Genomic DNA, 52629 nt, shown 5'->3' with positions numbered 1-52629 from the left:
TCAGTTCGATCTCCGACAGGGCGGCGGTTTCCAGTACCACAGCGAATTTGGCTTCGGCTGGCCAGTCATCGGGCAACTTCTTGTCTCCTGGCACCACAGCTCCTTCTGCCTTGGCCTGTTTGCGCCAAGCATACAGGGTCACTTCGCTGATGCCTTCCTGGCGGGCCAACTCGGCCACGGACAGGTTCAGCGGCGGCAACAGCTTCTTCAACAGGGCGGCTTTACGTTCAGGTGAATAACGCGGCATTGCACAGCTCTTTCCGCCCCCGGCCTCGTTTTTTGATGAATCCGATCAGGCGACAACTATCCTGACACCGGGGGGCTCAACCACACCGTCGTTGTTACCACGGTAGGTTGCCGCTCCAGACTGAGAGGGGCGCTCCGGAATCACATCCACCGCCCCGGCTAGGTGGTCAAAAAAACCTAGTCGATTGAAATAGGTCAGCGTCGCTTTACAGGCACTGAAATCAATCGACACTGTTTTGCCAACCATTACGAGCTGATTGCACAACGCCAAGATTCGCGCAGCCGCGTCGATCATAATCTTGCAGCCTTTGGGCACAACGAACTCAGCGCCTGAGCAGACCGAATCCAAGGGCGATCCAACAGCAGCCAGCACATCCTCGAATGAGGCGCTGTCCACCCACACCCATGCCTCCTTTTTCAGGACAACCGTCAGCTTATCCATCACCACTGACCAGCGATGATCGGGATCATGGACGAATGAATCGGGATTCTTATAAAGAAGCGAATTGATCTCCCCCTTACCCACTCCAAAATGCTTGGCAATATCCTTTGCCTTTGAGCCTGGGTTTTCCCGCAGAAAACGTTCAACGTCAGCAATCAACCACCTATTCTCCTTGGCTTTTTGGCATCCAGAGGCTCTATCAGACCTCTCCGAAAACCACGACTCATTCTTTGCCTTCCCGAGCTGATGCTCATTTGCACGGCATCATCGCCCAGCTTTGCAAAACATCCACCACATAGTCTTGGGATAGTCGTTCCTGCTCCAGACGCCCAATTCCGTACTCTCCAGAGCGGAGGCTTTCGAAAAGTTCGGTCTCAGCATAACTTAGACCTAGCTCAGGCAAGTTTGCTGGTCGCACCTCGCTTACCCCACGGTCTCTGTAAGCAAGCAGCGTGGATTTATCCATCATCAATGCTTCGGCGTGCGGCTGCATGACTCTAACGTCAGCTAAGAATTTTAGCCCCCAGGTATCCAAATCTCCCCAGTAACCAATGCGCTTTTCCTTTAGCCAGCGCGCCTTAAGCCAGACCGTGTTGCGCCCTCCGCCAAATACCGCAACCGTGCCCGGCATATCCGGCAACCCGAATCCAGACTGTAAATTCTCCACAACAAGCACCCGCTCACCGGGTAGGGGATGCTCTAGAAGTTGCTCCAGCGGGATGCGCAAGACGTCGAATCCCGCCAACTGCATCCGTACCTGCGGGCACAGTGGCCTTACATAAAACCAATTCGCAGGTACCGGAATGCACGCCAACCATTGCTCTAGCCCTCCGCAGCTGGAGACTTGCTGCTCGTGCAATCCGTCCAGAAGCGCAGTAATCAAGGACTGGTTGACCTCTAGAAACTTGGTATCCACACCCTGAAGCGGTAATGCTCTGAAGTACCGTCCTTCACCCATACCACGCCGGAGCTGGGGAAGCACATGCGCAAGCAGTTGGGTTTCGACAACAGACAGCTTTTCCAGCTCTAAAATTTGCTTGATCAGTGTCGGGTACAAGCTCTTGTTGAGGGCGAGAAGAGGCTCCATCCGCGCCGCCCATCCCGCACTTCGTTCAATGGCCAGCGATCCCAATACCTCAATAAGCGCTTGAATCGACCCTATTTCTAGTCTTTCGGGCACGTCACACGTCCCCAGCTGCCGAAACTGCCGTGACGTCCAAATGACCTGGTGTGGGTTTGGCCATTGCCGCCAGGCTGCTACGTAGTCATGAAAATGACCGATGTCACTCAGCGCCTGACTACCAGTGGGCAATCCCAGCAACTGCTTAATAGGAAATCGCCGCTCACCTGATAAGCGATCTCTGAGCCTGCCTGGGTGATCCCACTCCACTCTTCGCAGCTCCTCAATGACCTCCTGCGGCAGCCGTCCCCACTCCCTCATTAGACCGGCTCCATCTCAATGCCCAAGGATTTGGCCGCGCCTTGAAGCACATGATGCTCATGCTGATTGAGCTGCTTATCGATCTCTTCCCAGGTGACCTCGCACAAACGGCTCTCATGCTTATCCTGATCCCGCTCGGCAATCAGCAAGGAACGCGCAGACTCCCGCGCAAGGTTGAGGTTCTTGTATGGCGTAATCAGATTGACGTGAATTTTCAGCTCTCGGAAGACTTTGAGAACGCGGCGACTAACTGCCTCGGCGGTGTTAGAAAAGGCCTCATCCAAGAACACAGTGCAGTAAAGAGGCCTGTCATACCCATCGGGTGTCAGTACATACGCCAGACTTGCCGCCACAATGGTTCCAGCAAAGGACTCCTTCTCGCCACCTGACTTGCCGCTGGAGGACTCCAGAACGTCACGCACTTTCTTACTGTCTTTCTCAACCTCCTCAGCGAAGAAGGACAGCTGATAACGAGAGTCCAGCAGACGCAGGCTTTCTAAAGTGCCGGATGTAGCTGGGTTAGTCGCCTTCTCCAACTTCTCAACCAGCTCCTTCAACTCACGGAAGCGCCCATCATGGTCATCGCTACCCGCCCGAGCCAGCACACGGATCATCTGGCTGTTAAAGACTTTTACGTGTTCGAAGGTCTCCGAGCGGCTACCTAAACGAAGAAAAGTCCCATGCTTGAACTCTGTACGCTCCAAAACATCATTGATCGTTTCGATCCGATCTCGAATGTCTTCACGCTCTGCGTCAATGGCTTGGCTGATGCGAGCCAGGGACTGGGTCGCATTCCGATTCAAGCGCTCACAGGCCTGACTAGCTTCCTGAGCGCTGCAAAAATGCTCGGTAGGGACAACCTTCAGCTCCCCATCAACCAGACAAAACTCGCCCAGGTGATTCGAGAACGACAATGGCTCCGGATTTTCGTAGGAGATGTCCTCGGCGGAATCTACCTTGAAGTACACCACCTCTACATGTGGATCTCTCAAGCCAGCCTCCCAAAATAAATGTGGCCGGGATAACTCCTTCGCATGATCAATATTTCACACACCTTTGTACTCGTACTTCAGAGACTCCGGATGCATTACTTTCTCGATACCGGCCTCACGCAAGCCCCGCTGTAGAGCACGATAAATCAATGTGAAACTTGGAATTTCTAGAAGCCGCTTCCCCTTGATACGTCGACGCCCAAGCTGCTTAACAAGACTTTCATGCGTTACGTTAAAAGGAAAGGAGTGCTGCCGATTATAGCCATGCGCAATTAATAACTTCGCTCGTAACTGAATACACCTGTAAATAGTTGAAACAAGCCAGCCATCCAAATCTCTAAGTTGACTCTCATCATTGAGCAGAGGGTAAAAGCTCATTACACCCTTGAAGTGAAGATATTTCTTCCTACCAGAAATATAATCAGTAATATCTCGATTTGACAACCCGCCATACATATAGCGCCGAACTTGCATAATAGAAACTAGCAGCGCCTTGTCTCGATCATTGGCTGGAATAATAAGCCCCTTCAAAGGACTTGATCTCAAGGGTTGGATCATCGATCTATAAAGCAAATAAGATATCTGTTTTTTTATTCTTTTTTCAGCAGTCTCTTTAATAGAAACCTTACCTACCCCTATTGAGTATCCTAGAAAATTGAAATAATTCTTTGAAGCAATCTCTGCTGGTAATCCATCTCGCGCCAAAAGACTTATGCCGTCAGATTTTTTTGCATTAATTGATACGCCAGCTTCTTTAGAGAAATCATTAATTATTGAAAATGATTTACATATTGCAGCGTAATCCGGACTCCAAATCACAGTGTCATCCGCATATCTAGCAAATTTCAAACCAGACTTTTCCAGAGACTTATCAATTTTCCAGCAAACCAGATTTGCTAAAAATAATGATATTGAAGTTCCCTGTGGAATACCTTTCTCGCGTGAGGCTAAGAACGCCTTGATTACAGCCTCTTCCTCATCACTAATAAGGAATCCATTTTCATGTAGTTGGCTGTACAAGTATGCATGATCAATCGATCCAAAAAAATCAGAGAAATCGAATTCTGCAATAAAGGTTCTTGCTTCTTGGGAAATATCAATTGCTATATCTTGTATAGCAAAATGGACATTTCTGTCATTCCGGTAAGCATATGAAAATGAACTAAACCGATGTCTATTCTTAGCAAGCAACCTACCATAAAAATACCGCGATACCGCCGCATCTGGTATTTGATATATTGTTAGCTCTCGACTTCCACCACTAGACTTTGGTATCGATTTTCGAAATGGTTCTGCCGGGACATATGTTCTATTGGATATTTTTTTAGCAATTGATCGCGCTATTGCTTTGGCATTAGATTTTACGTAAAACGGATTAAACCTTCGATCTACACCCCAATACTCTGGTGACTCCACCTTTTTTGGAGGAGCATCCGAAATTCGCTTAGTATTACGAACCCACTCAATATGGAGTTTATTGTGATAGTTATGATGCCTAAGAATAAGCTTTTCGCATTCCTTAACTATAGCGATGTAGATTTTTTGCTCCATGCTTAGACCCCATACCCTAAAAACAAAAAGCCCGAGTTTTACCTCGGGCCTCCCACGGAACAAACCTAGTAAAAGTAAGTTTTCATTTGGTTGGTACAGTTTTGATGCTGTACCCCCTATTGCGCAGCGTTAGCCGCTAAAAGAGGAGCCCCGTTCTTTCTCTAAGAAAGTCCCTGAAGAATGTGCCACACGCCACCGGCATGTCAACTACCTACGCACAGCAATAGTCTGGGAGACTCCGTTCGGAAATCCATAACGCAGATAGTCATACAGCATCTCCAAAAACCGCCCGCTCCAACACCTGGTGCTGCCTCTGCCAATCCGGCATGTGACTAGCCACCATCGACCAGAACGTCTTCGTGTGGTTCTTCTCCACCGTGTGGCATAGCTCATGGACGATAACGTAGTCCTGCACGCTGGTAGGAAGCTCCATCACCCGAGGATGAAACTCCAAGGTGTTGCTCGCATCGCAGCTGGCCCAACGGCTTTGGAAGTGACGGATTCGTGCACCCGTAGCCTGAAGTCCCGTTTCTCGTTGCCAGTGACGGACACGTACCAACAACTTCTCATGGGCACGATCCCGGTAGAACCGCTCAAGCAATGGCATTAGCACATCGGGCAGGATGCTTACCCCATCCGGGCTATCCACGATAAAGCGCGAGGCTGTGAAGGTGAGTCGAGGCTTGAGGATATCCGGCGTATGCCGTACCTCGGTGAAGTACGTACGCCCGGCATAGCGTAGGCGACTGCCCGTCACGATGGGTTCGCTGGCAAGGGGCTGATTCACCTGTGCCAGCTTTTCACGAATCCAGCGTGCACGCCGCAGCACCAAAGCTTCTTGCTCAGGCTCATCCACCAGCGGCCCGCGCAGAAGCACGGGGCGACCCCGTTCCACGGTCACGTAGTGGCGCTTGAGTTTGCTATCGAACTGGAAGTACCACTCGATTGCCGTTTGGCCGTAATTCAAGACTGGCATGGGTAACGCCGCGTTAGTTTTTCAGCAAAATATCGAAGATTCGCTTGGCGTGATCGCGCGCCACTGAACGCTCCCAGCCTGCCAGGGGCATCAATACCCCGCGCAGGTGATCTTTAAAATCAGGGTGCGTATCCGGCATTTTCTTCCAGTTTTCAGTCGCCAGCGCACTGTTCAGCATTTCATCTTCGAACAGCTTGGTCGTTGCCACTCTTGCCGTGTCCTCGGCCAGTTGGGCGGCAAGGTAGTGGTACACCGCCGAGTGTGCGGGCTTTTCAAAACCGGTTTTGTCTTTGTCCTGAATTCGCTGGCTGAACAGCTCCAGTTGCTCCAGGAACTTGGCCTGCGTAATGCGCCCCGCCTTTTCTTCTTCCAGCAGCTTTTCCAGCTCCTCGGCGATCTTGTTGAAGAATGCTGGATCCTTGTCCTTGCCGGTGACGATGGTTTGCTTAAGCTGGTTTTTCATCACCAGGGCGCGACTACCGGGGCTCGCCAGTTTCTTCAAACGCTCCATATCGCTGGCATCCAGAATCGACACCTCGTGACCCAGCAGGCTCTTAGCCGGGCTGGCCGCGATGTATTCATCCAGCAGCTGTTGAAGCAGCGCGGACTCCAGCTTGGTGATGCGTTCCTTGTAGGTATTACCTGGCAGTTTGTCGCGCAGCATCAGGCGAATCTCACCTAGCAGGGTGAAATAGGGCTTGAACGGTACGCCGCGAACATCCGGCAGGATGATGTCCACTGAGCGGTTGAACTGTTTCACCAGGTCGAGGAATTCTTCGACCATGTCCAGCCGGGCGGCAGGATCAAGGAAGCGCTCGGCGTCGTCTTTGTAGGCCTCACGCTGCGCCACCGGGTCATGCTTTTTCGGCAGCAACTTGAGGATGCGGTCGAGTGTGGCTTGCAGCTTGGGCAGTTCGGTTTCAACACCTTCCCAGACCTGCGAAGGCTTCACCTCGCCGCCGTAAATTTTCAGGGCGTGATCAAGGTGATCGACCACCCCGTGGTAATCCACGATGTAGCCGGCATTCTTGCCAGGCAGGGTGCGGTTCACCCGTGCGATGGCCTGCAACAGGGTGTGTTCTTTTAACGGCTTGTCGAGGTACATGGTGCCGACAATCGGGGCATCCCACCCAGTCAGCAGCATGTCAGAAACGATGATCAACCCGACATTGTTCGCCTGCGGCTTACCATCAAGCCCTTTACTCTCTTCCCCGTAGGGCAGGGGAAACAGCTTGCTGACGAAATTGCCGATCTGCTCAGACGGCATGGCCACCGGGGACTTTCCGGCTTTCAACTCGGCCTTAATCCGCTCCTCGATGCTGCGAATCTTGTCGGCCTTTATCTCGTACTCTGCCGCCTCTTCCATGGCAGAAGCGCCCGTACGGGAAGAGGTGATACTGGCCAGGGATATAACCACCTTGCTGTCAAAAGTGGGCAGCCCTTTGTTCGCCCGTTCGACCATGATCGCATCGAGCAGATCCTTGTAGCGCACCGCCATGTCGCGGCCATCGCACACCAGCATGGCTTTTAAACCTTTGGCCTTAACGTTGCTGAGGAAGTGCTCGACCAGGTGCTCGGCGACCTGCTCCATGCGATCACCGGCCTGGCGCCAACGACGCAGCAGCTCACGCTTCAACTCGTGCTGACGAACTTCATTCTGGTCGGCAAACTTCTTTTTGAACGCGGTATCCAACTCAGCATTGGCCGACAGAGCCACCCAGGCATCCTGGTACTTGATTGGCAGGGTTGCACCATCGGCCACTGCCTCATGCAGACGGTATTCGTCGATGTACTCGCCACCGCCAAACTCGCCCAGCGTGTGTTTGTCCTCTTGCAGCAGCGGCGTACCGGTGAAGGCGATGAATTTGGCGTTGGGCAAACTGGCGCGCATAAAGGCAGCGAGAAAGTCGTACTGACTACGGTGAGCTTCATCGACCAGCACATAGAAGTTGGGCTTGGTGCTCAGCACTCGGAAGTGCACCTTCTCCCGGCTGATCTCTTCCCACTGGGCCTTTACCGGAGCACCGTTCTCATCCACCGCCAGGTGGCGGACATTGCGCTCATGCACGATGAAGAAGTCCTTTTCCTCACGAATCCGCCGGTGGCGGATCGCCTGTAGGGCATCATCTTCTTCGTCAGGCGTCTCGGCAGCCTGATCAGAGGGCTGATCGTTCTCCTGGAACTTCTGCACCGTACTGGTAAACACGCTGCCGTAGTCGTTGGACAACATCTTCAACAACCCATCAACCGAAACAGCCTGAGCTGCCGTGATACCTACTGCATGGAAGGTATCTAAAATCTGTTTGTCGAGGTCTTTACGGTCGGTCAGTACCAGCACAGTAGGATTGTTCAAACCCGTGCTATCGGCACGCAGCATGCGCGCGAGCAGGGCCATGGTCAGTGACTTGCCGCTACCCTGGGTGTGCCAAACGACGCCGCCTGAAGGTTTCGGGGCGCACAGACGATCCACCGTTTTGCGCACGGCACGCCATTGCTGGTAGCGCGGCAGCTTCTTCACTGTCTTGCCGTCGCGGGTTTCGAACAGCACAAAATGGGTGATCAGTTGCAGAAAGCGGCTCGGCTCGAACAAGGCCCACAGGAGACTGTCCTGCTCACTTGGCGCTTCTCCTAACAGGGCGGTAACAGCGGCAGTCTCCAGCGCCTGCAACCGATAGCGGGCGTAATAGGCAGGCTTGGTTAGGATCGCCCCATACAGCCCTTCACGCCGATTAAGCCCAACACAGACTTGGTTGAATACAAACTGGGTAGGGAAGGTGCTTTGATAGCCATCCAACTGGCCCAAGGCTTCGTCCAAACGGTGATGGCTGGCTTTGCATTCGATGATGGCGAGCGGCAAGCCATTCACAAACAACAGCAGGTCTGGGCGGAAAACATCCCCATCCGCATTGCGCCCCACGTACTGATCGACCACATGGAAGTCGTTGTTGCTGGCATCACTAGCATCGAAGAAGCGCACGCTGCGCGGCTTGCCCTCGACATCCTTCACTTGGATGTCGGAACGATGCACCACCTGTTCCCAGAACGCTTTGTTGCCAGGCAACAGATCATCATTGACGCGCTTACGCAGCTCAATCAGCGCCGCGCTGATACCACCGGGGGCGCTCGCCAGCCATGGGTTGAGGATGATCAGTCGAGCCTGTAACACATCGTCCAGTACCGGAGCCAGGTGACGATTTTCAACCTCCACCTGGCTACCGGGTAGATGGGTGTAACCCAACTTGATCAGCCAATTGATGGCGGGCAGCTCGACCCCGACCTTCTCAGGTGACTGGCTCATTGCTTACTCCTGTTCCTTGGAGGTTTCCCTCGGACGACTGCGATACCAAACCACCGTAGCGCCGTTATCGGCTTGGCTTTGCTTACGAATTTCAAACTGCTGCGACTCATGGATGACATGACGCCAGCTTCCGCAGCCATAGCGCTTAGGCGTCTGCTCGGGGTAGGTCTTGGCTATCCAGTGAATGGCTTCGAAAAGAGGTGTCCACCCAGCCTGAGCCAGCTTGGTTTCCGCTTCACGTAAGCAGTTGGTTATACCGCTGCTAGCCCAGTGTACGGTGCCATCCGGCCCAATACCGTTGATAACGAAATCCCTGTACTCCGGGGTCTGCATAAACGACACCATATACTGCCGGGCTTCGTCCATGGATTTAGCCCAATCGCGCAGCGTCAGGTAATGGCCGTCAATGGTTTCGTAACTTTCATCGAGATATGACTCAGCGGCTATACAGCCATCGACGCCCCAAAGGTCGAAGCGTTGAAGGAAGTGGTGCACCAACTCGTTACGCAGGTCGACCAACTCCTTAAGTGCAGCCTTGGTCTCGGCATAACGCTCTTCGGTTAACTCCATCTGGCAGCGGAAGCTAACCCATATCTGATCAATAGGCTCAGCCTGCTCTGGCTCATCAGCTAAGTCCGTCAGCTTTAAATAGCTCTCGGTCAGCATCCCCACCAAGGTGCCCAGAGTCTTCTTATGGGCACAGGCAATCTTCTCGTCGCGAATCGCCTGAAGTCGTTCCGGCGGGCCACTCAACTCGCTATGGGCAACCATGGCCTTGAGCAGCCGCTCGTATTGCTGCAACTGCAACATGCAGCGTCCGAGCTTACGCTGCACAGTGCGCTGGAGGTCAGGCACAGGATCCGAGGGCAGGGTGTTGATTTCGTCCATGAATAAGAACTCAGCCTATGCCGGTAGGGCTATCGAGCTTGACCCGCCATTCGCCGGTTAGCAGTTTTTGCATCAGGCCACGTTTGAGGGTCTGGAAATGCAATTGCTTTGAAAATAGCAGCCCAGTCTTGGCATCAACAGAGTCCAGAATGCCTGCTATTTCTTCCTGCTCTTGCTTATTTTCAGGTGCCACTAACGGAAGCGAAGCAAGGATTCCGGTATTCATATTGGGCATGGTTTGCCCGACCGCGTTCTGCTCCAGCCATGTGCGCACCGTATCCAGCTGCAACAGATGCGCAATATATGCCGAGCTATACCCCTCCGAAGGCTTTGCCTTGAGACATCCTGTGCCACAAAGCGCACCTGCTGATTGCTCATCAATCAATGCGAACCGAGCAACGTCACCACGACGACTAAACAACAAATCGCCAGCGACCAGCTTATGCTTTGCAAGTTCTTCTGCTCGTTCAGGGGCAATACGTGCTGCCGTCGAAAGGTTCGCTCGGCACTTCAACAAATCCTTGGGCATGAGAACAGGAACCCCCTCATCTTGATATTCGGCAGCATGCAGTTGGCTACCAAATGGCCCTGTCTGGAGTGCTCCATTGCAGATGCCTCCAAGTGTCGTGATCAACCACGTCTCTGGAATCTCTCCTAGTTCACTGTCTTTGAAATCGGTATGCGGAACCCAGCGCCCATTAGCATCTTGAGTGCCAACACCCCGACTGAACAGGCTTTGCATCAGACCCTGCTTGAGTGCCTGGGTAACTTCAATTTGGCGGGCGATCACATCCAGCTTGTCATCCACAGCCGTGAGGATTGCGGCGATTTTTTGTTGCTCGGGGAGCGGGGGAGTAGCAATGTCGAGCGATTCCAGTGATCCTCGACTCAAGCTCGGAACGCCGGAAGCTTCGTTAAGCTTTCTCAAGTCAAACGAGGAGATGCAGTAGTAAAGCCATGACCAATCAAAGGTCACTTTCGGTGTTGTATAAAAGGTCGTATCTATTGCCCAAAATGGGCCATCACTGCGCTGTACCTTATCAATCGTTCCTTTGCGTCCCAGGATGATGCTAGGGCCTTCATACAAAGGTGAATCGGTGTACCCGGAAATACCACCCGTGCCATAGATCGGAATGCCACGCTCCGACTTTTTAATATCAGCCGGTGACTTTCCATAAATCACATCAACCAATCCGGAGAGCTTGTCGGCTGACCAAGCGGCAGGAATCCAGCCGCATGGTGTTGACGTATAGCCCGGTTTTTCAGCCAAGCTCATGCATCAGCCTCCAGCAGACCCAACTCAGCCAAATAGTCGTTCAAGCGCTCATCAATCTGCACCTCTGCTTCGGCCAGTGCCGACAGTTGTGCCAATGTTACAGCCACGTCAACGGTCTCTTCAGACTCACCATTGTCGATATAGCGCGCAATATTGAGATTGCCATCGTTGCGGCGAATTTCGTCCAGCTTCACTACCCGACAATAGTTCTCGACCTCAATTTGCTGATCGAATGCCGCCTTATGGGTGCTGACGATGCGGGTGATGTCTTCAGCACGCAGAGTGTTCTGCGCCTTGCCTTCGAGGTAGTCGCGGCTGCCATCGATAATGATGACTTGGCCCTTGAGGGCAGCGGGCTTCTGCTTATTGAGGATCAGCACGCAAGCCGGTATACCGGTGTTGTAGAACAGTGCAGAAGGCAGGCCGACGATGGCCTCAATCAGGTCACCTGGCTGACTGCCATTAGCTGCATCAGTACCGAACAATAGCCCTGCACGAATCTTGCCTTCCTCGCCACTGCGGAACAGCACCCCGTGCGGCAGGATAATCCCCATGCGCCCATCAGCCTTGAGACTGGCCAGCATATGCTGAGCGAAAGCGAGGTCGGCATAACCACGCGGCGGGATGCCATAAACAAGCCGACCATACGGGTCACTGACCTGCTTGTAGTTGGGTGCTTTGGTCTTTTTGCCATTCTCCTGCTCGTTCTCGTTACTCAACTCCAACGGAGTCCACCAGGACTTGGCTGAGAACGGCGGATTGGCAATTACCCGGTCAAAGGTTTTCAGGTAATCACCGTCGAGGTGCTTGGGCTCGACCAAGGTGTCGCCGCGCTCAATGGCAGCGTGCATGTTGTGCAGGTATAGGTTGAGCTTGGCGATAGCCCAGGTGCCCAGGTTCTTTTCCTGTCCGAACAGCAGCACATTAGGCTTACCCATTAGGGTGCCGTTGGGCAGGCCAGATACATGGTGGGCGCTCTCCACCAGCATGCCACCACTGCCGCAGGTAGGGTCATACACACTATGACCGGGTTGCGGGTCAATTAGCTCAACCACCAATTGCACCACGGCCTTGGGCGTATAGAACTCGCCGCCCTTTTTGCCGGCATCATCGGCAAACTGCTTGATCAGATACTCGTAGGCATCGCCCAGCATATCGGCCTTGTAGAGGTCTTCGTTGCCCAGTTTGTACTGGTTGAAGTGGCGCAGCAGACGCTGCAAGGTGGCGTCCGACAGCACCCGCTTATCGCCGTACTGCGTAGCGGTCAAAACATGTTGCAGTTCAGGGTTGTTGGCCTCGATGGTCGCGAAAGCCTTGTCGAGGGCTTCACCAATATTCTCGGTGCGAGATATCAGATCGAACCAACGGGCACTAATCGGAAATTTGCCCCATTTGTCCTCAATTTCATCCTGAGCCTCGCCAAAGCTCAGACCTTCGTCCTTCATCAGCTTGGCAATGCGCTCTTCGAACACATCGTTGTAACGTTTGAGGAAGAGGAGGCCAAAGATGTAGTTCTTGAAGTCGGAGGAGTCGATGGAGCCGCGCAGAATGTTGGCAGATTCCCAGAGCCAGGACTCCAGCGTTTCGAGTGACAGCTTGTCAGCCATGGGTAAATCAATCCCTATACAAAGCACAACGCCCAGTACCTGGCGATTACTGCCATTCCGCCTGGGCGCATCAGAAAAATGTGGACTCGATTCTACAAGTCGACGCCACTTGAAGCCCGAAAAATCAAATGCCCTGAATGACAAAACCCCGGCAGACCTTTCAGTCAACCGGGGTTTACCAGCAGGAGGGGAGTAGGCCATTAACTTTGACCTAACCATCTAACTTTGGCCGAATGGGCAAATAACTTTGTCCACCTACAGGCAGGGTGGCAGGGTGGCAGGGTGGCAGGGTGGCAGGGTGGCAGGGTGGCAGGGTGGCAGGGTGGCAGGGACATCAGCATGCGGTTTGTTTTAAAGAAGCCGCAAGCGTGTCGCATCGCACTGCCCATCAGTAATGACTGCTGATGGGCGATGCCCTTTTGATTGGCATAAATTGAAGCGCCCTAGCCGTCCCGCCGAATCTCCCAGAATTCGTCCACGCCAAAACGAGATTTTTCGCCTCTTCCTTGTAGCTTCACTACATAGCTCGCCTATGCGTGCTTGTGTGGCTATGCCTAAAAGCCTGATCTACAAAGAAAAACCCCGGCGCTAGGCCGGGGTAGTGACAGAAATTGTCATGACAATAACTCGTTAAATCATGCCAATTAACCTGCCCGTCGACAACACCAATCAGAAGTCCAGGTTGGAAACCGCCAGGGCATTGGCCTCGATAAAGTCACGGCGCGGTTCGACCGCGTCGCCCATCAGAGTGTTGAAGATCTGATCGGCACCAATCGCGTCCTCGATCGTCACCTTGAGCATGCGCCGTACTTCGGGATCCATGGTGGTTTCCCACAGCTGGTCCGGGTTCATTTCACCGAGCCCCTTGTAGCGCTGGATGCTGTGGCGCTTGGTGCTTTCGGTCATCAACCAACCCAGGGCTTCCTTGAAGGTGGCTACGGCCTTCTTGCGCTCGCCACGCTGCACGTAGGCGCCTTCTTCCAGCAGGCTGTTCAACTGGTCGCCCAGGCTGGTGACGGTCTTGTAGTCGTTGCTGGCGAAGAAGTCGCGGTTGAAGGTGATGTAGCTGGAGACCCCGTGGGAAACCAGTTCGACCTGCGGTAGCCAGAGGTGACGCTCCTGGTCTTCGTGCAGGCTGGTCTTGTACACCAGGCCGGACTTCTCCATGCCTTTCAGGCGGGCATCGAGCAGACCCAACCAGGCTTGCATGGCATCCTTGTCGGCCAACTGTTCGGTGCTGACACGCGGGATGTAGACGAAGTGCTCGGTCAGCTCGATCGGGTACAGACGCGACAAGCGATTGAGGGTCTTCATCACCAGGCGGTAGTCGTTGACCAGGCGTTCCAGCGACTCGCCGGACAAGCCGGGCGCGCTTTCGTTGACGTGCAGGCTGGCGTCCTCCAGGGCCGAATGGGTCATGTATTCCTCCATGGCCTCGTCGTCCTTGATGTACTGCTCCTGCTTGCCGCGCTTGACCTTGTACAGCGGCGGCTGGGCGATATAGATGTAGCCGCGCTCGACCAGTTCCGGCAGCTGACGGAAGAAGAAGGTCAGCAGCAGGGTGCGGATGTGCGAACCGTCGACGTCGGCGTCGGTCATGATGATGATGTTGTGGTAGCGCAGCTTGTCGATGTTGTACTCATCGCGGCCGATACCACAGCCGAGCGCGGTGATCAGGGTGCCGACTTCCTGGGAGGAAATCATCTTGTCGAAGCGGGCTTTCTCGACGTTGAGGATCTTGCCCTTGAGTGGCAGGATCGCTTGGGTCTTGCGGTTGCGGCCCTGCTTGGCAGAACCGCCCGCGGAGTCACCCTCCACTATGTAGAGTTCGGAAAGGGCAGGGTCCTTTTCCTGGCAGTCGGCCAGTTTGCCGGGCAAGCCGGCGATATCCAGGGCACCTTTACGACGGGTCATCTCGCGCGCTTTACGCGCAGCTTCACGGGCTCGGGCGGCATCGATCATCTTGCCGACCACGGCCTTGGCTTCGCCCGGGTTTTCCAACAGGAAGTCGGAGAAGTGCTTGCCCATTTCCTGCTCGACCGCGGTTTTCACCTCGGAGGAGACCAGCTTGTCCTTGGTCTGCGAGCTGAACTTGGGATCCGGCACCTTCACCGAAATGATCGCCGTCAGGCCTTCGCGGGCATCGTCGCCGGTGGTAGCGATCTTGTGCTTCTTGGCCAGACCTTCCTGCTCGATATAGGCATTCAGGTTGCGCGTCAGCGCCGAGCGGAAGCCCGCCAGATGGGTGCCGCCGTCGCGTTGGGGAATGTTGTTGGTGAAACACAACAGGTTCTCGTTGAAGCTGTCGTTCCACTGCAACGCCACTTCGACGCCGATGCCGTCTTCACGCTGGATGCTGAAGTGGAACACCTGGTTGACCGCGGTCTTGTTGACGTTGAGGTACTCGACGAAGGCGCGCAGACCGCCTTCGTACTTGAACAGCTCTTCCTTGCCGCTGCGCTCGTCCTTGAGCACGATGCCGACGCCCGAGTTGAGGAACGACAGTTCGCGCAGACGCTTGGCCAGGATGTCCCAGCTGAAATGGATATTGGCGAAGGTCTCTGCGGACGGCTTGAAGTGGATCTGGGTGCCGGTAGTGTCGGAGTCGCCGACGATGCGCATGGGTTCTAGCGGCACACCATGCGAATAGGTCTGCTCCCAGATGTGGCCACTGCGGCGCACGGTGAGCAGCAGGTGCTCGGAAAGGGCGTTGACCACCGAAACACCGACGCCGTGCAATCCACCGGAAACCTTGTAGGAGTTGTCGTCGAACTTACCGCCGGCATGCAGCACGGTCATGATGACCTCGGCGGCGGACACACCTTCCTCCTTGTGAATGTCCACCGGGATGCCACGACCGTTGTCGCTCACGCTGATGGACTCATCCGGGTGGATGGTGATGGTGATGTCGCTGCAATGCCCCGCCAGAGCTTCGTCAATCGAGTTATCGACCACCTCGAATACCATGTGGTGCAGACCGCTGCCATCATCGGTATCGCCGATGTACATGCCAGGGCGCTTGCGTACGGCATCCAGGCCTTTCAAGACCTTGATGTTATTGGAGTCGTACGTTTGGTTTTCGCTCATGCTTCACTCCCGGTGGTCGTGGGTCTGGGTGATACGGCCATGTTCCACGTGGAACATGGCAACGGGCGTATCCGTGCGCCAGCCTTCCCTCAACAATTCATGGTCTACACAGGTGACGAACACCTGGCAGTACAAGTCTTCCAACAAGCGGCACAAGGCGCGACGGTGCTGTTCATCCAGTTCTGACGGCAAGTCATCCACCAGATAAATGCATTGCCCGCGCTTGGCCTGATTAACTAAATGGCCCTGGGCAATACGCAGGGCACAAATGACCAACTTCTGCTGACCCCGCGACAATATTTCTGCAGCACTATGGGCTGCCAGACGCAATCTGAGATCCGCCCGCTGTGGGCCTGCCTGGGTATGGCCAATCTGCTGATCGCGGTACAGGGAAGTGGCCAGCACTTCGTTCAGCTCGCGCTCCTTGTCCCAGCCGCGGTAATAACTGAGGGTCAAACCTTCCAGCTCCAACAGTTCGCTCAACGTGCGTTCGAACACGGGTTTCAAGGCCTGGATATAGGCTCTGCGGTAACCATCGATTTCGTCGCTGGCGAGGCACAACTCACGGTCCCAGGCCGCCTGCGAAGCGGCGTCAAGTGTACCATGCCGCAGCCACGAGTTCCGCTGCCGCAGGGCCTTCTGCAGGCGCTGCCAGGCCGGCATAAAGCGAGGTTCCACGTGGAACACTCCCCAGTCGAGAAACTGCCGACGAACCTTGGGCGCGCCTTCCAACAAGCGGAAACTGTCCGGGTTGATCAATTGCAGTGGCAGGGCCTCGGCCAACTGGGCAGCACTGCGCGCATTCTGCCCATCGATGCGAATCTGCAACTCGCCCTGACGGTCACGGGAAATGCCCAGACTGCTTTGCCGACCATCGGCCAGCCGAACTTCGCCGAAAACCGTACAGGCCAGCTGCTCATACTGAATCATCGGCAGTAGCCGTGTGCTGCGAAAAGAGCGGGCCAAGCCGAGCAAGTGGACGGCTTCCAGCAAACTGGTTTTGCCGCTGCCATTGGCGCCGTAAAGGATATTGATACGCGGGGAGGGGGAGAGGGTCACCGGGTGCAGATTGCGCACCGCGGTGACCATGACGCGGGTGAGGGACATTTAGCGGTTACAGACGCATGGGCATAACGACATAGGCGGAATCGTCGTTATCGGCCTCCTGTACCAGAGCACTGCTATTGGAGTCGGACAGGATCAGACGCACCTGTTCAGCCGTCATCACGCCCAGGACATCGAGCAGGTAACTGACGTTGAAACCGATCTCCAACTGGCTGCCGTTGTAGTCCACGGCGATCTCTTCTTCGGCTTCTTCCTGCTCCGGGTTGTTGGCCTGAATTTTCAGCAGGCCGCTAGCCAGCTGCAAACGGATACCACGGTACTTTTCGTTGGAGAGAATGGCCGTGCGGCTGAACGCCTCGCGCAGCCCCTGACGATCGGCCACCACCAGCTTGTCGCCACCGCGCGGCAGCACGCGCTCGTAATCCGGGAACTTGCCGTCGACCAGTTTGGAGGTGAAGGTGAATTCACCGGTGGTCGCACGAATATGATGCTGACCCAGGACTATGCTGACGTCGGCATCCTGCTCGGTCAGCAGACGCGCCAACTCGAGAATGCCCTTACGCGGCACTATCACCTGGTGTCGTTCGGTTTGTTCGATCTCGGCCGCCATCGAACACATGGCCAGACGGTGGCCGTCGGTAGCGACTGCCCGCAGCACGCCGGTCTGTACTTCCAGCAGCATGCCATTGAGGTAGTAGCGCACGTCTTGTTGCGCCATGGCGAAACTGGTGCGCTCGATCAGGCGACGCAGCCTGCTTTGGCTCAGGCTCAGGATCAACGAGCCCGGGCCTTCTTCGACGGTGGGGAAGTCGTTGGCCGGCAGGGTCGACAGGGAGAAGCGACTGCGTCCGGCCTTGACCAGCAACTTCTGATCGTCGATGCGGATGTCGATCAACGCATCATTGGGCAAGCTTTTGCAGATATCCATCAGCTTGCGCGCCGGCACAGTGATCTCACCCGGTTCTGCCGGTTCGTCCAGGCTTACCCGCCCCACCAGCTCGACTTCGAGATCGGTACCGGTCAGCGACAGCTGCTGGCCTTCGACCACCAGCAGCACATTGGACAGCACCGGCAAGGTCTGGCGGCGTTCCACGACGCCGGCGACCAGTTGCAGCGGTTTCAACAAGGCTTCGCGTTGAATAGTGAAATGCATGGTCTAGTCCCTTGCCTAGTGGAGTGGCGTATTCAAGTGGTCAACGTACGCAGCAGATTCTTGTAATCCTCGCGGATGTCCGCGTCGGATTCCTTAAGTTCAGCAATCTTACGGCAAGCATGCAATACCGTGGTGTGATCGCGGCCGCCGAAGGCATCGCCAATTTCCGGCAGGCTGTGATTGGTCAGTTCCTTCGACAACGCCATCGCCACTTGCCGCGGTCGTGCCACCGAACGTGAGCGGCGCTTGGAGAGCAGGTCGGATATCTTGATCTTGTAGTACTCGGCGACCGTGCGCTGGATATTGTCGATGCTGACCAGCTTGTCCTGCAGCGCCAACAGATCCTTCAGCGATTCACGGATCAACTCGATGGTGATGTCGCGGCCCATGAAGTGCGAATGGGCAATCACCCGCTTGAGCGCACCTTCCAGCTCGCGCACGTTGGAACGGATGCGCTGGGCGATGAAGAATGCCGCGTCGTGGGGCAGATCGACTTTGGCCTGATCGGCCTTCTTCATCAGGATCGCCACCCGGGTTTCCAGCTCGGGCGGTTCGACCGCCACCGTCAGACCCCAACCGAAGCGCGACTTCAGGCGCTCTTCCAGGCCTTCGATTTCCTTGGGGTAACGGTCGCTGGTCAGAATCACCTGCTGGCCGCCCTCGAGCAGGGCGTTGAAGGTGTGAAAGAACTCCTCCTGGGAGCGTTCTTTCTTGGCGAAAAACTGGATGTCGTCGATCAGCAAGGCATCCACCGAACGGTAGAAGCGCTTGAACTCGTTGATCGCATTCAACTGCAACGCCTTGACCATGTCGGCAACGAAGCGTTCCGAATGCAGATAGACGACCTTGGCATTGGGATTCTTCTGCAGCAGGTGATTGCCCACCGCATGCATCAGGTGAGTCTTGCCCAGGCCCACGCCGCCATAGAGGAACAGCGGGTTGTAACCATGCTTGGGATTGTCCGCCACCTGCCAGGCCGCAGCACGGGCCAATTGGTTGGACTTGCCCTCGACGAAATTGTCGAAGGTGAAGGTACGGTTCAGGTAGCTGGTGTGCTTGAGCCCACCTTCCACCTGAACCGTGCGCTCAGTGCGCGCAGGAGCGGCCTGACTGGCAGCCCCTGCCATGGGATCAAAACTCGAACGCGACGGCTCTGGCTGGGCCGGTGCGGCATTTGGCGCTGGCGCAGGCGTGCTGGTCACGGCTGGCGCTGGTGCGGCAGCCACTCGAGGCGCGCCGCTGCGTTTGCTGCCTATTAATAAGGACAATGCCGGCACCATGCCGTTGGTGCGTTCGGCGAGCAATTCCAGCAGACGCGTCAGGTACTTTTCATTGACCCAGTCGAGCACGAAACGATTCGGCGCATAGACGCGAAGCTCATCGCCTGCGGCTTCGACCTGCAGCGGGCGGATCCAAGTATTGAATTGCTGGGCAGGCAGTTCATCGCGCAGAAGTTCTACGCACTGCTGCCAAAGTTCAACGGACACGGATAACCCCTAAATAGGAAAGCAGCGAGGCAAAAAACAGCCGCCATTGTAGCTGTCAAAGACCGAGTTATCCACACGTAAAGGCCTCCATGGCAACATTCCGGCTACTCTCGATGAGTCCTGGCCACCAGCCGCACCGAAGCACTCAACCCTGTGGATAACGACACCTGAGCCCAGCGGATAAGCCTGGGTACAAGTGGTGCACGAACCCTGCTGTGGATAACATCGCATTCCATCCCCAGCTTATCCGCGCTGTTCACACAGTCGCAGCACCGCTTCCTGACAGACTTACCCTGCCGTGAAAGCCTCAGGAATACTGGGCTGGAAGCACTTATACACAGAAAAGACCTGTGCTAAGAGTTACTAACATTACAGAAAAGCTTTAAATATTTTCTTCTCTATATTCTTTATTAACGAATAATGCTGGTTGGAAATTGACCTGACCCTCGTGATTCTCTAGAATCGCCGGTCTCTTAAAACGGGGGCCATTCCGGCCCGTAGTCGACCATCCAGGTAACACGCCATGAAACGCACTTTCCAACCCAGCACTATCAAACGCGCTCGCACCCACGGTTTCCGTGCTCGTATGGCCACCAAGAACGGCCGTGCTGTCCTGTCGCGTCGCCGCGCCAAGGGCCGTAAGCGTCTCGCCGTCTAAATTTCGGTATTGTGGTGAGTCGAGACTTCAGTCGGGAAAAGCGTCTGCTAACCCCCCGGCAATTCAAGGCAGTCTTCGACTCCCCTAGCGGCAAAGTTCCGGGCAAAAATGTCCTGCTGCTGGCGCGCAACAACGAGCTCGATCACCCCCGTCTGGGTTTGGTGATCGGCAAGAAGAGCGTCAAGCTCTCGGTTGAGCGCAATCGCCTGAAACGCCAGATCCGCGAATCGTTCCGCCTCAACCAGGACAACCTGGTCGGTTGGGACATCGTAGTGGTGGCGCGTAAAGGCCTGGGCGACCTGCAGAATGCCGAACTGGCTCACCAGTTCGGCAAGCTCTGGAAACGCCTGGCACGCAACAAGCCAAGCCCGGAAACTTCTACCCCTATCGGGATAAACGACAGTCCCCATGCGTAAACTGGCCTTGGTTCCAATCCAGTTCTACCGCTATGCCATCAGTCCTCTGATGGCCAGCCACTGTCGTTTTTATCCAAGCTGCTCCTGCTACGCCCATGAAGCCGTCGAACAACATGGCCTCATGCGTGGTGGCTGGCTGGCCTTGCGCCGGCTCGGCCGCTGTCACCCGTGGAATCCCGGTGGCTACGACCCGGTTCCCCCCGCGAAACCCTCTCGTTCCTCTTCGATGGCCGAATAATCATGGATATTCAACGCTCGATCCTGATCGTCGCCCTGGCAATCGTGTCCTATATGATGGTTCTCCAGTGGAACCAGGACTACGGTCAAGCTGCCCTGCCGACTCAGACTGCAGCAGTCAGCAGTACAGTTCCAGGCTTGCCGGACACCTCGGCCAACGCCGTTAACAGCGACGATATCCCGACCGCAGCTCCTGCCGCCGATTCAGGCTCTATCAGCGTTGCCCCAGTGGCCGTCAGTGACCAGCTTATTCGAGTGAAAACCGACGTCCTGGATCTGGCCATCGATCCCCGTGGCGGTGATGTGGTGGAACTGCGCTTGCCGCAGTACCCGCGTCGGCAAGACCGTCCGGATGTGCCCTTCCAGCTGTTCGATAACGGCAGCGAGCGCACCTATCTGGCGCAAAGCGGTCTGATCGGCAGCAATGCACCGGACAAATCCAGTGGCCGTGCGCTGTGGAGCAGCGACAAGCAGAGTTATGAGTTGGCTGAAGGCCAGGACCAATTGCAGGTCGACCTCAAGCTCAGCGAAGACGGCATCAATTACATCAAGCGCTTCACCTTCAAGCGCGGCCTGAATCCCGAGTGTTCGGCCAAGCAACAGCAGCTGAAAAAGCCCGGTTGCGTGGACCCGGCGTCTTACCAGATGACCGTCAGCTACCTGATCGACAACCAGAGTGGCAAGGCGTGGAGCGGCAACATGTTCGCTCAGCTCAAACGCGATGGCAGTGATGATCCTTCCTCGACCACTGCCACTGGCACCGCGACCTACCTGGGCGGCGCGCTCTGGACCGCCGAAGAGCCGTACAAAAAGGTGTCGATGAAAGATATCGACAAGCAAGCGTTCAAAGAAACCGTTGAAGGAGGCTGGGTTGCCTGGCTGCAGCACTATTTCGTCACTGCCTGGATTCCTGAAAAAGACAGCACCAACCAGGTCCAGACCCGCAAAGATAGCCAAGGCAATTACATTGTCGGCTTTACCGGCCAGGCCGTTCAGGTTGCTCCCGGCGGTCAAGGCGAAATCAGTGCCATTCTGTATGCCGGCCCGAAACTTCAGGGTCACCTGAAGACCCTGTCTCCCGGCCTGGAGTTGACCGTCGACTATGGCATTCTGTGGTTCCTCGCCCAGCCGATCTTCTGGTTGCTGGAACATATCCACAGCATCCTGGGTAACTGGGGTTGGTCGATCATCGTCCTGACCGTCATCATCAAACTGATCTTCTTCCCGCTCTCCGCCGCCAGCTACAAGTCGATGGCGCGCATGCGTGCCGTAGCGCCGAAACTGGCTGCGCTGAAAGAGCAGTTCGGTGACGATCGGCAGAAGATGTCCCAGGGCATGATGGAGCTGTACAAGAAAGAGAAGATCAACCCCCTGGGTGGCTGCCTGCCGATCCTGGTCCAGATGCCGGTGTTCCTCGCGCTCTACTGGACCCTGCTGGAAAGCGTGGAGATGCGCCAGGCTCCCTGGATGTTCTGGATTACCGACCTGGCGATCAAGGATCCGTTCTTCATCCTGCCGATCATCATGGGCGCCACCATGTTCATCCAGCAGCAGCTCAACCCGACGCCGCCGGATCCGATGCAGGCCAAGGTGCTGAAGCTGATGCCGATCATCTTCACCTTCTTTTTCCTCTGGTTCCCGGCCGGCCTGGTGCTGTACTGGGTAGTCAACAACGTCTTGTCGATCGCCCAGCAGTGGTACATTACCCGCAAGATCGAAGCGGCGACCAAGGCGGCTGCGGCCTGATCAGCCGGAGCATCTAAGCTCTAGCAAGCCGTTACCCAAGACGCCCCCATCGTGGGGCGTCTTGCTATCCAGCGTTTGGAGTCAGCATGTCAGCAGTCCGTGAAACCATTGCCGCCGTCGCTACCGCCCAGGGTCGTGGTGGTGTCGGCATCGTACGGGTTTCCGGCCCCCTGGCCGGGCAACTGGCTCTGGCAATTTGCCAGCGCCAACTGCAACCCCGTTACGCCCATTACGGCCCCTTCTTCGCCGATGCCGACCAGGTACTGGATGAGGGCTTGGCCCTGTACTTCCCCGGCCCCAACTCCTTTACCGGTGAAGACGTGCTGGAACTGCAAGGCCACGGCGGTCCGGTGGTGCTCGATTTGCTCCTGCGCCGCTGCCTGCAACTCGGCGCACGCCAGGCCCGCCCCGGCGAGTTCAGCGAACGCGCGTTTCTCAACGACAAACTCGACCTGGCCCAGGCCGAAGCCATTGCCGACCTGATCGAGGCCAGCTCGGCCCAGGCGGCGCGCAATGCCCTGCGCTCGCTGCAAGGCGAATTCTCGCGGCGCGTACACGGCCTGACCGAACGTTTGATCAGCCTGCGCATCTACGTCGAGGCGGCCATCGACTTCCCCGAAGAAGAAATCGACTTCCTCGCCGATGGCCACGTGCTCGGCCTGCTCGAGGGCGTGCGCAGCGACCTGACCGGCGTGTTGCGCGAAGCCGGACAAGGCGCACTGCTGCGCGATGGCATGACGGTGGTGATCGCCGGTCGGCCGAATGCCGGCAAATCCAGTTTGCTCAATGCCCTGGCCGGTCGCGAAGCCGCTATCGTCACCGAAATCGCCGGGACCACCCGCGACGTGCTGCGTGAACATATCCACATCGACGGCATGCCGCTGCATGTGGTGGATACCGCCGGCTTGCGCGCGACCGAGGATCAGGTGGAAAAAATCGGCGTCGAACGCGCGTTGCAAGCCATTGGCGAAGCCGATCGCATACTGCTGGTGGTCGACGCCACCGCGCCCGAAGCCGACGACCCCTTCTCGCTCTGGCCGGAGTTTCTCGATCAACGGCCAGCTCCGGCCAAGGTCACCCTGATCCGCAACAAGGCGGACCTGTCGGGCGAAGCCATTGCCCTGGAGGTCGGCAGCGACGGTCATGTGACCATCAGCCTTTCGGCCAGATCCAGCGAGGGACTGGATCTGCTGCGCGAACACCTGAAAGCCTGCATGGGCTACGAACAGACTGCCGAGAGCAGCTTCAGCGCCCGCAGGCGGCATCTGGAGGCATTGCGCCTGGCCGCCAGCCATCTCGACCACGGCCACGCCCAACTGACCCTGGCCGGGGCCGGTGAGCTGCTCGCCGAAGACCTGCGCCTGGCGCAACAGTCTCTGGGTGAAATCACCGGGGCGTTCAGCTCCGATGACCTGCTCGGACGGATCTTTTCCAGCTTCTGTATCGGCAAGTAGGTCGCCGCGAGACTGTCTCGAGTGGCACGGTCCCCCTTCGTAGCCCGGATGCAATCCGGGAGCAGCAAGTAGATGGGTCGGGCCGCGTAGGTTGAGCGCAGCGATACCCATCGCTGCCAAGCCGTGTTTCGACAAGCCGTCCCTGGAGCAGGCCGTAATCCTTCATATCCCTGATGGGTTACGGCGCATCCGCCCTCCTGCCTAATCCAGTATTTCCTTCCTGCGCCTAACCCATCCTACGCAGCGTTTTTTCCTGAAATCCCTGTTTATGCCATTCGGGCATGCATCCGTCTGGGCGAAATGTGCACGACAGCCCACTTATTTGCGCGTCTAAGCCCTGTGGAAAACCGCCCCTGAGCCCGGTCCATAACCCGGTGACAAAACTGAAGATAAACACCACTGTGGATAACCATCACTTTCGTCCACAGGCTGTCTACGGCTAGCGAACAGGCTGACGGCAGGATCAACACAGCCTTTTGAATCGCTGCAAGCTGCGTGAGCTTTGGGCTGTAGCCATCTATCCACAGAAATGCGCTGCATACTTAATAAACATAAAAACAAAGATCTATATAAATTCATTCTTTTATTCTTTATTAACCGCCAGCTCCGAGAAGGCCGAGGCGGGCTGGCTATTTTTTGTGCAAAAGGCTTCTTTCACCGGGGCTAAATCCCTATACTTGCCGGCTTTCCAGCTTTTCAAAGCCAAAAGCCCCTTATTTCTCAACAGGCACGAGGTGCGTGGTGGATTTCCCTTCCCGTTTTCAGGTGATCGTGATCGGCGGTGGTCATGCCGGCACCGAAGCTGCTTTGGCAGCGGCACGCATGGGGGTAAAAACCCTGCTGCTGACCCACAACGTGGAAACCCTTGGCCAGATGAGCTGCAATCCGGCCATCGGCGGGATCGGCAAAAGCCACCTGGTCAAGGAAATCGATGCCCTGGGTGGCGCCATGGCCACCGCCACCGACAAGGGCGGTATCCAGTTCCGCGTGCTCAACAGCCGCAAGGGCCCAGCCGTACGCGCCACCCGTGCCCAGGCTGATCGGGTGCTGTACAAGGCAGCCATTCGCGAAACCCTGGAAAACCAGGCCAACCTGTGGATATTTCAGCAGGCCGCCGATGACCTGATCGTCGAGCACGATGAAGTCAAAGGCGTGGTCACCCAGATGGGCCTGCGCCTGTTCGCCGATGCCGTGGTATTGACCACCGGCACCTTCCTCGGCGGACTTATCCACATCGGCATGCAGAACTATTCCGGTGGCCGTGCCGGCGATCCGCCGTCGATCGCCCTGGCCCAGCGCCTTCGCGAACTGCCGCTGCGGGTTGGCCGCCTGAAGACCGGCACCCCGCCGCGGATCGATGGCCGTTCGGTGGATTTCTCGGTGATGACCGAGCAACCGGGCGATACGCCGACTCCGCTGATGTCCTTTCTCGGGCGCGCCGAGCAGCAGCCGCGGCAGATCAGTTGCTGGATCACCCACACCAATGCCCGTACCCACGAGATCATCGCCGCCAACCTCGACCGTTCGCCGATGTACTCCGGGGTGATCGAAGGCGTCGGACCGCGTTACTGCCCGTCGATCGAAGACAAGATCCACCGTTTTGCCGACAAGGACAGCCATCAGGTGTTTATCGAGCCGGAAGGCCTGACCACCCATGAGCTCTATCCCAACGGTATTTCCACCTCGCTGCCGTTCGACGTGCAGTTGCAGGTTGTGCGCTCCATTCGCGGCATGGAAAACGCCCACATCGTGCGGCCGGGCTACGCCATCGAGTACGACTACTTCGATCCGCGCGATTTGAAATACAGCCTGGAAACCAAGGTCATCGGCGGACTGTTCTTCGCCGGCCAGATCAACGGCACCACCGGCTATGAAGAAGCCGGCGCCCAGGGTCTGCTCGCCGGCGCCAATGCGGCGTTGCGCGCACAGGGCAAGGACAGTTGGTGCCCGCGCCGCGACGAGGCCTATATCGGCGTGCTGGTCGACGACCTGATCACCCTGGGCACCCAGGAGCCTTACCGCATGTTCACCTCGCGGGCCGAATACCGGTTGATCCTGCGCGAAGACAACGCCGACCTGCGCCTGACCGAAAAAGGCCGCGAGCTGGGCCTGGTCGATGACCTGCGCTGGGCCGCCTTCGCGACCAAGCGTGAGGCCATCGCCCTGGAAGAACAGCGCCTGAAAAGCACCTGGGTGCGGCCCGGCACGCCCCAGGGCGAGGCGATTGCCGCGCGCTTCGGCACGCCGCTGACCCACGAGTACAACCTGCTCAACCTGTTGTCGCGCCCGGAGATCGATTACCTCGGCCTGGTCGAACTGACCGGCGCGGGTGCCGAAGATCCGCAAGTCGCCGAGCAGGTCGAGATCAAGACCAAGTACGCCGGCTACATCGATCGCCAGCAGGATGAAATCGCCCGCCTGCGCGCCAGCGAAGACACCCAATTGCCCGCAGACATCGACTACAGCGGGATTTCCGGCCTGTCCAAGGAGATCCAGCACAAGCTCGGCAATGCCCGTCCGCAGACCCTTGGCCAGGCTTCGCGGATTCCGGGGGTCACCCCGGCGGCGATTTCCCTGCTGCTGATCCACCTGAAAAAACGCGGCGCCGGTCGCCAGCTGGAGCAAAGCGCCTGATGTCTGTGGTAACCAGCAAGCACGCCGAAGAACTGGCGCAAGGCGCCCTCGAGCTGGGCGTCGAGGTATCACCCAAGCAACAAGAGCAGCTACTGGCCTACCTGGCGCTGCTGATCAAGTGGAACAAGGCCTACAACCTCACCGCGGTGCGTGATCCCGACGAAATGGTCTCGCGCCACCTGCTCGACAGCCTGAGTGTGCAGCCCTTCGTCCTCGATGCTGGGGATAACTGGCTGGACGTCGGCAGTGGCGGCGGCATGCCGGGCATTCCCCTGGCCATCCTGTTCCCCGAGCGGCGCTTCACCCTGCTCGACTCCAACGGCAAGAAGACTCGCTTCCTGACTCAGGTGAAGCTGGAACTGAAACTGGCCAATCTGGAAGTTATCCACAGCCGGGTCGAAGCCTTCACGCCGCCGCAGCCATTCAGCGGCATCGTCTCCCGTGCGTTCAGCAGCCTGGAAGATTTTGCCAACTGGACCCGCCATCTCGGCGATGGCCAGAGCCAATGGCTGGCCATGAAAGGCGTGCATCCGGACGACGAACTGCAAGCCCTGCCGGCCGACTTCCGCCTGGCAGCCACCCATGTGCTCAAGGTTCCCGGTTGCCAAGGTCAGCGCCATCTGCTGATACTGCGTCGCTCGGTCTAGGGGGAAGGCAACATGGCTAAAGTATTCGCAATCGCCAACCAGAAAGGCGGCGTGGGCAAGACCACCACCTGCATCAATCTGGCCGCCTCACTGGTTGCGACCAAGCGCCGGGTACTGCTGATCGACCTCGATCCACAGGGCAACGCGACCATGGGCAGCGGTGTGGATAAGCATGCCCTGGAGCATTCGATCTACGACGTGCTGATCGGCGAATGCAATCTGGTCGAGGCCATGCAGTATGCCGAGCACGGCGGTTACCAGCTGCTGCCGGCCAACCGCGACCTGACGGCCGCGGAAGTCAGTTTGCTGGAAATGAAAATGAAGGAAAGTCGCCTGCGTAACGCCCTGGCGCCGATCCGCGAGAATTACGACTACATCCTCATCGACTGCCCGCCGGCGCTGTCGATGCTCACGGTCAATGCCCTGGTGGCCGCCGATGGGGTGATCATCCCCATGCAGTGCGAGTATTTCGCCCTGGAAGGCTTGAGCGACCTGATCAACAGCATCCAGCGCATCGCCCAGATGCTCAATCCTGCGCTGAAGATCGAAGGCCTGCTGCGGACCATGTACGACCCGCGCATCAGCCTGACCAACGATGTTTCGGCGCAGCTCAAGGAACATTTCCCCGATACGCTGTACCAAACCGTGATCCCGCGCAACGTGCGCCTGGCCGAGGCCCCCAGCTACGGCATGCCGGCGCTGGTCTACGACAAGCAATCGCGTGGCGCGATCGCCTACCTGGCCTTGGCTGGCGAACTGGTTCGCCGCCAGCGCGCCAGTGCCCACACCGCAACCGCATAAGGAATTCCGCATGGCCGCCAAGAAACGAGGGCTGGGACGAGGCTTGGACGCCCTGCTGGGTGGCACCACCGTCACTGCTCTGCAGGAAGAAGCCGCCCAGGCCGATAGCCGCGAGCTGCACTACGTGCCACTGGATCTGATCCAGCGCGGCAAGTACCAACCGCGGCGCGACATGGACGCCACTGCACTGGACGAACTGGCTCAGTCGATCAAGGCCCAGGGGGTGTTGCAGCCGATCGTGCTGCGGCCGATTGGCCAGGGTCGTTACGAGATCGTGGCCGGCGAGCGGCGCTGGCGTGCCTGTCAGCAGGCGGGCCTGGAGAAGATCCCGGCGATGGTGCGCGAACTGCCCGACGAGGCGGCGATCGCCATGGCGCTGATCGAGAACATCCAGCGCGAAGACCTCAACCCGATCGACGAAGCCGTGGCCCTGCAGCGGCTGCAGCAGGAATTCCAGCTGACCCAGCAACAGGTGGCCGAGGCCGTGGGCAAATCCCGCGTGACCATCAGCAACCTGCTGCGCCTGATCGGCCTGCCGGACGAGATCAAGACCCTGCTGTCCCATGGCGATCTCGAGATGGGCCATGCCCGTGCCCTGCTCGGTCTGCCGGCGGAACAACAGGTCGAAGGGGCGCGACACGTTGTCGCATGTGGGCTGACCGTGCGCCAGACCGAAGCCCTGGTACGCCAGTGGCTGAACGGCAAACCCAAGGTCGCAGCAGCGGTCAAAAGCGACCCGGACATCAGTCGCCTGGAACAGCGCCTGGCCGAGCGCCTGGGCTCTCCGGTGCAGATCAAGCACGGGCAAAAGGGCAAAGGCCAACTGGTGATTCGCTACAGTTCGCTGGATGAATTGCAGGGCGTACTGGCCCACATCCGCTGAAACAATTGGCCATGTAGCGGGGGCAGGTAAATCACTACCTGACAGTTGAACCGGGGGGCTTACCCCCCTATACTCTGCGCGCTTTTGTCGGCACGAAATATGCCAAGTCGTTGATTTTGAGGCGGCCGACGCCGTAAGGACTGTGACGATGGATGTTCGCACGCCAAACCGCCTGCCCTTTCATCGTTTAGCGGTGTTTCCGGTCTTGCTGACCCAGCTGGCTGTACTACTGTTAGCGGCTGCGGTGCTGTACGCCACACGGGGAGCAGTAAGTGGTTATTCGGGGTTGTGTGGCGGGCTGATTGCCTGGTTGCCGAACCTGTACTTTGCCCACAAGGCGTTCCGATTCAGTGGAGCGCGGGCCGCCCAAGCGATAGTCCGGTCTTTTTATGCCGGTGAAGCGGGCAAACTGATTTTCACGGCAGTGCTGTTTGCACTGACGTTTACAGGCGTGAAGCCATTGGATGCGCTGGCGGTATTCGGTGTATTCCTGCTGACCCAACTGGTCAACTGGTTCGCCCCCCTGTTGATAAGTAAAAGACTTTCGAGACCTTAAGGCGTTTGAGGCAACCATGGCAGAACAAACCGCTTCGGGCTATATCCAGCACCACCTGCAGAATCTGACTTACGGGCAGCTGCCTAACGGTGACTGGGGCTTCGCCCACACTGCACAAGAAGCAAAGGAAATGGGCTTTTGGGCCTTCCACGTCGATACCCTCGGCTGGTCGGTTGCGCTAGGTCTGATCTTCGTATTGCTTTTCCGCATGGCTGCAAAGAAGGCAACTTCCGGGCAGCCGGGTGCTTTGCAGAACTTTGTTGAAGTGCTGATCGGCTTCGTCGATGGCAGCGTGAAAGACAGCTTCCATGGCCGTAGCCCGGTGATTGCACCACTGGCGCTGACTATTTTCGTCTGGGTGTTTCTGATGAACGCCATCGACTTGATTCCGGTCGATTGGATTCCCCAGCTGGCCATGGTGGCTTCGGGTAACGAGCACGTGTTCTTCCGTGCCGTATCCACCACTGATCCAAATGCTACCTTGGGCATGGCGCTGTCGGTGTTCGCGCTGATCATTTTCTACAGCATCAAGGTCAAAGGTATCGGCGGTTTCATTGGCGAGCTGACTCTCCACCCGTTTGGTAGCAAGAACCTATTCGTGCAGGCGCTGCTGATCCCGGTCAACTTCCTGCTTGAATTCGTCACTCTGATCGCCAAACCGATTTCCCTGGCGCTGCGTCTGTTCGGCAACATGTACGCTGGCGAGCTGGTGTTCATTCTGATTGCAGTGATGTTCGGCAGTGGCTTGCTCTGGCTGAGTGCCTTGGGTGTGGTGCTGCAGTGGGCGTGGGCGGTGTTCCACATCCTGATCATCACCTTGCAAGCGTTCATCTTCATGATGCTGACCATCGTCTACCTGTCGATGGCGCACGAAGACAACCACTAAGCGCGCTGCGCGCAGCCTGATGCCCTTTCCCGGCGGGGAAAAGGCAGTCAAGGGTGCGCTCTGCTCGAGGTGGACGCCCGCAAGGGCAACACAGGCAATGATTTAGCTTTACCGCTTTACCTTAGAAAACCTTAAACCAATACGACATAAAAGTCGGGAGGAAAGATGGAAACTGTAGTTGGTCTGACCGCGATCGCTGTAGCACTGCTGATTGGCCTGGGTGCCCTGGGTACCGCCATTGGTTTCGGCCTGCTGGGCGGCAAGTTCCTGGAAGGCGCTGCGCGTCAACCGGAAATGGTTCCGATGCTGCAAGTTAAAATGTTCATCGTCGCCGGTCTGCTCGACGCCGTGACCATGATCGGCGTTGGTATCGCACTGTTCTTCACCTTCGCGAACCCCTTCGTTGGTCAAATTGCAGGCTAATCACTCGAGTATTCGAGTGGATTGGTTTGACGGACAACGAACGAGCGAGGTGTTGGCGTGAACATTAATGCAACCCTGATTGGCCAGTCCGTTGCCTTCTTCATCTTCGTGCTGTTCTGCATGAAGTTCGTATGGCCTCCGGTCATTACGGCTTTGCAGGATCGTCAAAAGAAGATTGCAGATGGACTGGACGCTGCCAGCCGTGCGGCTCGTGACCTGGAGTTGGCCCATGAAAAAGTGGCTCAACAACTGCGCGACGCCAAAGGCCAAGCAGCCGAAATCATTGAGCAAGCCAAGAAACGTGGAACCCAGATCGTCGACGAAGCCCGTGAACAGGCCCGTGTCGAAGCTGACCGCGTGAAGGCTCAGGCTCAGGCCGAGATCGAACAGGAACTGAACAGCGTCAAAGACGCCTTGCGTGCCCAAGTGGGTAGCCTGGCCGTTAGCGGTGCCGCGAAGATCCTGGGCGCATCCATCGACCAAAACGCGCATGCGGAGCTGGTTTCCAAACTGGCAGCCGAAATTTAAGCGAGGGCGCGATCATGGCAGAACTGACCACGCTGGCCCGACCTTACGCCAAGGCTGCTTTCGAGTATGCCCAGGCCCACCAGCAACTGGCCTCCTGGTCAGCCATGCTTGGCCTGGCCGCTGAGGTGTCGCAAGACGACACCATCCAGCGCATGCTCACGGCTCCGCGTCTGACGAGTACAGATAAGTCCACCACCTTCAACGAGGTGTGTGGTGACAAGTTCGACGCCCAGGTACGCAATTTCATCCATATCGTCGCCGAAAACGATCGTCTGGCCCTGTTGCCGGAGATCGCCGACCTGTTCGAGTTGTATAAAGCCGAACAGGAAAAATCGGTGGATGTGGATGTCACCAGTGCCTTCGCATTGAGCGATGAACAGCAAGACAAACTCGCCAAGGTTCTCAGTGCACGGCTCGGCCGGGAAGTGCGCCTGCACGCTACGGAGGATGCCAGCCTGATAGGTGGTGTCGTAATCCGCGCCGGCGACCTGGTTATCGATGGCTCAGTTCGCGGCAAGATCGCGAAGCTGGCCGAAGCATTGAATTCTTGAGTTTGAAGGGGCAGCAGAGCTATGCAGCAACTCAATCCTTCCGAAATAAGTGAAATCATCAAGGGGCGTATCGAGAAACTCGATGTCGCCTCTCAAGCCCGTAACGAAGGCACGGTCGTCAGCGTATCCGACGGTATCGTGCGCATTCACGGTCTCGCCGACGTCATGTACGGCGAAATGATCGAGTTCCCGGGCAGCGTTTACGGTATGGCGATGAACCTCGAGCGCGACTCTGTCGGCGCCGTGGTTCTCGGTGCCTATCAGTCCCTGGCTGAAGGCATGAGCGCCAAGTGCACCGGTCGCATCCTCGAAGTGCCGGTAGGTCCGGAACTGCTGGGTCGCGTGGTCGATGCCCTGGGTAACCCGGTCGACGGTAAAGGCCCACTGAACAACGTCGCCAGCGACGCGGTTGAGAAGGTTGCACCGGGCGTGATCTGGCGTAAGTCGGTCGACCAACCGGTGCAAACCGGTTACAAGGCCGTCGATGCCATGATCCCGGTTGGCCGTGGCCAGCGCGAGCTGATCATCGGTGACCGTCAGATCGGTAAAACCGCTCTGGCCATCGACGCCATCATCAACCAGAAGAACAGCGGCATTAAGTGCGTCTACGTGGCAATCGGTCAGAAGCAATCGACCATCGCCAACGTGGTGCGCAAGCTGGAAGAAAACGGCGCCCTGGCTAACACCATCATCGTTGCCGCTTCCGCTTCCGAATCCGCTGCGCTGCAGTTCATCGCACCCTACTCCGGTTGCACCATGGGCGAGTACTTCCGCGACCGCGGCGAAGACGCGCTGATCGTGTATGACGATCTGTCCAAGCAAGCAGTGGCTTACCGCCAGATTTCCCTGCTGCTGCGTCGTCCGCCAGGCCGTGAAGCCTACCCGGGCGACGTGTTCTATCTCCACAGCCGTCTGCTGGAACGCGCCTCGCGCGTGTCCGAAGAGTACGTGGAGAAGTTCACCAATGGCGCAGTCACCGGTAAAACCGGTTCCCTGACCGCCCTGCCGATCATCGAAACCCAGGCTGGCGACGTTTCCGCGTTCGTTCCGACCAACGTGATCTCGATCACCGACGGTCAGATCTTCCTGGAATCGGCCATGTTCAACTCCGGCATCCGTCCGGCAGTGAACGCCGGTGTCTCGGTGTCCCGCGTAGGTGGTGCCGCTCAGACCAAGATCATCAAGAAGCTTTCCGGTGGTATCCGTACCGCTCTGGCTCAGTACCGTGAACTGGCGGCTTTCGCCCAGTTCGCCTCTGATCTGGACGAAGCCACCCGCAAGCAGCTTGAGCATGGTCAGCGCGTTACCGAGCTGATGAAGCAGAAGCAATACGCGCCGATGTCCATCGCCGATATGTCGCTGTCCCTGTACTCGGCCGAGCGCGGCTACCTGCAGGACATCGAAATCGTCAAAATCGGCAGCTTCGAACAAGCTCTGATTGCTTACTTCAACCGCGATCACGCCGACTTGATGGCGAAGATCAACGTGAAGGGTGACTTCAATGACGAAATCGACGCGGCCCTGAAAGCCGGTATCGAGAAGTTCAAGGCCACCCAAACCTGGTAAGCCGCAGCGGAGGTCTTATGACCTCCGCCTGCTAACCCGATAGGTGTCAAATGGCAGGCGCAAAAGAGATTCGCAGCAAGATTGCGAGCATCAAAAGCACGCAAAAGATCACCAGCGCCATGGAAAAGGTGGCTGTCAGCAAGATGCGCAAGGCTCAAATGCGCATGTCTGCCAGCCGTCCTTACGCGGAGCGCATCCGCCAGGTGATTGGTCATCTGGCCAACGCCAACCCGGAATACCGTCACCCGTTCATGATCGAGCGTGAAGTCAAGCGCGTCGGTTATGTGGTGGTGAGTTCGGATCGTGGTCTGTGTGGTGGTCTCAATACCAACCTGTTCAAGGCTCTGGTCAAGGACATGGCGAGCAATCGCGAGCAAGGCGTAGAGATCGACCTCTGCGTGATTGGTGGCAAGGGTGCGGCATTCTTCCGCAGCTTTGGCGGCAATGTCGTTGCTGCGATCAGCCACCTGGGCGAGGAACCGTCGATCAACGATCTGATCGGTAGCGTCAAGGTCATGCTCGATGCCTACCTCAATGGCCGCATCGACCGTTTGTCCGTGGTCTCGAACAAGTTCGTCAACACCATGACGCAACAGCCGGCAGTGGAACAGTTGATTCCCCTGGTCGCCGATTCGGATCAAAAGCTCAAGCATCACTGGGACTATCTCTATGAACCCGATGCCAAGGAGCTGCTGGACGGCTTGATGGTGCGCTACGTGGAGTCGCAGGTGTACCAGGCGGTGGTCGAGAACAACGCGGCTGAACAAGCGGCGCGGATGATCGCGATGAAGAACGCTACCGACAACGCCGGTGACCTGATCAGCGATTTGCAGCTGATCTACAACAAGGCGCGTCAGGCGGCGATCACCCAAGAGATCTCGGAAATCGTTGGCGGCGCTGCCGCGGTCTGATACCGGTTCATATATTCAGAGGATCCAGCTATGAGTAGCGGACGTATCGTACAAATCATCGGCGCCGTGATCGACGTGGAATTCCCACGCGATCAGGTTCCGAGCATCTACGACGCCTTGAAGGTTCAAGGCGCCGAAACCACCCTGGAAGTTCAGCAGCAGCTGGGCGACGGCGTGGTGCGTACCATTGCGATGGGCTCGACCGAAGGCTTGAAGCGCGGTCTGGACGTCAACAACACTGGCGCAGCCATCTCCGTCCCCGTCGGTAAAGCGACCCTGGGCCGGATCATGGACGTACTGGGCAACCCGATCGACGAAGCCGGTCCGATCGGCGAAGAAGAGCGTTGGGGCATTCACCGTCCTGCGCCGTCTTTCGCTGAACAGGCAGGCGGCAACGACCTGCTGGAAACCGGGATCAAGGTTATCGACCTGATCTGCCCGTTCGCCAAGGGCGGTAAAGTCGGTCTGTTCGGTGGTGCCGGTGTCGGCAAGACCGTAAACATGATGGAACTGATCCGTAACATCGCCATCGAGCACAGCGGTTATTCCGTGTTCGCCGGTGTGGGCGAGCGTACTCGTGAGGGTAACGACTTCTACCACGAGATGAAGGATTCCAACGTTCTCGACAAGGTAGCCCTGGTCTACGGTCAGATGAACGAGCCGCCAGGCAACCGTCTGCGCGTGGCACTGACCGGCCTGACCATGGCCGAGAAGTTCCGCGACGAAGGTAACGACGTTCTGCTGTTCGTCGACAACATCTACCGCTACACCCTGGCCGGTACCGAAGTATCCGCACTGCTGGGGCGTATGCCTTCCGCAGTGGGTTACCAGCCGACCCTGGCCGAAGAGATGGGTATCCTGCAGGAGCGTATTACCTCCACCAAGCAGGGTTCGATCACCTCGATCCAGGCGGTATACGTACCAGCGGACGACTTGACCGACCCGAGCCCGGCGACCACCTTCGCCCACTTGGACGCAACAGTCGTACTGTCCCGTGACATCGCTTCCCTGGGTATCTATCCGGCGGTCGACCCGCTCGACTCCACTTCGCGTCAGCTCGACCCGAACGTGATCGGTCAGGAGCACTACGACACCGCTCGCGGCGTTCAGTACGTACTGCAGCGTTACAAGGAACTGAAGGACATCATCGCGATCCTCGGTATGGACGAACTGTCCGAAGCGGATAAGCAGTTGGTATCCCGCGCCCGTAAGATCCAGCGCTTCCTGTCGCAGCCGTTCTTCGTGGCCGAGGTCTTCACCGGCTCGCCAGGCAAGTACGTCTCCCTGAAGGACACCATCGCTGGTTTCAGCGGTATCCTCAAAGGTGATTACGATCACCTGCCGGAGCAGGCGTTCTACATGGTCGGCGGCATCGAAGAAGCCATCGAGAAAGCGAAGAAACTGTAATCACCCGTGCGTCCGGAGACGGGCGCTTTTGTGAGGCTAGATATGGCTATGACAGTCCATTGCGACATCGTCAGCGCAGAAGGCGAGATCTTCTCCGGTCTGGTCGAGATGGTGATTGCGCACGGCAACCTGGGTGATCTTGGCATCGCTCTGGGTCACGCGCCGCTGATCACCGACCTCAAGCCGGGCCCGATTCGTCTGGTCATGCCGGGTGGCGAAGCCGAGGTGTATTACATCTCCGGTGGCTTTCTTGAAGTGCAGCCGAACATGGTCAAGGTTCTTGCCGATACCGTGCAGCGCGCTGCCGACCTCGACGAAGCCTCTGCTCAGGAAGCCGTCAAGGCTGCCGAGAAGGCCCTGCATGAAAAAGGCGCCGAGTTCGACTACGGTTCCGCCGCCGCTCGCCTGGCCGAGGCCGCAGCTCAACTGCGCACCGTCCAGCAGCTGCGCAAGAAGTTCGGCGGTAGCTGATACCAGGCTGGTCGTTGCACTTCATCGCAAGTCAGTAAAAGGGTAGCCTTGGCTACCCTTTTTCTTTGTCCGCATTTTCTGGATCAGTACCTGCCTATGTCTCTCGATATCGTCATCCTCGCCGCCGGCCAGGGCACCCGCATGCGTTCCGCCCTGCCGAAAGTCCTCCACCCGATCGCCGGTCAATCCATGCTTGGCCACGTCATCGACCGCGCCCGGCAGCTGTCGCCTGCCGGCATCCATGTGGTGATCGGGCATGGCGCGGACCTGGTGCGCGAGCGACTGGCCGCCGATGACCTGAACTTCGTCCTGCAGAGTGAGCAACTGGGCACCGGCCATGCCGTGGCTCAGGCCCTGCCGGCGCTGACGGCCGAGCGCGTGCTGATCCTCTACGGCGATGTGCCGCTGATCGAGGCCGCCACCCTCGAGCGCTTGCTGGAGCAGGTCGCTGACGAACAGCTTGGGCTCTTGACCGTCGATCTCATCGACCCGACCGGCTACGGCCGCATCGTCCGCGATGCCAACGGCGTGGTGAAGGCCATCGTCGAACACAAGGACGCCACCCCCGAGCAGCGGCAGATCTGCGAAGGCAATACCGGCATTCTCGCCGTCCCCGGCAAGCGTCTGGGCGACTGGCTGGGGCGGCTGTCCAACAGCAATGCCCAGGGCGAGTACTACCTCACCGACGTGATCGCCATGGCCGTGGCCGACGGCTTGGTGGTGGCCACCGAACAGCCGCTGGATGCCATGGAAGTGCAGGGCGCCAACGACCGCATGCAGCTGGCCGAGCTGGAGCGCCATTACCAGCAGCGCGCCGCGCGCAGCCTGATGGTCCAGGGCGTGACCCTGCGCGACCCGGCGCGTTTCGACCTGCGCGGCGAGGTGACGGTGGGCCGCGACGTGCTGATCGACATCAACGTGATCCTCGAGGGCCGGGTGGTCATCGAAGACGGTGTGCAGATCGGCCCGAACTGCGTGATCAAGGACAGCACCCTGCGCCAGGGCGCCGTGGTCAAGGCCAACAGCCATCTGGACGGCGCCGAACTGGGCGCGGGCAGCGACTGCGGCCCCTTCGCCCGCCTGCGGCCCGGCAGCGTGCTCGGTGCCAAGGCGCATGTCGGCAACTTCGTCGAACTGAAGAACGCCGTACTCGGCGAAGGCGCCAAGGCCGGGCACCTGAGCTACTTGGGCGATGCCGAGATCGGCGCTCGAACCAATATCGGCGCCGGCAGCATCACCTGCAACTACGACGGCGCCAACAAGTTCAAGACCGTGCTCGGCGAAGACGTGTTCATCGGCTCCAACAGCGCCCTGGTGGCGCCGGTGACCCTGGGCGACGGCGCCACCACCGGCGCCGGTTCGGTGGTGACCAGCGATGTGCCGGCCAACACCCTGGCGGTCGGCCGCGCCAAGCAGCGCAACGTCGACGGCTGGAAGAGGCCGACCAAGATCAAGAAATAAGGTCGTAGGATGGGTTGAGCGCAGCGATACCCATGCTGCCCAATTGATGGGTTACGCCGCTACGCGTCTAACCCATCCTACAGCCTTTGGTCGTTTTCCCGCTTGACGGAAAAGCTTCATTAGGTTTTGATTCGCGCCTGTATCTTTCGAATCGAAACTTAGCATGTCGAAACGCAACACGCCGCAGCGTCGTCACCGCATCCTCGCCTTGCTCGCCGAGCAGGGCGAGGTGAGTGTGGATGAGCTGGCCAAGCGTTTCGAAACCTCGGAAGTGACCATCCGCAAGGACCTCGCCGCCCTGGAAAAAAACGGCCTGTTGCTGCGCCGCTACGGCGGCGCGGTGCCGCTGCCGCAGGAGCTGATCGGCGATGCCGGCCAGCCGATTTCCCAGTACAAGCAGGCCATCGCCCGTGCCGGTGTGGCGCGGATCCGCGAGCATGCACGGATCATCATCGACAGCGGCACCACCACGGCGGCGATGATTCCCGAGCTGGGGCATAAGCCCGGCCTGGTGGTGATGACCAACTCGCTGAACGTGGCCCGCGCCCTCAGCGAGCTGGAACACGAGCCGGTGCTGCTGATGACCGGCGGCACCTGGGATCCGCATTCGGAATCCTTCCAGGGTCAGGTCGCCGAACAGGTGCTGCGTTCCTACGACTTCGACCAGCTGTTTATCGGCGCCGATGGCATCGACCTGGCCCGCGGCACCACCACCTTCAACGAGCTGCTCGGCCTGTCGCGGGTGATGGCCGAGGTGGCCCGCGAAGTGGTGGTGATGGTCGAGAGCGACAAGATCGGCCGCAAGATTCCCAACCTGGAACTGCCCTGGAGCAGCGTCCATACCCTGATCACCGACGAGCGCCTCGGCGCCGAGGTGCGTGAACAACTGACGGCGCGCGGAATCAACCTGATCTGCGCGTCTATTGAAGCGTAAGAGCCTGTTCAAAGTTTCGCGAGCTAGAGTCATGCAAGGCAAAAACAGGCGAGGAAGCGGACTGGGCTCGCACGCGAGTTTACTGGTGTAAATGAGCATGACTCGCTTCGCTCGCCCCTACGGGGTCGCGCTAAAGCGCGTTAGCCGCAAGCGGCTTGCCGAGCCTGTTTTTAACGCAGCAGGGCCGACGCGCAGCAGACTTTGAATAGGATCTAAGGAGAAGACTATGTGTGGCATCGTAGGCGCCGTCGCCGAACGCAACATCACCGCCGTGCTGGTGGAAGGTCTGAAACGCCTGGAATACCGCGGCTACGACAGCGCCGGTGTGGCGTTGTTGAATGGACAGGGCCAACTCGAACGCCGCCGTCGGGTGGGCAAGGTCAGCGAACTGCAAGCCGCGCTGAACGACGAGCCACTGGCCGGGCGCTTAGGCATCGCCCATACCCGCTGGGCCACCCACGGCGCGCCGAGCGAGCGCAACGCCCACCCGCATTTCTCGGGCCAGGAGCTGGCGGTGGTGCACAACGGCATCATCGAAAACCACGAGCAACTGCGCGCACAACTCAAGGATCTGGGCTATGTGTTCAGCTCGGATACCGACACCGAAGTCATTGTCCATCTGCTCGAACACACCCTGAAAACTCAGCCAGACCTGACGGCTGCCCTGAAAGAGGCGGTCAAGCAGCTGCACGGCGCCTACGGCCTGGCGGTGATCAGTGCGCAGCAGCCGGATCGCCTGCTCGCCGCCCGCAGCGGCAGCCCGCTGGTGATCGGCCTGGGTCTGGGCGAGAACTTCCTCGCCTCGGATCAGCTTGCGTTAAGGCAGGTGACAGACCGTTTCATGTACCTGGAAGAAGGCGATATCGCCGAGATCCGCCGCGACGGCGTGCAGATCTGGGATGTCGACGGCAAGCCGGTGCAGCGCGAAAGCGTGCAGTATCACGAAGGCGCCGAAGCCGCGGACAAGGGCGAGTTCCGTCACTTCATGCTCAAGGAAATATTCGAGCAGCCCAAGGTGGTCCAGCGCACCCTGGAAGGTCGCCTGGGCAGCAACCAGGTGCTGGTCCAGGCGTTCGGCCCGCAAGCCGCCGAGCTGTTCGCCAAGGTCAGGAACGTGCAGATCGTCGCTTGTGGCACCAGCTATCACGCCGGCATGGTCGCCCGTTACTGGCTGGAAGAACTGGCCGGGATTCCCTGCCAGATCGAGGTGGCCAGCGAATTCCGCTACCGCAAGGTGGTGGTGCAGCCCGATACCCTGTTCATCAGCATTTCCCAGTCCGGCGAAACCGCCGACACCCTCGCGGCGCTGCGCAACGCCAAGGCGCTGAGCCCCGAGCAGGGCGGTTACCTGGCCAGCCTGGCGATCTGCAACGTCGGCATCAGCTCGCTGGTACGCGAGTCCGACCTGTGCCTGCTGACCCAGGCTGGCCCGGAAATCGGCGTGGCTTCGACCAAGGCCTTTACCACCCAGCTGGTCGCGCTGATGCTGCTGACCCTGTCTCTCGGTCAGGTCCGCGGCGCCCTGGATAAACAGTTGGAGGCCGAACTGGTGGACGAACTGCGCCGCCTGCCGACCCGCCTCGACGAAGCCCTGGCCATGGATGCGGTGGTGGAGAAGATCTCCGAACTGTTCGCCGAGAAGCACCACGCGCTGTTCCTCGGCCGTGGCGCGCAGTACCCGGTGGCCATGGAAGGCGCGCTCAAGCTCAAGGAAATCTCCTATATCCATGCCGAAGCCTACCCGGCCGGCGAGCTCAAGCACGGCCCGCTGGCCCTGGTCGACAGCGACATGCCGGTGGTCACGGTGGCGCCGAACAACGAGCTGCTGGAAAAGCTCAAATCCAACCTGCAGGAAGTGCGCGCCCGTGGCGGCGAGCTGATCGTGTTCGCCGACCAGCAGGCCGGCATGAGCAACGGCGAGGGCACCCATGTGGTGAACATGCCGCATATCCACGACCTGCTGGCGCCGATCCTCTACACCCTCCCGCTGCAGTTGCTGTCCTACTACGTCGCCGTGCTCAAGGGCACCGACGTCGACCAGCCACGTAACCTGGCGAAGTCGGTGACGGTGGAATAGGTTATCCACAGCTGCTCGAAACAATCAAAATCGCAGCCCGGGGCTGCGATTTTTTTTATCCGAACGAAGGACATGGCCCATGGATCGATTCCAGGAAATGCAGGTCTTCGCCGCCGTCGCCCAGGAGCAGGGCTTCTCGGCGGCGGCGCGGCGTTTGGGGCTGTCGGCGGCCAGTGTCACCCGGGCCGTGGCGGCGCTGGAGCGGCGCATCGGCACCCAGCTGCTGACCCGTACCACCCGCAGCCTGCATTTGAGCGAGGCGGGCCAGCGCTATCTGGAAGACTGTCGCAGGATTCTCGCCGAGGTCCAGGAAGCCGAGGATTCGGCCGCCGGCAGCCACGCCCAGCCCCGTGGGCAACTGACGATCACCGCGCCGGTGTTGTTCGGCGATCTGTTCGTCACGCCGGTCATGGTCGCTTACCTGACGCAATTCCCCGATGTCAGCATCAACGCGCTGCTGGTCGACCGGGTGGTGAGCATGCTCGAGGAGGGCGTCGATGTGGCGGTGCGCATCGGCGAGTTACCGGACAGCAATCAGCATGCCATTCGCGTCGGCGAAGTGCGCCGGGTGATCTGCGCGTCCCCTGGATTCCTGGCCGAGTACGGTCGACCCCGCCATCCTGCGGAGTTGAGCGGAGCGCCGATCATCGCCACCTCGTCGATTGGCCAGCTCAGGAGTTGGCCGTTCCTCGCTGCGGGCGAGCCGATCAGTGTGCGGGTGGAACCGCGTCTGGTGGTCACCGCCAATCAGGCGGCTATCACCGCCGCCGCCATGGGCCTGGGGCTGACCCGGGTGCTGTCGTACCAGGTGGCGAGCAAGGTCGCCGCCGGTGAGCTGGAAATCGTTCTGGCCGACTTCGAACTGCCGCCATGGCCCATCCATGTGGTCTACCAGGGTGGGCGCAAGGCCCCGGTTCGGGTGCGCAGCTTTGTCGACTTCGCGGTGAAGGCGCTGCGCGAACACCCGGCCCTGCGCGGCTGAAGGATTATTGCTCTGGCTGAAATAATTGATTGCGTTTGCTGGTTATTCTGTTGTTTTGGTTGCGAGTGGAAGATAGCCCCCATCGGCGCCGAGCTTTCCTGGGCGGCGCCATCACCCAGCGGAGTCGACCATGCACGCCATCAAGCTCTACAACTTCCCCCGTTCCGGCCATGCTCACCGTGTGGAGCTGATGCTGTCTCTGTTGCAACTGCCGACCGAGCTGATCCTGGTCGATCTGGTCAAGGGCGCACACAAGCAGGCGGATTTTCTTGCGCTCAACTCCTTTGGCCAGGTCCCGGTGATCGATGATCAAGGCGTGGTGCTGGCCGATTCCAACGCGATCCTGGTCTACCTGGCGCACAAATACGGCAACGGTAAGTGGCTGCCAACCGATCCGCTCGGTGCGGCCAAGGTACAACGCTGGTTGTCGGTGGCCGCCGGGCCGATTGCCTTCGGCCCTGGCCGGGCCAGGCTGATCACCGTGTTTGGCGCGCCTCACAACGCGCAAGAGGCAATCGCCTATGCCCACAGCTGGCTCAAGCTGATCGACCAGGAACTGGGCGCCACGCCCTATCTGGTCGGTAGCACGCCGACCATCGCCGACATCGCCGCGTACAGCTACATCGCCCATGCGCCGGAAGGCAATGTGGCGCTGGACGACTACGCCAACATCCGCGCCTGGCTGGTGCGGATCGAAGCCTTGCCAGGGTTTGTCGGCATGCCGCGCACCGTCGCCGGTTTGCAAAAAACTGCCTGATTTATTGCGCGAGGCGCGCAGGGGAGAAGCCGTTATGCAACCTTCACCGTGGCACGCCGGCGAGAGGCAGTTGCAGGCGCAGGTGGGCGTCGCCGAACGCATGGACGCCTTGGGGCGCAGGGTGATCCGCGGCGAGATGCCGGATCAGCACCGCAGCTTCTATCAGCAACTGCCGTTCCTGCTGTACGGCGCGGTGGATGCCGACGGCAACCCCTGGGCCAGCATTCTGCAAGGGCCGCCGGGCTTTGCCCAGGCTCCTGAGCCTGCGCTGTTGCAGGTCAGCAGCCTGCCTGGCAGCGACGACCCGGCACAGCTGCAGGACGGGGCGGCGATCGGCCTGCTCGGTATCGAGCTGCACAGTCGCCGGCGCAACCGTCTCAATGGTCGGGTCGCTGCGCTAACGGCGAGCGGCTTCGCGGTGCAGGTGGAGCAATCCTTCGGCAATTGTCCGCAATATATCCAATTGCGCCAGTTTCGCCCGGTGCCCTTGGCGGACCCGGCGACCCGTAGCGCGCAGCACCTCGATGGGTTGGATGACGCCGCCAAAGCCATGATCGCCGGCGCCGACACCTTCTTTGTCGCCAGTTATGCGGACGTCGCTGGCCAACGCGCGGTGGACGTTTCCCATCGCGGTGGCCGGGCCGGTTTCGTCCGGGTAGAGGGCAACCGCCTGACCATCCCGGACTTCGCCGGCAACCTGTTCTTCAATACCCTGGGCAACCTGCTGCTCAATCCCCGAGCCGGTTTGCTGTTCATCGATTTCGAAACCGGCGAGCTGCTGCAGCTCAGCGGTCGCACCCAGCTCATCCTCGACGGCCCGCAGGTCGATGCCTTTCAAGGGGCCGAGCGGTTGTGGACGGTCGAGGTGCAGCGGGTGGTGCGTCGGCCCGCGGCGCTGGCCTTGCGCTGGCGCTTTGACGGCCTGTCGCCCAGCAGTTCGCTGACCGGCAGCTGGGCGCAGGCCAACGCACGCCTGCAAGCCCGGGCCCTGGGGGATTGCTGGCGGCCGCTGCGAGTGACGCACATCGAACAGGAAAGCCGCCACATCCGTTCGATCTACCTGCAGCCTGCCGACGGCGCCGGCTTGCCGCTGTTTCAGGCTGGGCAGCATCTGCCTGTGCGCTTCAACCTCGCAGGCGCCGTGCATATCCGCACCTACAGCCTGTCGAGCGCGCCGTCCGATGACTTTTTCCGCATCAGCGTCAAGCGCGATGGCCTGGTGTCCAGCCACCTGCATGAGCAGATTCGGCTCGGCGATGTGCTGGAGGCCCGTGCGCCGCAGGGGCATTTCAGCGTGGCCGCCAATGAGCGGCGGCCGCTGGTGCTGTTGGCCGCCGGCGTCGGCATCACGCCGCTGCTGTCGATGCTGCGTGAGCTGGTCTATCAAGGCCTGCGCACGCGGCGCATCCGTCTCACCTGGTTGTTGCAGAGTTCGCGGACCCTGGCCGATCAGCCGTTTCGTCCCGAGCTGGAGCGCCTGCTCGACGGCCTCGGTGACGCGGTGCGCGTGCTGCGTTTGCTCAGCCAGCCGGAACCCGAAGCGCGGGAGGGTGAAGATTACGACCTGACCGGGCGCATCGACGCCGACCTGCTCACGACCATGGTTGAAGGGGACGACCTCGATCAAGCGGATTTCGTCCTCTGTGGCCCGGGCAGTTTTACCCAGGGGTTGTACGACAGCCTGCGGGATCTGCACATCCGCGACTCGAGGATTCATGCCGAAACCTTTGGCCCGTCGACGCTGCGGCGCAAGCCGGATGCGGACGCGCTGGTCATCGCGCAACCAGCGGCCGCCAGCGTTTCAGTGCCAGTGGTGTTCCAGCGCTCGGCCAAGGAAGCACGCTGGCAGCCGGATGCCGGCAGTCTGCTGGAGCTGGCGGAAAGCCGCGGCCTGCGCCCGGAATTCAGTTGCCGCGGCGGTTCGTGCGGAACCTGCAGGACCCGCCTGATCAGCGGTCAGGTGAGTTATCCACAGCCCCCGGCGGAGCTTCCCAATGCCGGCGAGGTGCTGATTTGTTGCGCGGTGCCGGCGCAGGGTTCGCAGCCGCTGGTGCTCGACCTGTAACAGCTTGTCTTGTAGGCGTCGTGATTGCGACGGGGTCTGGCGGTTGTTGGGTCGGAACGGAAATGGACAGGCTTTGAAGGGCGCTGCAAGTTCAGCCGGATAATGGGTGTCCCACTACCTGGGGGTGACCCTGAGAGGCCGTTACTCCGGGGATAGGTGCCTACGGACTTCCATCGCGTCGTGAAGGATGCGCACCACCTCGATTACCTCAGCATCGCCGAGCCGGTAGAACAGAATGTGCCGAGGGCGCTAGACCTTGCCGGCTGGCGATCTGCTGCGGCAGTGGACGAGGTGAAAGCTACGCAGACCGGGCACGATCTCGTCGCGAGAACTGCTGCCGATCCGATCGGGCTCGGCAGCGATAGTGTCCAAGGCTATCAGGATCAAGCCCTGGTAGCGCCGCCTGGCCGCGAGACCGAACTGAGAACATCGACGATATCCGCACGGGCATCCTGGCTGTTTAAGCGGTTATTTGGCCAATATCTTTTAGTGCTGGCGGTTGCAGGAGCTGAGTGCAACACGGCTATTGAATTGACGCTTGAGCCTCATGCCGCCGAACTTCTCCTCACAGGCCTGGGCCAGAGCGGTCAGTTGGCTGTAGTCGCGCACATCGCAGCGCTGGGTGAAGTCCTGGCCGCTGGCTGCACGCACCAGCTCCAGGGGCTCGGCCAGGCCCGCTTCGTTGACGTCGGCGAGCGCCAGGCGCCAGCACTTGGAGTGCCCAGCACAGGGCGGTTTTACGACCAGAACCCGAACTTGCGCTGGTAATCTTCATGCGATTTTGCATGCGGAGTTCGCCTTGTAGTGCTGTGAGAGATGGGCCGAGTGTAGCCAAGGAGAAAACACCTCGCCCCACGCCCCACGCCCCATCAGGCTACTGAATGACCAGGGAAAAACGCTGGCGCGGCCTCACAGCTGGCAACAACGCATTACTTGCGACGAATAGCTGGCAAGGTTAAGGAGGCAAAGTATCAAAATGCCATGACTCGAAAAGAGTTTCTTTATATGATCCCTCCCCTAGCAGGAAGCTTGAGTGACCAAACGTGCCCGCTCTCCCCCAATCCAGCCTTAAAGCAGCGCTTGCGGCCTGTAAGCACAGTTTTGTCGCGGTAGGCTTCTTCAGCCTCTTCATTAACTTCCTAATGCTGGTACCTGCCTTCTATATGTTGCAGGTTTATGATCGGGTAATAGCGTCCGGCAGTGAATCAACGCTGCTGATGCTGACATTGATCCTGACGCTTCTGTTAGTGACGCTCGGCGGCCTTGAATGGGTGCGTTCGCGCATCATGGTCAGGGTCAGTACCCGCCTGGATACCCTCCTCGGCTCACGGGTATTCGATGCCAGTTTCAAACAGGCACTGTTCAGTGGTGGCATGAACGCTTCGTCGCAGCCGCTGAACGACATGAGCGGCCTACGCGCGTTTCTCACCGGCAACGGCTTGTTTGCCTTCTTCGACGCCCCGTGGATGCCGATCTACATGGGCGTGATGTTTATTTTCCATCCGTGGTTCGGCTGGCTCGGGGTACTCAGTGCGTTACTCCTGATCGCCTTGGCCTACGCCAACGAGCGCCTTACCAACCAGGCGTTGCAGCAAGCCAGCCAAGAACACCTGGCAGCGACGGCATTCACCCAGAAGAGCCTGCGTAATGCCGAGGTCGTGGCGTCCATGGGCATGCTGCCGCAACTTCGCCAGCGCTGGCAGAGCAAGAACAACAAGGTCCTGCGCCTGCAATCGATCGCCAGCGATCGCGCCGGAACCATCGCCGCCGCAGCCAAGACCTTCCGACTGTTGATTCAATCCCTGGTGCTGGGGCTGGGCGCCTATCTGGTTCTGGAACAGGAAATAAGCCCGGGGCTGATGATTGCCGGGTCGATTCTGCTTGGCAGGGCACTGGCACCCATTGATCTGATGATCGGGGTGTGGAAAGGCTTCTCGATGGCGCGTACACAATATGTTCGCCTGAACGAATTATTGCTCGAGGTCGCCGTCCCCCCTAAACGCATGCCTCTGCCGACCCCGCAAGGCAACGTAGCGGTGCAGGCGCTGACGGTCACGCCACCCGGCGCAGAGCTACCTGCCGTTCGAGGGCTCAACTTTGATGTGGCCGCAGGAGAGTCGGTAGGCATCATCGGCCCGAGTGGTGCGGGCAAGTCGACTTTGGCCCGCGCCCTGCTGGGCATCTGGCCAGCCCAGCAGGGCAAGGTGCGCCTGGACGGGGCCGATGTTTTCAGCTGGCACAATGATGAACTGGGAGCGCATGTCGGATACCTACCCCAAGACATCGAGCTGTTCGAAGGAACGATCGGGGAAAACATCGCTCGTTTCGGCCCGATCGAGCCGCATGCCGTCGTCCAAGCTGCTCGCCTTGCCGGCGTACATGAGTTGATCCTGCGCCTGCCTTCCGGCTACGACAGCGTGATCGGCGCCAGCGGCGGCGCGCTATCCGGCGGGCAGCGGCAACGCATCGGCCTGGCACGGGCGCTCTATGGAAACCCGAAGCTGGTGGTCCTGGACGAACCCAACTCCAACCTCGACGATCAGGGCGAACGGGCATTGAACCAGGCGTTGCAGCACCTGAAGGCTTGCGGCACGACCCTGTTCGTGATTACCCATCGCCCCAGCGTGCTGGCTCACATCGATAAGCTACTGGTGCTGCGAGAAGGCATGCAGGCGCTGTATGGACCGCGCGACGCTGTCCTGGCTGAACTGCAGGCGGCGCAGCAGCAAGCTGCAGCGCAAAGCCGGACGACGGAGCGGGTTCAATAGATGAGTGCCATGGAAGCAGGCTTGAGCAAAGCCGACCACGGGGTTGTGCCAGAGCGCAATGATCAGCCGCCGACTGCCGACGGCCCCGTCAGACTGATCGGTTACGCAATCCTGCTGGTTACCTTCGGCCTGTTTGGCTCCTGGGCGGCTTTTGCTCCGCTGGACAGCGCCGTGCTGGCTCCGGGCGTGGTCAGCGTGAAGGGCAACCGCAAGACGGTGCAGCATCTGGAAGGAGGTATCGTCAAAGCCCTGCACGTGCAGGATGGTGCCCAGGTGGCAGCAGGCGACGTGCTGATAGAACTGGATGCTACCCAGGCGTCGGCTACGCTGGAGATGACACGCAGCCAGTTGATTGCCGTACGTGCACTGGAGGCCCGCCTGCTGGCTGAGCGGGACGGCCGAGCAACGATCATCTTTCACCCGGCCGATGATGCCGCCGACCCCAGAGTCAGGGAAGCGCAGAGCAGCGAGCAGCAAATTTTCCAGACCAGGCGCAACTCGCGCCTGGGCGAAGTGGAAATGCTGGAAAAGCGCATGATCCAGCTGGAAGAGCAGATCCGCGGGCTCAACTCGGTGATAGCCGGAAAGCAGGAGCTGTCGGCCTCATACCACGAAGAGGTCAGTGACCTGAGTGCCCTTCTCGCCGAAGGATTCGTCGACAAACAGCGCCTGCGCGAGCAGCAGCGCAGCCTATCGCTGCTGCGCGCAGAGATTGCAGAGCTGCAGTCATCGATAGCACGGGCACGCCTGCAGATAGGCGAAACCCAATTGCAGGTTCTGCAGTTGAACAAGGATTTCGCCGGCAAGGTGGCCAACCAGTTGGCGGAAGTGCGAACCCAGGTGTTCGATCTGCGCGAGCGCCTGACGACGGCAGAGGACCGCCTGCAACGCACACTGATTCGCGCCCCGGGGTCAGGCATGGTCCTCGGCCTGAGGGTCCACACCATAGGCGGAGTCGTAAGCCCCGCTACCCCCTTGCTGGATTTGGTTCCTGCTGCCGAGGACCTCATCGTAGAGGTACAGATTTCCCCTATCGATATCGACCAGGTTAGCCCTGGAAAACTGGCCGATATTCGCTTCAGTGCCTTCAACAACTCAACCACACCGGTGATCGAAGGAAAGCTCGCTCGCGTCTCGGCCGACCGCCTGATCAACGAGCATACCGGCGCCCCTTACTATCTGGGCCAGGTGGAGCTGACCCGAGGGGGGCGCGAGTCACTGGGCAATCTGGTGCTGGTGCCCGGCATGCCGGCAGAAGTGCTGATCAACACAGGCGAACGCACCCTGCTCAACTACCTGCTGCAACCGGCGACGAACGCGCTCGCCCGCTCGCTGATCGAGGATTGAGCCCATGGCCATATCCCGATATGCGGCCCTGTTGCTAGCCTGCCTGTCCGGAGTGACGCTGGCCGCCCAATCGAACCGTATGACTGGAAACGAAACGGTCGACTTGTGGCAGTTGTTCCAAGAGGCTCAAGACGCCGATCCACGGATCATGGCCGCCTTGGCCAAGAAGCGCAGCGGCGCCTGGAACGAGCGAGAAGCTTTTGGCCAATTATTGCCGCAGATGGTAGCGACCAGTTCATTCAATCGCACCGCCAGCGAAATCGAACCAACCCGTTCCTATTACAACGGCGAACGCTACTCCATCGGACTGAGCCAGGTACTTTACGACCCCAAGATCTGGCACAACTATCGGCGTTTCGCAGCCCTGGCCACGCAGCAGCAAGCCGAATACGAGAGCGCTCTCGAGCAAGCCAATGTCGACTTGGTTGAGCGCTATTTCGCCTCGCTTGCCGCCGAAGACGAACGGGATCTAGTGATCGCCGAGTTGCACGCGACCCAGCGCAACCTGGACCGTGTCCAGTCATTGTTCAAACGCCAACTGGCCATGGTCACCGACGTGTTGGAAATTTCTGCCAGGGTGGACGCACTCAAGGCCGCCAGAATCTACGTCGACAATGAAGTGACGATTAGCCGCGAAGTCCTCGCCGAAGTGGTTGGCCGTCCGATCTCCGAGCGCCTGCAGCGCATCAGGCAAGAGGCGCACTTTACCTTGCCACCCCAGGATAGAGAGTACTGGGTGCAGGCCGCGCTCAAATCGAACCCGGCGCTACAGGCCCGCAAGAAAGCGGTCGATGCGGCCGAAGCCAGTGTGCGTCAGGCTCGTGCCGGACACCTCCCGACGGTCAGCCTCAACCTGACGGCCCAACGTAGCGATATCGGTTATGAGAACAGCCTGGCCCCGCGCACGGATACCTACGTAGCTAGCATTGGCGTGCAGCTGCCTTTATACAGTGGTGGTTCGATCAGCGCCCGCGAAGCCTCCATGCATGAGCAGCTAATGGCAGCGGAGCACGACCACGAGATCGCGCGCCGCCAGGTTGTTAGGGAAACCCGTGCAGCCTATTACAGCGCCGAGGCGAGCCTGAGCCGAATTGCCGCTTCACGCACTGCGCGCGCATCCGCGGAGAAGTCGCGCCTTGCCGCCGAACGGGCTTTCGAGCTTGGCGTGATGAATGCCGTGGATGTGCTCAACAACATCCAAGAGGAGTATCGCGTGCGCCGCGACCTCCTGAAATCACAGTACGAATTCATTATGAGTACGTTGGTGCTGCGCCGCTGGAGCGGCACCCTGATCGACGAGGATATTCGTAAGGCCAACGATTGGCTGGTAGCGAACGGTGAGCAATGGCCAGCACAGCTGGTCATGCGCAGTGCACACGACAATGCTCACGAGTGAGCATCCGGCTGGCAGGACTGTGCGATTGCGGCGGCGGACTGCCTAACCAGCCACTCAGTGGCAAACAGACTTTGCGTGACAACAGATCATTTGGGATACAGCGCCAAACAAAAAAACCAAGAGTGATCTGAGTAACTACCCAAACCAGCAAAAAGGAGTGTGCAAATGGCCAATTTAGTAAATGGACTAGGGGGAGCTGACGGTTTCGGTGAAAACCAGCTCACTCGAAATGATGACAGCTACACGTCGAACATCAGCCTCACAACTGTTTTCGGGCCGAACGGACTTAACTTTTTCGGTACCAACTACACAGCCATTTCCGTCAACAATAACGGCAACATAACATTTGGCAGCGGTGGCCAATCCACCTATACCCCTTATGGTATGCAGTCCTCCAGCCGGCCAATGATCGCGCCCTTTTTTGCCGACGTCGATACCCGCGGCGGAACCGTCAGCCCCACCAGCGGCGGTACGTCGCAGGGCACCAATCTGGTCCATTACGACTTCAATTCTACCGGTAACGGCACCTTGACCGTTACTTGGGATGACGTGGGTTACTACAGCAGCAAGACTGACAAGCTCAACGCATTCCAACTGCAACTGGTCGGCACGGGCAATGGCAACTTCGATGTGATCTTCCGCTACGAATCCATCAACTGGACAACCGGCAGCGCAAGTGGCGGCACCGATGGCCTGGGCGGCACTGTCGCGCGTGCCGGTTACTCGACCGGCGATGGTACCTCCTGGTACGAGCTGCCTCAGTCAGGCGACCAGTCAGCCATCCTCGACCTGGAACAGACCCTTGGTAATACAGGCGTGGCCGGCTATTACCGATTCGGCATCACCAGCGGCACTACCGGCAATGACAACATGCGCGGTACCAGTGCAAACGACTCCTTGTACGGATCTTCCGGCGACGACGTCATCTATGGGCTGGCAGGCAATGACGTGCTCTATGGCGCAGCCGGTACCGATACGCTCTATGGCGGTCTGGGCGACGACACCTTTGTAATTGATGCACAAGACACGGTCATAGAACTGGCGGGGCAGGGTCAGGACACCGTTCAAGCCAACTTCAGTTACACCCTCGAGGCCAATATAGAACGCTTGATCCTGACCGGTACCAACAGCATCAATGGAACGGGTAACGCGATCAACAACACCATTATCGGAAACTCCGGCAACAACATCCTGAATGGTGGCGGCGGTTTTGATTTTGCTTCCTATGAGCTTTCATCCTCTGCGATAAGTGCCGACCTTTCCAATACGGCGTCCCAATACACAGGCCAGGGTTACGACACATTCATATCCATTGAAGGCCTTATCGGCAGCGACTATGGCGACACCTTGACTGGCAACTCGGTAGCCAACACGCTTATTGGTGGTGCAGGAAACGATATCCTCAATGGCGGTTTGGGCAACGACACCCTCAACGGTGGATCTGGTGTCGATCAGATGACCGGCGGCGATGGTTCCGACATCTACTACGTCGATAACATCGACGACGTCGTCACCGAAACCAATAGCGTGGCCAGCAGCGGCGGAACCGATACGGTCTACAGCTACCTCAGCGCCTATACCCTGGGCGCCAATGTCGAGAACGGACGTATCGTAATCGGCAGCGCCGCCAACCTGGCCGGCAACAGCCTCAACAACGTGCTCTACGCGGGCGCGGGCAACAACATCCTCAACGGCGGTGCCGGCACCGACACCGCGTCCTACGCCTATGCCAGTAGCGCGGTCACTGCCAATCTCAACCTGACAACCGCCCAGGCAACCGGTGGTTCGGGCTCGGATACCCTGATGTCCATCGAAAACCTGACCGGCTCCAACTACAACGACCGACTTACCGGCAACAGCGCGGCTAATGTGCTGAGCGGCGGCAACGGCAATGACATCCTCAATGGCGGATCCGGCGCCGACCGGATGATCGGTGGCGATGGCTCCGACATCTATTACGTCGACAACATCGGTGACATCGTCACCGAAACCAATAGCGTCGCCAGCACCGGCGGAACCGATACGGTCTACAGCTACCTCAGTGCCTACACCCTGGGTGCCAATGTCGAGAACGGGCGCATCGTAATCGGCACTGCCGCCAACCTGACCGGCAACGGCCTCAACAACGTGCTCTATGCCGGTGCGGGCAACAATATCCTCAACGGCGGCGCCGGCACCGACACCGCGTCCTACGCCTATGCCGGCAGCGCGGTCACTGCCAACCTCAACCTGACAAGCGCCCAGGCAACCGGTGGTTCGGGTTCGGATACCCTGACCGCCATCGAAAACCTGATTGGCTCCAACTACAACGACCGACTTACCGGCAACAGCGCGGCTAATGTGCTGAGCGGCGGTAACGGCAATGACATCCTCAATGGCGGATCCGGCGCCGATCGGATGATCGGCGGCGATGGCTCCGACATCTATTACGTCGACAACATCGGCGACATCGTCACCGAAACCAATAGCGTCGCCAGCAGCGGCGGAATCGATACGGTCTACAGCTACCTCAGCGCCTACACCCTGGGCGCCAATGTCGAGAACGGGCGCATCCTAGT

At 58.8% G+C, this 52629-nt stretch carries 42 protein-coding genes and 1 pseudogene; 28 read left to right on the top strand and 15 right to left on the bottom strand.

The window, feature by feature from the left end; all coding sequences use genetic code 11:
• From BM315_RS20455 to dnaA, 14 genes are all read right to left on the bottom strand, one after another.
• The coding region (locus BM315_RS20455) for a transposase (RefSeq protein ID WP_141123987.1) at positions 1 to 247 on the bottom strand (247 nt) is incomplete at its 3' end.
• Between the two features lie 45 nt (positions 248 to 292).
• Complete coding sequence (locus BM315_RS20450) at positions 293 to 847, bottom strand: hypothetical protein (protein WP_212632980.1); 555 nt, start codon at positions 845 to 847, stop codon at positions 293 to 295.
• 91 nt (positions 848 to 938) lie between these two features.
• Positions 939 to 2129 carry a DUF3322 domain-containing protein gene (locus BM315_RS20445; protein WP_090504915.1) on the bottom strand — a complete coding sequence of 397 codons (1191 nt, stop codon included), beginning with the start codon at positions 2127 to 2129 and terminating at the stop codon, positions 939 to 941.
• On the bottom strand, positions 2129 to 3121 hold the full coding sequence (locus tag BM315_RS20440; RefSeq protein WP_244527342.1) for an SbcC/MukB-like Walker B domain-containing protein: 993 nt from the start codon (positions 3119 to 3121) through the stop codon (positions 2129 to 2131). The genes BM315_RS20445 and BM315_RS20440 overlap by 1 nt, the downstream gene beginning before the upstream one ends.
• Positions 3122 to 3175: 54 nt before the next feature.
• Positions 3176 to 4672: a reverse transcriptase domain-containing protein gene (locus BM315_RS20435; protein ID WP_090504921.1), complete on the bottom strand. Its 1497-nt coding sequence runs from the start codon at positions 4670 to 4672 to the stop codon at positions 3176 to 3178.
• Between the two features lie 265 nt (positions 4673 to 4937).
• Positions 4938 to 5648: a YgjP family zinc-dependent metalloprotease gene (locus BM315_RS20430; RefSeq protein WP_090504913.1), complete on the bottom strand. Its 711-nt coding sequence runs from the start codon at positions 5646 to 5648 to the stop codon at positions 4938 to 4940.
• A 13-nt stretch (positions 5649 to 5661) separates the two neighbouring features.
• The gene (locus tag BM315_RS20425; protein ID WP_090504910.1) at positions 5662 to 8946 is read right to left on the bottom strand and encodes a type I restriction endonuclease subunit R; all 3285 of its coding nucleotides are present in this window, start codon (positions 8944 to 8946) and stop codon (positions 5662 to 5664) included.
• Positions 8947 to 8949: 3 nt separating this feature from the next.
• Positions 8950 to 9834: an OST-HTH/LOTUS domain-containing protein gene (locus BM315_RS20420; RefSeq protein WP_090504907.1), complete on the bottom strand. Its 885-nt coding sequence runs from the start codon at positions 9832 to 9834 to the stop codon at positions 8950 to 8952.
• Positions 9835 to 9844: 10 nt separating this feature from the next.
• Positions 9845 to 11110 (bottom strand): restriction endonuclease subunit S, encoded by a 1266-nt coding sequence (locus BM315_RS20415; RefSeq protein ID WP_090504903.1) that lies wholly within the window; start codon positions 11108 to 11110, stop codon positions 9845 to 9847.
• Positions 11107 to 12717, bottom strand: coding sequence for a type I restriction-modification system subunit M (locus BM315_RS20410; RefSeq protein ID WP_090504900.1), 1611 nt, complete (start codon positions 12715 to 12717; stop codon positions 11107 to 11109). The genes BM315_RS20415 and BM315_RS20410 overlap by 4 nt, the downstream gene beginning before the upstream one ends.
• 669 nt (positions 12718 to 13386) lie before the next feature.
• The gene (gene gyrB, locus BM315_RS20405; RefSeq protein ID WP_090504897.1) at positions 13387 to 15804 is read right to left on the bottom strand and encodes a DNA topoisomerase (ATP-hydrolyzing) subunit B; all 2418 of its coding nucleotides are present in this window, start codon (positions 15802 to 15804) and stop codon (positions 13387 to 13389) included.
• 3 nt (positions 15805 to 15807) lie between these two features.
• Positions 15808 to 16911 (bottom strand): DNA replication/repair protein RecF, encoded by a 1104-nt coding sequence (gene recF / locus BM315_RS20400; RefSeq protein WP_090504894.1) that lies wholly within the window; start codon positions 16909 to 16911, stop codon positions 15808 to 15810.
• A gap of 7 nt (positions 16912 to 16918) precedes the next feature.
• Entirely contained in the window at positions 16919 to 18022 is a 1104-nt protein-coding gene (gene dnaN / locus BM315_RS20395; RefSeq protein WP_090504891.1) for a DNA polymerase III subunit beta, read from the bottom strand.
• A gap of 32 nt (positions 18023 to 18054) precedes the next feature.
• On the bottom strand, positions 18055 to 19509 hold the full coding sequence (gene dnaA, locus BM315_RS20390) for a chromosomal replication initiator protein DnaA (RefSeq protein WP_090504888.1): 1455 nt from the start codon (positions 19507 to 19509) through the stop codon (positions 18055 to 18057).
• Between the two features lie 523 nt (positions 19510 to 20032).
• On the opposite strand from dnaA, the gene rpmH reads away from it, so the two are divergent.
• The 24 genes from rpmH (at position 20033) to BM315_RS20270 (ending at position 44560) form a co-directional block, all read left to right on the top strand.
• The gene (rpmH, locus tag BM315_RS20385) at positions 20033 to 20167 is read left to right on the top strand and encodes a 50S ribosomal protein L34 (protein ID WP_002551315.1); all 135 of its coding nucleotides are present in this window, start codon (positions 20033 to 20035) and stop codon (positions 20165 to 20167) included.
• Between the two features lie 14 nt (positions 20168 to 20181).
• A complete protein-coding gene (rnpA, locus tag BM315_RS20380) occupies positions 20182 to 20583 on the top strand; it encodes a ribonuclease P protein component (RefSeq protein ID WP_170862271.1) in 402 nt (133 codons plus the stop codon).
• On the top strand, positions 20576 to 20821 hold the full coding sequence (gene yidD, locus BM315_RS20375; protein WP_090504882.1) for a membrane protein insertion efficiency factor YidD: 246 nt from the start codon (positions 20576 to 20578) through the stop codon (positions 20819 to 20821). Before rnpA ends, yidD begins: the two co-directional genes overlap by 8 nt.
• A gap of 2 nt (positions 20822 to 20823) precedes the next feature.
• Entirely contained in the window at positions 20824 to 22566 is a 1743-nt protein-coding gene (gene yidC / locus BM315_RS20370; protein ID WP_090504879.1) for a membrane protein insertase YidC, read from the top strand.
• An 86-nt stretch (positions 22567 to 22652) separates the two neighbouring features.
• Positions 22653 to 24020: a tRNA uridine-5-carboxymethylaminomethyl(34) synthesis GTPase MnmE gene (gene mnmE, locus BM315_RS20365; RefSeq protein ID WP_090504876.1), complete on the top strand. Its 1368-nt coding sequence runs from the start codon at positions 22653 to 22655 to the stop codon at positions 24018 to 24020.
• Positions 24021 to 24761: 741 nt separating this feature from the next.
• Positions 24762 to 26654: a tRNA uridine-5-carboxymethylaminomethyl(34) synthesis enzyme MnmG gene (gene mnmG, locus BM315_RS20360; protein WP_090504873.1), complete on the top strand. Its 1893-nt coding sequence runs from the start codon at positions 24762 to 24764 to the stop codon at positions 26652 to 26654.
• Positions 26654 to 27301 carry a 16S rRNA (guanine(527)-N(7))-methyltransferase RsmG gene (rsmG, locus tag BM315_RS20355; protein ID WP_090504870.1) on the top strand — a complete coding sequence of 216 codons (648 nt, stop codon included), beginning with the start codon at positions 26654 to 26656 and terminating at the stop codon, positions 27299 to 27301. Before mnmG ends, rsmG begins: the two co-directional genes overlap by 1 nt.
• Before the next feature lie 12 nt (positions 27302 to 27313).
• Complete coding sequence (locus tag BM315_RS20350; RefSeq protein ID WP_090504867.1) at positions 27314 to 28102, top strand: ParA family protein; 789 nt, start codon at positions 27314 to 27316, stop codon at positions 28100 to 28102.
• A gap of 10 nt (positions 28103 to 28112) precedes the next feature.
• Entirely contained in the window at positions 28113 to 28985 is an 873-nt protein-coding gene (locus BM315_RS20345) for a ParB/RepB/Spo0J family partition protein (RefSeq protein ID WP_090504865.1), read from the top strand.
• Between the two features lie 148 nt (positions 28986 to 29133).
• Positions 29134 to 29541 (top strand): F0F1 ATP synthase subunit I, encoded by a 408-nt coding sequence (locus BM315_RS20340; RefSeq protein WP_090504862.1) that lies wholly within the window; start codon positions 29134 to 29136, stop codon positions 29539 to 29541.
• Positions 29542 to 29557: 16 nt separating this feature from the next.
• Complete coding sequence (atpB, locus tag BM315_RS20335) at positions 29558 to 30427, top strand: F0F1 ATP synthase subunit A (RefSeq protein WP_090504859.1); 870 nt, start codon at positions 29558 to 29560, stop codon at positions 30425 to 30427.
• Between the two features lie 165 nt (positions 30428 to 30592).
• Positions 30593 to 30850, top strand: coding sequence for a F0F1 ATP synthase subunit C (gene atpE / locus BM315_RS20330; RefSeq protein WP_003097235.1), 258 nt, complete (start codon positions 30593 to 30595; stop codon positions 30848 to 30850).
• 57 nt (positions 30851 to 30907) lie between these two features.
• On the top strand, positions 30908 to 31378 hold the full coding sequence (locus BM315_RS20325; protein ID WP_090504856.1) for a F0F1 ATP synthase subunit B: 471 nt from the start codon (positions 30908 to 30910) through the stop codon (positions 31376 to 31378).
• A gap of 14 nt (positions 31379 to 31392) precedes the next feature.
• Positions 31393 to 31929 carry a F0F1 ATP synthase subunit delta gene (locus BM315_RS20320; RefSeq protein ID WP_090504853.1) on the top strand — a complete coding sequence of 179 codons (537 nt, stop codon included), beginning with the start codon at positions 31393 to 31395 and terminating at the stop codon, positions 31927 to 31929.
• A 21-nt stretch (positions 31930 to 31950) separates the two neighbouring features.
• Positions 31951 to 33495 carry a F0F1 ATP synthase subunit alpha gene (gene atpA / locus BM315_RS20315; RefSeq protein ID WP_090504849.1) on the top strand — a complete coding sequence of 515 codons (1545 nt, stop codon included), beginning with the start codon at positions 31951 to 31953 and terminating at the stop codon, positions 33493 to 33495.
• Between the two features lie 50 nt (positions 33496 to 33545).
• The gene (atpG, locus tag BM315_RS20310) at positions 33546 to 34406 is read left to right on the top strand and encodes a F0F1 ATP synthase subunit gamma (protein WP_090504847.1); all 861 of its coding nucleotides are present in this window, start codon (positions 33546 to 33548) and stop codon (positions 34404 to 34406) included.
• Positions 34407 to 34436: 30 nt separating this feature from the next.
• Positions 34437 to 35813 (top strand): F0F1 ATP synthase subunit beta, encoded by a 1377-nt coding sequence (gene atpD, locus BM315_RS20305; protein WP_090504845.1) that lies wholly within the window; start codon positions 34437 to 34439, stop codon positions 35811 to 35813.
• 42 nt (positions 35814 to 35855) lie between these two features.
• Positions 35856 to 36284, top strand: a complete 429-nt coding sequence (locus tag BM315_RS20300; protein WP_090504842.1) for a F0F1 ATP synthase subunit epsilon — start codon at positions 35856 to 35858, stop codon at positions 36282 to 36284.
• Positions 36285 to 36380: 96 nt separating this feature from the next.
• Positions 36381 to 37745, top strand: a complete 1365-nt coding sequence (glmU, locus tag BM315_RS20295; RefSeq protein ID WP_090504839.1) for a bifunctional UDP-N-acetylglucosamine diphosphorylase/glucosamine-1-phosphate N-acetyltransferase GlmU — start codon at positions 36381 to 36383, stop codon at positions 37743 to 37745.
• Between the two features lie 163 nt (positions 37746 to 37908).
• Complete coding sequence (locus BM315_RS20290; protein WP_090504836.1) at positions 37909 to 38679, top strand: DeoR/GlpR family DNA-binding transcription regulator; 771 nt, start codon at positions 37909 to 37911, stop codon at positions 38677 to 38679.
• Positions 38680 to 38905: 226 nt separating this feature from the next.
• A complete protein-coding gene (gene glmS, locus BM315_RS20285) occupies positions 38906 to 40756 on the top strand; it encodes a glutamine--fructose-6-phosphate transaminase (isomerizing) (protein WP_090504833.1) in 1851 nt (616 codons plus the stop codon).
• A gap of 79 nt (positions 40757 to 40835) precedes the next feature.
• A complete protein-coding gene (locus tag BM315_RS20280; protein ID WP_090504830.1) occupies positions 40836 to 41738 on the top strand; it encodes a LysR family transcriptional regulator in 903 nt (300 codons plus the stop codon).
• A gap of 130 nt (positions 41739 to 41868) precedes the next feature.
• Positions 41869 to 42495 (top strand): glutathione S-transferase family protein, encoded by a 627-nt coding sequence (locus BM315_RS20275; protein WP_090504827.1) that lies wholly within the window; start codon positions 41869 to 41871, stop codon positions 42493 to 42495.
• A gap of 34 nt (positions 42496 to 42529) precedes the next feature.
• A complete protein-coding gene (locus BM315_RS20270) occupies positions 42530 to 44560 on the top strand; it encodes a 2Fe-2S iron-sulfur cluster-binding protein (protein ID WP_090504824.1) in 2031 nt (676 codons plus the stop codon).
• 546 nt (positions 44561 to 45106) lie between these two features.
• Here BM315_RS20270 and BM315_RS20260 read toward each other — a convergent pair.
• A pseudogene (locus BM315_RS20260) lies at positions 45107 to 45347 on the bottom strand (SDR family NAD(P)-dependent oxidoreductase); the annotation flags it as partial.
• Between the two features lie 256 nt (positions 45348 to 45603).
• Here BM315_RS20260 and BM315_RS20255 point away from each other — a divergent pair.
• The 4 genes from BM315_RS20255 to BM315_RS20240 form a co-directional block, all read left to right on the top strand.
• The gene (locus BM315_RS20255; RefSeq protein ID WP_090504822.1) at positions 45604 to 47328 is read left to right on the top strand and encodes a type I secretion system permease/ATPase; all 1725 of its coding nucleotides are present in this window, start codon (positions 45604 to 45606) and stop codon (positions 47326 to 47328) included.
• 21 nt (positions 47329 to 47349) lie between these two features.
• A complete protein-coding gene (locus BM315_RS20250) occupies positions 47350 to 48675 on the top strand; it encodes an HlyD family type I secretion periplasmic adaptor subunit (protein ID WP_244527341.1) in 1326 nt (441 codons plus the stop codon).
• Between the two features lie 4 nt (positions 48676 to 48679).
• On the top strand, positions 48680 to 50071 hold the full coding sequence (locus BM315_RS20245) for a TolC family outer membrane protein (protein ID WP_244527340.1): 1392 nt from the start codon (positions 48680 to 48682) through the stop codon (positions 50069 to 50071).
• A 165-nt stretch (positions 50072 to 50236) separates the two neighbouring features.
• On the top strand, positions 50237 to 52629 hold a 2393-nt coding region (locus BM315_RS20240; RefSeq protein WP_280140435.1), incomplete at its 3' end, for a beta strand repeat-containing protein.

It is taken from the genome of Pseudomonas borbori, from assembly GCF_900115555.1.
Classification (GTDB): Bacteria; Pseudomonadota; Gammaproteobacteria; order Pseudomonadales; family Pseudomonadaceae; genus Aquipseudomonas; species Aquipseudomonas borbori.
This window is presented reverse-complemented; position numbering and strand designations above follow the sequence as displayed.

What these genes read in the sequence shown, in the direction of transcription:
- BM315_RS20445 (WP_090504915.1), bottom strand. Translation starts at nt 2,129, where the DNA reads ATGAGGGAGTGGGGACGGCTGCCGCAGGAGGTCATTGAGGAGCTGCGA.
- BM315_RS20435 (WP_090504921.1), bottom strand. Translation starts at nt 4,672, where the DNA reads ATGGAGCAAAAAATCTACATCGCTATAGTTAAGGAATGCGAAAAGCTT.
- BM315_RS20430 (WP_090504913.1), bottom strand. Translation starts at nt 5,648, where the DNA reads ATGCCAGTCTTGAATTACGGCCAAACGGCAATCGAGTGGTACTTCCAG.
- BM315_RS20425 (WP_090504910.1), bottom strand. Translation starts at nt 8,946, where the DNA reads ATGAGCCAGTCACCTGAGAAGGTCGGGGTCGAGCTGCCCGCCATCAAT.
- BM315_RS20420 (WP_090504907.1), bottom strand. Translation starts at nt 9,834, where the DNA reads ATGGACGAAATCAACACCCTGCCCTCGGATCCTGTGCCTGACCTCCAG.
- BM315_RS20415 (WP_090504903.1), bottom strand. Translation starts at nt 11,110, where the DNA reads ATGAGCTTGGCTGAAAAACCGGGCTATACGTCAACACCATGCGGCTGG.
- BM315_RS20410 (WP_090504900.1), bottom strand. Translation starts at nt 12,717, where the DNA reads ATGGCTGACAAGCTGTCACTCGAAACGCTGGAGTCCTGGCTCTGGGAA.
- gyrB (WP_090504897.1), bottom strand. Translation starts at nt 15,804, where the DNA reads ATGAGCGAAAACCAAACGTACGACTCCAATAACATCAAGGTCTTGAAA.
- recF (WP_090504894.1), bottom strand. Translation starts at nt 16,911, where the DNA reads ATGTCCCTCACCCGCGTCATGGTCACCGCGGTGCGCAATCTGCACCCG.
- dnaN (WP_090504891.1), bottom strand. Translation starts at nt 18,022, where the DNA reads ATGCATTTCACTATTCAACGCGAAGCCTTGTTGAAACCGCTGCAACTG.
- rpmH (WP_002551315.1), top strand. Translation starts at nt 20,033, where the DNA reads ATGAAACGCACTTTCCAACCCAGCACTATCAAACGCGCTCGCACCCAC.
- yidD (WP_090504882.1), top strand. Translation starts at nt 20,576, where the DNA reads ATGCGTAAACTGGCCTTGGTTCCAATCCAGTTCTACCGCTATGCCATC.
- yidC (WP_090504879.1), top strand. Translation starts at nt 20,824, where the DNA reads ATGGATATTCAACGCTCGATCCTGATCGTCGCCCTGGCAATCGTGTCC.
- mnmE (WP_090504876.1), top strand. Translation starts at nt 22,653, where the DNA reads ATGTCAGCAGTCCGTGAAACCATTGCCGCCGTCGCTACCGCCCAGGGT.
- rsmG (WP_090504870.1), top strand. Translation starts at nt 26,654, where the DNA reads ATGTCTGTGGTAACCAGCAAGCACGCCGAAGAACTGGCGCAAGGCGCC.
- BM315_RS20350 (WP_090504867.1), top strand. Translation starts at nt 27,314, where the DNA reads ATGGCTAAAGTATTCGCAATCGCCAACCAGAAAGGCGGCGTGGGCAAG.
- BM315_RS20345 (WP_090504865.1), top strand. Translation starts at nt 28,113, where the DNA reads ATGGCCGCCAAGAAACGAGGGCTGGGACGAGGCTTGGACGCCCTGCTG.
- BM315_RS20340 (WP_090504862.1), top strand. Translation starts at nt 29,134, where the DNA reads ATGGATGTTCGCACGCCAAACCGCCTGCCCTTTCATCGTTTAGCGGTG.
- atpB (WP_090504859.1), top strand. Translation starts at nt 29,558, where the DNA reads ATGGCAGAACAAACCGCTTCGGGCTATATCCAGCACCACCTGCAGAAT.
- atpE (WP_003097235.1), top strand. Translation starts at nt 30,593, where the DNA reads ATGGAAACTGTAGTTGGTCTGACCGCGATCGCTGTAGCACTGCTGATT.
- BM315_RS20320 (WP_090504853.1), top strand. Translation starts at nt 31,393, where the DNA reads ATGGCAGAACTGACCACGCTGGCCCGACCTTACGCCAAGGCTGCTTTC.
- atpA (WP_090504849.1), top strand. Translation starts at nt 31,951, where the DNA reads ATGCAGCAACTCAATCCTTCCGAAATAAGTGAAATCATCAAGGGGCGT.
- atpG (WP_090504847.1), top strand. Translation starts at nt 33,546, where the DNA reads ATGGCAGGCGCAAAAGAGATTCGCAGCAAGATTGCGAGCATCAAAAGC.
- atpD (WP_090504845.1), top strand. Translation starts at nt 34,437, where the DNA reads ATGAGTAGCGGACGTATCGTACAAATCATCGGCGCCGTGATCGACGTG.
- BM315_RS20300 (WP_090504842.1), top strand. Translation starts at nt 35,856, where the DNA reads ATGGCTATGACAGTCCATTGCGACATCGTCAGCGCAGAAGGCGAGATC.
- glmU (WP_090504839.1), top strand. Translation starts at nt 36,381, where the DNA reads ATGTCTCTCGATATCGTCATCCTCGCCGCCGGCCAGGGCACCCGCATG.
- BM315_RS20290 (WP_090504836.1), top strand. Translation starts at nt 37,909, where the DNA reads ATGTCGAAACGCAACACGCCGCAGCGTCGTCACCGCATCCTCGCCTTG.
- glmS (WP_090504833.1), top strand. Translation starts at nt 38,906, where the DNA reads ATGTGTGGCATCGTAGGCGCCGTCGCCGAACGCAACATCACCGCCGTG.
- BM315_RS20280 (WP_090504830.1), top strand. Translation starts at nt 40,836, where the DNA reads ATGGATCGATTCCAGGAAATGCAGGTCTTCGCCGCCGTCGCCCAGGAG.
- BM315_RS20275 (WP_090504827.1), top strand. Translation starts at nt 41,869, where the DNA reads ATGCACGCCATCAAGCTCTACAACTTCCCCCGTTCCGGCCATGCTCAC.
- BM315_RS20270 (WP_090504824.1), top strand. Translation starts at nt 42,530, where the DNA reads ATGCAACCTTCACCGTGGCACGCCGGCGAGAGGCAGTTGCAGGCGCAG.
- BM315_RS20245 (WP_244527340.1), top strand. Translation starts at nt 48,680, where the DNA reads ATGGCCATATCCCGATATGCGGCCCTGTTGCTAGCCTGCCTGTCCGGA.